Origin of the sequence: Stenotrophomonas sp. (genome assembly GCF_035634915.1) — a bacterium.
Classification (GTDB): Bacteria; Pseudomonadota; Gammaproteobacteria; order Xanthomonadales; family Xanthomonadaceae; genus Stenotrophomonas.
The window spans coordinates 1-55917 of sequence record NZ_DASQCB010000005.1; the positions used below are offsets into that span (position 1 = coordinate 1).

56 protein-coding genes (1 of these 56 only partly in view) are annotated in these 55917 nt (G+C 68.1%); 34 read left to right on the plus strand and 22 right to left on the minus strand.

Annotated elements, in window-relative coordinates:
* Positions 1-404 precede the first annotated feature (404 nt).
* The gene (tyrS, locus tag VER16_RS04135) at positions 405-1616 is read right to left on the minus strand and encodes a tyrosine--tRNA ligase (RefSeq protein ID WP_324805593.1); all 1212 of its coding nucleotides are present in this window, start codon (positions 1614-1616) and stop codon (positions 405-407) included.
* Between the two features lie 167 nt (positions 1617-1783).
* Here tyrS and VER16_RS04140 point away from each other — a divergent pair, with 167 nt between their 5' ends.
* Positions 1784-3256: a M23 family metallopeptidase gene (locus VER16_RS04140; RefSeq protein WP_324805594.1), complete on the plus strand. Its 1473-nt coding sequence runs from the start codon at positions 1784-1786 to the stop codon at positions 3254-3256.
* A gap of 67 nt (positions 3257-3323) precedes the next feature.
* Positions 3324-4451 carry an anhydro-N-acetylmuramic acid kinase gene (locus VER16_RS04145; RefSeq protein ID WP_324805596.1) on the plus strand — a complete coding sequence of 376 codons (1128 nt, stop codon included), beginning with the start codon at positions 3324-3326 and terminating at the stop codon, positions 4449-4451.
* Between the two features lie 79 nt (positions 4452-4530).
* On the opposite strand, the gene VER16_RS04150 is transcribed toward VER16_RS04145, so the two are convergent.
* From VER16_RS04150 to VER16_RS04160, 3 genes are all read right to left on the minus strand, one after another.
* Positions 4531-4761 carry a hypothetical protein gene (locus VER16_RS04150; RefSeq protein WP_324805598.1) on the minus strand — a complete coding sequence of 77 codons (231 nt, stop codon included), beginning with the start codon at positions 4759-4761 and terminating at the stop codon, positions 4531-4533.
* A gap of 77 nt (positions 4762-4838) precedes the next feature.
* A complete protein-coding gene (locus tag VER16_RS04155) occupies positions 4839-6143 on the minus strand; it encodes an AmpG family muropeptide MFS transporter (RefSeq protein WP_324805600.1) in 1305 nt (434 codons plus the stop codon).
* Positions 6140-6940 carry an exodeoxyribonuclease III gene (locus VER16_RS04160; RefSeq protein ID WP_324805602.1) on the minus strand — a complete coding sequence of 267 codons (801 nt, stop codon included), beginning with the start codon at positions 6938-6940 and terminating at the stop codon, positions 6140-6142. The genes VER16_RS04155 and VER16_RS04160 overlap by 4 nt, the downstream gene beginning before the upstream one ends.
* Before the next feature lie 163 nt (positions 6941-7103).
* On the opposite strand from VER16_RS04160, the gene pyrE reads away from it, so the two are divergent.
* The 8 genes from pyrE to VER16_RS04200 all read left to right on the plus strand — a co-directional run bounded on the left by pyrE (position 7104) and on the right by VER16_RS04200 (position 16522).
* On the plus strand, positions 7104-7763 hold the full coding sequence (gene pyrE, locus VER16_RS04165) for an orotate phosphoribosyltransferase (RefSeq protein WP_108767480.1): 660 nt from the start codon (positions 7104-7106) through the stop codon (positions 7761-7763).
* A gap of 16 nt (positions 7764-7779) precedes the next feature.
* Positions 7780-8424 (plus strand): hypothetical protein, encoded by a 645-nt coding sequence (locus VER16_RS04170; RefSeq protein WP_324805606.1) that lies wholly within the window; start codon positions 7780-7782, stop codon positions 8422-8424.
* A 157-nt stretch (positions 8425-8581) separates the two neighbouring features.
* Complete coding sequence (locus tag VER16_RS04175) at positions 8582-8674, plus strand: potassium-transporting ATPase subunit F (protein ID WP_005407770.1); 93 nt, start codon at positions 8582-8584, stop codon at positions 8672-8674.
* Between the two features lie 12 nt (positions 8675-8686).
* Complete coding sequence (kdpA, locus tag VER16_RS04180) at positions 8687-10384, plus strand: potassium-transporting ATPase subunit KdpA (protein WP_324805608.1); 1698 nt, start codon at positions 8687-8689, stop codon at positions 10382-10384.
* Positions 10385-10396: 12 nt separating this feature from the next.
* Positions 10397-12469 (plus strand): potassium-transporting ATPase subunit KdpB, encoded by a 2073-nt coding sequence (gene kdpB / locus VER16_RS04185; RefSeq protein ID WP_324805610.1) that lies wholly within the window; start codon positions 10397-10399, stop codon positions 12467-12469.
* Positions 12466-13116 carry a potassium-transporting ATPase subunit KdpC gene (kdpC, locus tag VER16_RS04190; protein ID WP_324805612.1) on the plus strand — a complete coding sequence of 217 codons (651 nt, stop codon included), beginning with the start codon at positions 12466-12468 and terminating at the stop codon, positions 13114-13116. Before kdpB ends, kdpC begins: the two co-directional genes overlap by 4 nt.
* Positions 13117-13167: 51 nt before the next feature.
* Positions 13168-15828, plus strand: a complete 2661-nt coding sequence (locus tag VER16_RS04195) for a sensor histidine kinase KdpD (RefSeq protein ID WP_324805613.1) — start codon at positions 13168-13170, stop codon at positions 15826-15828.
* Entirely contained in the window at positions 15809-16522 is a 714-nt protein-coding gene (locus tag VER16_RS04200; protein ID WP_324805615.1) for a response regulator transcription factor, read from the plus strand. The genes VER16_RS04195 and VER16_RS04200 overlap by 20 nt, the downstream gene beginning before the upstream one ends.
* 68 nt (positions 16523-16590) lie before the next feature.
* On the opposite strand, the gene VER16_RS04205 is transcribed toward VER16_RS04200, so the two are convergent.
* From VER16_RS04205 to coaBC, 3 genes are read right to left on the minus strand one after another with little or no spacing between them, the layout of a single operon-like run.
* A complete protein-coding gene (locus VER16_RS04205; RefSeq protein ID WP_324805617.1) occupies positions 16591-18948 on the minus strand; it encodes a phosphomannomutase/phosphoglucomutase in 2358 nt (785 codons plus the stop codon).
* A 12-nt stretch (positions 18949-18960) separates the two neighbouring features.
* Positions 18961-19449, minus strand: coding sequence for a dUTP diphosphatase (gene dut, locus VER16_RS04210; RefSeq protein WP_324805619.1), 489 nt, complete (start codon positions 19447-19449; stop codon positions 18961-18963).
* Entirely contained in the window at positions 19446-20714 is a 1269-nt protein-coding gene (gene coaBC, locus VER16_RS04215) for a bifunctional phosphopantothenoylcysteine decarboxylase/phosphopantothenate--cysteine ligase CoaBC (RefSeq protein WP_324805621.1), read from the minus strand. The genes dut and coaBC overlap by 4 nt, the downstream gene beginning before the upstream one ends.
* 228 nt (positions 20715-20942) lie before the next feature.
* Here coaBC and VER16_RS04220 point away from each other — a divergent pair, with 228 nt between their 5' ends.
* The 4 genes from VER16_RS04220 (at position 20943) to VER16_RS04235 (ending at position 25060) form a co-directional block, all read left to right on the plus strand.
* Positions 20943-21569 (plus strand): response regulator transcription factor, encoded by a 627-nt coding sequence (locus VER16_RS04220; RefSeq protein ID WP_324805623.1) that lies wholly within the window; start codon positions 20943-20945, stop codon positions 21567-21569.
* Positions 21570-21639: 70 nt separating this feature from the next.
* Positions 21640-22344, plus strand: coding sequence for a RadC family protein (gene radC / locus VER16_RS04225; protein WP_324806271.1), 705 nt, complete (start codon positions 21640-21642; stop codon positions 22342-22344).
* A gap of 127 nt (positions 22345-22471) precedes the next feature.
* Entirely contained in the window at positions 22472-24160 is a 1689-nt protein-coding gene (gene argS / locus VER16_RS04230) for an arginine--tRNA ligase (protein WP_324805626.1), read from the plus strand.
* Between the two features lie 21 nt (positions 24161-24181).
* Positions 24182-25060: an SPOR domain-containing protein gene (locus VER16_RS04235; protein WP_324805628.1), complete on the plus strand. Its 879-nt coding sequence runs from the start codon at positions 24182-24184 to the stop codon at positions 25058-25060.
* A gap of 119 nt (positions 25061-25179) precedes the next feature.
* On the opposite strand, the gene VER16_RS04240 is transcribed toward VER16_RS04235, so the two are convergent.
* Positions 25180-25932 (minus strand): SDR family NAD(P)-dependent oxidoreductase, encoded by a 753-nt coding sequence (locus VER16_RS04240; protein WP_324805630.1) that lies wholly within the window; start codon positions 25930-25932, stop codon positions 25180-25182.
* A gap of 138 nt (positions 25933-26070) precedes the next feature.
* On the minus strand, positions 26071-26568 hold the full coding sequence (locus tag VER16_RS04245) for a hypothetical protein (protein ID WP_324805632.1): 498 nt from the start codon (positions 26566-26568) through the stop codon (positions 26071-26073).
* Between the two features lie 84 nt (positions 26569-26652).
* Between VER16_RS04245 and VER16_RS04250 the strand changes: the two genes are divergently transcribed.
* A complete protein-coding gene (locus VER16_RS04250) occupies positions 26653-27120 on the plus strand; it encodes a DUF1456 family protein (RefSeq protein ID WP_324805634.1) in 468 nt (155 codons plus the stop codon).
* Here the strand turns inward: VER16_RS04250 and VER16_RS04255 are convergent.
* Positions 27089-27976: a LysR family transcriptional regulator gene (locus VER16_RS04255; protein ID WP_324805636.1), complete on the minus strand. Its 888-nt coding sequence runs from the start codon at positions 27974-27976 to the stop codon at positions 27089-27091. The genes VER16_RS04250 and VER16_RS04255 overlap by 32 nt on opposite strands.
* 143 nt (positions 27977-28119) lie before the next feature.
* On the opposite strand from VER16_RS04255, the gene VER16_RS04260 reads away from it, so the two are divergent.
* Positions 28120-29268, plus strand: a complete 1149-nt coding sequence (locus VER16_RS04260) for an MFS transporter (protein ID WP_331681809.1) — start codon at positions 28120-28122, stop codon at positions 29266-29268.
* Here the strand turns inward: VER16_RS04260 and VER16_RS04265 are convergent.
* On the minus strand, positions 29265-29960 hold the full coding sequence (locus VER16_RS04265) for a TorF family putative porin (RefSeq protein WP_414716019.1): 696 nt from the start codon (positions 29958-29960) through the stop codon (positions 29265-29267). The two genes, VER16_RS04260 and VER16_RS04265, sit on opposite strands and share 4 nt — an antisense overlap.
* Before the next feature lie 184 nt (positions 29961-30144).
* Between VER16_RS04265 and VER16_RS04270 the strand changes: the two genes are divergently transcribed.
* Positions 30145-30534: a DUF6165 family protein gene (locus VER16_RS04270; RefSeq protein ID WP_324805641.1), complete on the plus strand. Its 390-nt coding sequence runs from the start codon at positions 30145-30147 to the stop codon at positions 30532-30534.
* Between the two features lie 9 nt (positions 30535-30543).
* On the opposite strand, the gene VER16_RS04275 is transcribed toward VER16_RS04270, so the two are convergent.
* Positions 30544-31221 carry a response regulator transcription factor gene (locus VER16_RS04275; RefSeq protein ID WP_324805643.1) on the minus strand — a complete coding sequence of 226 codons (678 nt, stop codon included), beginning with the start codon at positions 31219-31221 and terminating at the stop codon, positions 30544-30546.
* Positions 31222-31415: 194 nt separating this feature from the next.
* Positions 31416-31988, minus strand: a complete 573-nt coding sequence (locus VER16_RS04280) for an Ax21 family protein (protein WP_324805645.1) — start codon at positions 31986-31988, stop codon at positions 31416-31418.
* Between the two features lie 286 nt (positions 31989-32274).
* Between VER16_RS04280 and VER16_RS04285 the strand changes: the two genes are divergently transcribed.
* Positions 32275-32634, plus strand: a complete 360-nt coding sequence (locus VER16_RS04285) for a DUF1428 domain-containing protein (protein WP_324805647.1) — start codon at positions 32275-32277, stop codon at positions 32632-32634.
* Positions 32635-32664: 30 nt separating this feature from the next.
* Here the strand turns inward: VER16_RS04285 and VER16_RS04290 are convergent, their stop codons facing one another.
* Positions 32665-33354 (minus strand): hypothetical protein, encoded by a 690-nt coding sequence (locus VER16_RS04290; RefSeq protein WP_324805649.1) that lies wholly within the window; start codon positions 33352-33354, stop codon positions 32665-32667.
* A 106-nt stretch (positions 33355-33460) separates the two neighbouring features.
* Positions 33461-34363 carry a histone gene (locus tag VER16_RS04295; RefSeq protein ID WP_324805651.1) on the minus strand — a complete coding sequence of 301 codons (903 nt, stop codon included), beginning with the start codon at positions 34361-34363 and terminating at the stop codon, positions 33461-33463.
* A 447-nt stretch (positions 34364-34810) separates the two neighbouring features.
* On the opposite strand from VER16_RS04295, the gene VER16_RS04300 reads away from it, so the two are divergent.
* The 9 genes from VER16_RS04300 to VER16_RS04340 all read left to right on the plus strand — a co-directional run bounded on the left by VER16_RS04300 (position 34811) and on the right by VER16_RS04340 (position 42719).
* On the plus strand, positions 34811-36244 hold the full coding sequence (locus VER16_RS04300; protein ID WP_324805653.1) for a Do family serine endopeptidase: 1434 nt from the start codon (positions 34811-34813) through the stop codon (positions 36242-36244).
* Positions 36245-36345: 101 nt separating this feature from the next.
* Positions 36346-36708 (plus strand): hypothetical protein, encoded by a 363-nt coding sequence (locus VER16_RS04305; RefSeq protein WP_108763771.1) that lies wholly within the window; start codon positions 36346-36348, stop codon positions 36706-36708.
* 8 nt (positions 36709-36716) lie between these two features.
* The gene (locus tag VER16_RS04310; RefSeq protein ID WP_313144378.1) at positions 36717-37187 is read left to right on the plus strand and encodes a phage holin family protein; all 471 of its coding nucleotides are present in this window, start codon (positions 36717-36719) and stop codon (positions 37185-37187) included.
* A complete protein-coding gene (locus VER16_RS04315; protein WP_324805658.1) occupies positions 37184-37630 on the plus strand; it encodes a protein sip-5 in 447 nt (148 codons plus the stop codon). Before VER16_RS04310 ends, VER16_RS04315 begins: the two co-directional genes overlap by 4 nt.
* 67 nt (positions 37631-37697) lie before the next feature.
* Positions 37698-38804 (plus strand): AI-2E family transporter, encoded by a 1107-nt coding sequence (locus VER16_RS04320; protein WP_324805660.1) that lies wholly within the window; start codon positions 37698-37700, stop codon positions 38802-38804.
* 31 nt (positions 38805-38835) lie between these two features.
* The gene (locus VER16_RS04325) at positions 38836-39558 is read left to right on the plus strand and encodes an HAD family hydrolase (protein WP_324805661.1); all 723 of its coding nucleotides are present in this window, start codon (positions 38836-38838) and stop codon (positions 39556-39558) included.
* A 3-nt stretch (positions 39559-39561) separates the two neighbouring features.
* Complete coding sequence (locus VER16_RS04330) at positions 39562-40929, plus strand: M17 family metallopeptidase (RefSeq protein ID WP_324805662.1); 1368 nt, start codon at positions 39562-39564, stop codon at positions 40927-40929.
* Between the two features lie 150 nt (positions 40930-41079).
* Positions 41080-42186, plus strand: a complete 1107-nt coding sequence (locus VER16_RS04335; RefSeq protein ID WP_324805664.1) for a catalase family peroxidase — start codon at positions 41080-41082, stop codon at positions 42184-42186.
* Positions 42183-42719, plus strand: a complete 537-nt coding sequence (locus VER16_RS04340; protein ID WP_324805666.1) for a cytochrome b — start codon at positions 42183-42185, stop codon at positions 42717-42719. Before VER16_RS04335 ends, VER16_RS04340 begins: the two co-directional genes overlap by 4 nt.
* 91 nt (positions 42720-42810) lie before the next feature.
* Here VER16_RS04340 and VER16_RS04345 read toward each other — a convergent pair whose 3' ends face one another.
* The 5 genes from VER16_RS04345 to VER16_RS04365 all read right to left on the minus strand — a co-directional run bounded on the left by VER16_RS04345 (position 42811) and on the right by VER16_RS04365 (position 47366).
* Positions 42811-43788: a hypothetical protein gene (locus VER16_RS04345; protein WP_324805668.1), complete on the minus strand. Its 978-nt coding sequence runs from the start codon at positions 43786-43788 to the stop codon at positions 42811-42813.
* Between the two features lie 76 nt (positions 43789-43864).
* Complete coding sequence (locus VER16_RS04350) at positions 43865-44467, minus strand: response regulator transcription factor (RefSeq protein ID WP_324805669.1); 603 nt, start codon at positions 44465-44467, stop codon at positions 43865-43867.
* The gene (locus VER16_RS04355) at positions 44464-45678 is read right to left on the minus strand and encodes a sensor histidine kinase (RefSeq protein ID WP_324805671.1); all 1215 of its coding nucleotides are present in this window, start codon (positions 45676-45678) and stop codon (positions 44464-44466) included. Before VER16_RS04355 ends, VER16_RS04350 begins: the two co-directional genes overlap by 4 nt.
* Before the next feature lie 6 nt (positions 45679-45684).
* Positions 45685-46461 (minus strand): ABC transporter permease, encoded by a 777-nt coding sequence (locus VER16_RS04360; RefSeq protein ID WP_324805673.1) that lies wholly within the window; start codon positions 46459-46461, stop codon positions 45685-45687.
* Positions 46458-47366 (minus strand): ABC transporter ATP-binding protein, encoded by a 909-nt coding sequence (locus VER16_RS04365; RefSeq protein WP_324805675.1) that lies wholly within the window; start codon positions 47364-47366, stop codon positions 46458-46460. The genes VER16_RS04360 and VER16_RS04365 overlap by 4 nt, the downstream gene beginning before the upstream one ends.
* Before the next feature lie 204 nt (positions 47367-47570).
* Between VER16_RS04365 and VER16_RS04370 the strand changes: the two genes are divergently transcribed.
* The 4 genes from VER16_RS04370 to VER16_RS04385 all read left to right on the plus strand — a co-directional run bounded on the left by VER16_RS04370 (position 47571) and on the right by VER16_RS04385 (position 52117).
* Positions 47571-48821 carry an efflux RND transporter periplasmic adaptor subunit gene (locus tag VER16_RS04370; RefSeq protein WP_324805677.1) on the plus strand — a complete coding sequence of 417 codons (1251 nt, stop codon included), beginning with the start codon at positions 47571-47573 and terminating at the stop codon, positions 48819-48821.
* A 105-nt stretch (positions 48822-48926) separates the two neighbouring features.
* Complete coding sequence (locus VER16_RS04375; RefSeq protein ID WP_324805679.1) at positions 48927-49616, plus strand: ABC transporter ATP-binding protein; 690 nt, start codon at positions 48927-48929, stop codon at positions 49614-49616.
* 14 nt (positions 49617-49630) lie between these two features.
* The gene (locus tag VER16_RS04380; RefSeq protein ID WP_324805681.1) at positions 49631-50788 is read left to right on the plus strand and encodes an ABC transporter permease; all 1158 of its coding nucleotides are present in this window, start codon (positions 49631-49633) and stop codon (positions 50786-50788) included.
* A 12-nt stretch (positions 50789-50800) separates the two neighbouring features.
* A complete protein-coding gene (locus tag VER16_RS04385; protein ID WP_324805683.1) occupies positions 50801-52117 on the plus strand; it encodes an ABC transporter permease in 1317 nt (438 codons plus the stop codon).
* 231 nt (positions 52118-52348) lie between these two features.
* On the opposite strand, the gene rarD is transcribed toward VER16_RS04385, so the two are convergent.
* Positions 52349-53248 (minus strand): EamA family transporter RarD, encoded by a 900-nt coding sequence (rarD, locus tag VER16_RS04390; protein ID WP_324805685.1) that lies wholly within the window; start codon positions 53246-53248, stop codon positions 52349-52351.
* 10 nt (positions 53249-53258) lie between these two features.
* Entirely contained in the window at positions 53259-54164 is a 906-nt protein-coding gene (gene yedA / locus VER16_RS04395; RefSeq protein WP_324805687.1) for a drug/metabolite exporter YedA, read from the minus strand.
* 425 nt (positions 54165-54589) lie between these two features.
* Between yedA and VER16_RS04400 the strand changes: the two genes are divergently transcribed.
* From VER16_RS04400 to VER16_RS04410, 3 genes are all read left to right on the plus strand, one after another.
* The gene (locus VER16_RS04400; protein ID WP_324805689.1) at positions 54590-54733 is read left to right on the plus strand and encodes a hypothetical protein; all 144 of its coding nucleotides are present in this window, start codon (positions 54590-54592) and stop codon (positions 54731-54733) included.
* A 67-nt stretch (positions 54734-54800) separates the two neighbouring features.
* Positions 54801-55733, plus strand: coding sequence for a HEAT repeat domain-containing protein (locus VER16_RS04405; protein WP_254051196.1), 933 nt, complete (start codon positions 54801-54803; stop codon positions 55731-55733).
* 6 nt (positions 55734-55739) lie between these two features.
* On the plus strand, positions 55740-55917 hold the 5' portion of the coding sequence (locus tag VER16_RS04410; protein ID WP_324805693.1) for a transposase. 749 nt of this gene lie beyond the right edge of the window; the window shows 178 of its 927 coding nt (coding positions 1-178); the start codon lies at positions 55740-55742; its stop codon lies beyond the right edge, outside the window.

Below are 55917 nucleotides of genomic sequence, written 5' to 3' on the forward strand. Positions count from 1 at the left end.
CTGGCAACGTATCGCTTGCTTTAAAACAATTAATAGTTGCTTGATCAAACGTCTGCAAGATGGACAATCATCCTTCCTGCAGGCGCCTTCACAAGATACCTGCGCATACTTTCAAAGATCAGGGGAAGTGGCCTCAGCGCCGTTCCCGTGTGCTGCGAAGTTTCCTTCGTAGCGAGCCGCCCATTATGCCAGACTTTTTCAGTCCGTCAACACCTTCGTTCGATCATCTCGTTCGGCAGTGGTGGGCGCCCTGGTGTCGCTGAAGCCCTTTGGTGGCGACCCCTGCGACGGGGGAGGAGAAGTATGTCCCCATCCGGATCATTTGTGAAGGGGGTGTGGCGATTTTTTTCAACGGATGTTGCATCCGTTCATCGGCCACACCCCCGGCCGCCATGAGGAAGGTGTCAGGCAGCCACCAGGCGCACGCGGGCGAAGGTGCGCTTGCCGACCTGCAGCAGGCCTTCGAAGCCGGGCTGCAGCACCTGCTGACCATCTTCGACCACCTCGCCATCCACCTTCACCGCGCGCTCCTTGAGCTTGCGGTTGGCTTCGGAGTTGCTCGGGGTCAGGCCGGCAGCGGTCAGCAGCGCTGCAATACGCAGGCCCTCGGCCGGAATGGCCACGTCCTGCAGCGGCAGCTGGGTGATGTCACCCTGCCCTGTCACTGCCGCTTCCCAGCCGGCAATGGCCTGGTCGGCCGCCGCAGCGTCATGGAAGCGGGTGGCCAGTTCACGCGCCAGGCGCAGCTTGACCACGCGCGGGTTGAGCGTGCCGGCGGCAACCTCTTCACGCAGCGACACCGCTTCGGCCTGGCTGATGTCAAAGGACAGCAGCTCGATCCAGCGCCACATCAGGGCGTCATCGACCTTCATGGCCTTGGTGACGATGTCGATGGCCGGTTCACTGATACCAATGTAGTTGCCCAGCGACTTGGACATCTTGTTGACGCCGTCCAGGCCTTCCAGCAGCGGCATGGTCAGCACCACCTGCGGCTTCTGGCCGTGGTGTTCCTGCAGGCCACGGCCCATCAGCAGGTTGAACTTCTGGTCGGTACCGCCCAGCTCGACGTCCGCCTCCAGGGCCACCGAGTCATAGCCCTGCACCAGCGGGTACAGGAACTCGTGGATGGCGATGGACTGCTGGGCCGCATAGCGCTTGGCGAAGTCATCGCGTTCCAGCATGCGGGCCACGGTGTGCTGGCCGGCCAGGCGGATCATGTCGGCCGCGCCCATCTTGCCGAACCACTCCGAGTTGAAGCGCACTTCGGTCTTCTCGCGGTCCAGCACCTTGAAGACCTGCTCTTCATAGGTACGGGCGTTGGCCAGCACGTCCTCGCGGCTGAGCGGCTTGCGGGTCAGGCTCTTGCCGGACGGGTCGCCGATCATGCCGGTGAAGTCGCCGATCAGGAAGATGACCTGATGGCCGAGGTCCTGGAACTGGCGCAGCTTGTTCAGCAGCACGGTGTGGCCCAGGTGCAGGTCGGGGGCGGTGGGGTCGAAGCCAGCCTTGATCCGCAGCGGACGGCCTTCCTGCAGGCGCGCACGCAGATCCTCGGTCTTGAGGATCTCGTCGGCACCACGGCCGATCAGGGCAAGGGCTTCTTCAATCGAGGACACGGTGACTACTCCCGGCAATGCCGATTCTTGTGTGGGGTGTTAACGCCAAGTTAACCCATCCGGCTTCACAAAAGCCAATAGGCACAAGGGTTTGACGCGGTTTTCTCAGGTGTCTATGGTAACCGGCGATCAGGCCCGCGCTCCCGGGCCGCAGGAAAAAACCACTGATGCACAATTCCGAACAAGGGCGCGCACGCAAGCAGCGCTTCCAGGAACGACTCCACGTCCTGCACGACAACGCCCTGCACCGGAAGCTCAGGCAACATCTTCCCGCCGCTTTCAATGAACGCTGGACGCGCCGCCATTGGGTGCATGCCAGCCTGTTCGCCACCATCGGCGCCCTGGTGGCGACGATCGTGCCGGGGTTCTCGCACACCATCGATTCGCCTTACCCGGAAAGCCACACCAGCCTGGCCCTGCCCTTGCCGCCGCTGTCGCTGGCCCGCCAGCAGCAGACCCCGGGCGACAGCTGGCAGGTGCTGCGGGTGCAGCGCGGGCAGACCCTGAGTGACCTGTTCGACCAGGCCGGCATCCCCGCCACCACCCTGCACCGGGTGCTGGACCATCCGGGCGCGCGTGAATCGCTGACCAAGCTGCGCCCCGGCGCCGAGATCGCCTTCGACATGCCACTCTCGGGTGACCTGCGCAGCATCCGCTTCGACCGCGATGGCGACAACCGGGTGGAACTGAGCCTGGCTGGCGATGACATCAAGGAAAAGGTGACCAAGCGCGAGACCTCCACGCGCACGGTGGTCACCAGCGGCGAGATCACCAGTTCGCTGTATGCCGCGGCCCGCCGGGCCGGGCTGTCGCCGTCGGCGATCGCGACGATGACCGACGACATCTTCAAGTACGACATTGACTTCTCGAAGGACCTGCAGCCGGGCGACCGCTTCAGCGTGGTGATGGACGAGACCTGGCGCGAAGGCGAGAAGGTGGACACCAGCAAGATCCTGGCGGCGACCTTCACCACCGGTGGCAAGACCTATTCGGGCTTCCGCTTCGAGCGTGGTGGCAAGTCCGAGTACTACGACATCAATGGGCGCTCGCTGAAGAAGAGCTTCATCCGCATGCCGATCCCGTTCGCACGCCTGAGCTCGACCTTCGGCGCGCGCAAGCACCCGGTGCTGGGCAAGATGCGCATGCACAAGGGCGTGGACTATGCCGCACGCACCGGCACGCCGATCATGGCCGCCGGCGACGCCCGCGTGCAGTTCGCCGGCGTGCAGCGCGGCTACGGCAACGTGGTCATCCTCGACCACGGCCGTGGCCACACCACCCTGTACGGCCACATGTCGCGCTTTGCGAACATCAAGACCGGCCAGCGCGTGGCACAGGGCACGGTGATCGGCTACGTCGGCTCGACCGGCCTGGCCACCGGCCCGCACCTGCACTACGAATTCCGCGTGAACGGCGAGCACCGCAACCCGCTGACGGTGACCATGCCGCCGCCGGAACCGCTGAAGGGCGCCGAGCTGGTGGCCTTCCGGGCGCAGACCGCACCGGCCATGGCCCGTATCCAGGGCATGGAGAAGCTGATCTACGCCGAGGCCAGCCCGGCCCCGAGCAGCCGCGAAACCGCCCCGACCGAGGTGGCCAGCGCCAAGGCCAAGCCGGCCAACGGCCACAAGCGCGGCTGACCGGCCCTGCGTTGACGAGGAAGGACGCGGCAGCCCAAGCTTGCCGCGTCCTTTTTTTATGCCCGCCATGAACACGACTGCCGACGCTGATGCCCCGCTCTACCTTGGCCTGATGTCCGGCACCAGCGCCGACGGCATCGATGCCGCGCTGGTGCAGTTTCCCGCCAGCGGAGGCTGCCGCTTCGTGCGCGGCCTGACCGCACGCTGGGAGCCGGTGCTGCGCGCACGGCTGGTGGCGCTGGGCGAAGGCGGTCCGCTGGAGTCGCTGGAGGAGCTGGGCGAACTGGATGCGCGCATCGCGATCAACTTCGCCGCCGCCGCCAACCAGCTGCTGGACGAGGCCGGCGTGGACCGCCGCCAGGTGCGGGCGATCGGCTCGCACGGCCAGACGGTGCGTCACCGGCCGCTGGCCGACCCGGCCTTCACTGTGCAGCTGGGCGATGGCAACCGCATTGCCGAGCTGACCGGAATCACCACGGTGGCCGATTTCCGCCGTCGCGACGTGGCGGCCGGCGGCCATGGTGCGCCGCTGATGCCGGCGTTCCACCTGGCGATGCTGGGCACGGCCGACGAAGACCGGGCAGTGCTCAACCTGGGTGGTATCGGCAACCTGACCCTGATCCCGCGCGAGGGCGCGCCACGCGGCTTCGATACCGGCCCGGCCAATGCGCTGATGGATGCCTGGTGCCAGCGCCATACCGGGCGCACCTTCGATGCCGATGGTGCCTATGCGGCCAGTGGTGCGGTGGATGCGCCGCTGCTGGCCAGCTGGCGTTCGGACCCGTGGTTCGACCTGCCGCCGCCCAAGAGCACCGGCCGCGAACAGTTCCACCTGGCCTGGGCCGAGGCCCGCATGGTCGAAGGCGAGTACGCGGCCGCCGATGTGCAGGCCACCCTGCTGGAACTGACCGCAGTGACCGTGGCCGATGCGCTGCGGGCGCAGCAGCCGGATACCCGCCGGGTCCTGGTCTGCGGGGGGGGCGTGCACAACCGGCAGCTGATGCGCCGACTGACGGCGCTGCTGCCGGGCGTGGCGGTGGAATCCAGCGCCGTGCATGGGCTGGACCCGGAGTATGTGGAAGCGATGGGGTTTGCCTGGCTGGCGCAGCGGACGATGGATGGGCTGGCCGGCAACCTGCCGAGCGTGACCGGGGCGAAGGGGCCGCGGATTCTCGGGGCGATCCATCTGGCGTGAGGTCGCGACATCCACGCATGGCGTGGATCTACCAGCGCGCGCGGCAGCGCCGGGCCATGCCCGGCGACGCGGAGTTGGTTCAATCGAAGCCCTGCCCCGCCGGCATCGCCTGCAGGGCGGCGATCGCCGCTGACAGGGCATCCACTTCGGGATCACCGAAGCCCGAACGGACCTCCAGCTCGCTGCTCAGCAGGCCCTGTTCCAGCAGCACCGAACAGGTCTGCTCGTGGGTCCAGCCGCGCGCCACGGCGACTCTGCGGATACGTTCATACAGCAGCGGGTCCACGTCCCGCAGCACTACATCGGCCATGCTCACTCCCCGTTCGCAAGGCACCGCCCCCTCGGCGCGTCTGCGGCGATCATCCCGCAGGTTGCGCGGTCAGGCAATCAAGGGGTGCCAGGGGCGCTGCGATCGTGGATGCGCGGCCACAGCCAGGCCAGCAGCAGCAGGGTCGGCACCACGGTGACCGCGCTGAGCATGAAGAAGGTGCTGTAGGAAGTGGCTTCGACGATGTAGCCGGATACGCCACCAACGAACTTGCCAGGGAGGTTGGCCAGCGACACCAGCAGGGCGTACTGGGTGGCGGTGAAGTTGCGGTCGGTCAGCGAGGACATGAAGGCCACCAGCACGGTGCCGGCAAAGCCCTGGAACAGATTGTCGGCGCTGAGTGCGGCATAGAACGCCCACAGCTGGCCGGGGTTGTGCGCCATCAGCAGGAAGGCCAGGTTGGACAGGGCCACGCCCAGCGCGGCCACCAGCAGCATGCGCCGGAAGCCGAAGGCGGCTACCGCGATGCCACCGAGGAAGGCGCCGCCAATACCCATCCACACGCCGAACAGCTTGGAGACGGTGGCGATGTCGGCTTTGTCGAAGCCCGAATCGAGGTAGAACGGACCGGCCATCACGCCGATGACCTGGTCGGGAAATTTGAACAGGCCGACGAAGGCCAGCAGCACCAGGGCCAGGGCGATGCCGTTGCGGCTGAAGAAGCTGGTGATCGGCTGCACGAAGGCTTCGGCCACATCGATGCGGCGCTGCACGGCCTGCGCCGGGCGGTCCGGTTCACGGCACACCAGGGTGGTGATGATCGGCAGCAGCATCAGCGCGGCCATGGCCAGGTAGGCGACGATCCAGCCTTCGTACTGGGCCAGGTAGAGCGCGCCGGCACCAGCCAGGATCAGGCCGATGCGGTAGCCCAGGGTGTAGGTGGCGGCCAGCGCGGCCTGGGCGGTTTCCGGAGCGATCTCGATGCGGTAGGCATCAACCACCGAATCCTGGGTGGCACCGGCGAAGGAGGCCACCAGCACCCAGGCCACCAGCGGCCACACGCCCTGTTCGGGGCGCACGAAGGCCAGCGCGACCAGACCGACCAGCACCGCCACCTGCGACAGCAGCAGCCAGGAACGGCGGCGACCGAGGAAGGCCAGCAGCGGGAAGGCATAGCGGTCCAGCAGCGGTGCCCAGACGAACTTCAGCAGATAGAAGAAGCTGGCCAGGCTGATCAGGCCGATGCTGCCCAGATCCAGGCCGACATCACGCAGGCGGGTGGACAGGGTCTGCGAGGCGATCAGCAGGAACGGCAGCCCGCTGCCGAAGCCCAGCAAGGCCATGGTCAGGGCCGAGGGCGTGCCGAAGGCGCGCTTGATCCCCGCCCAGCCCTTGTAGCTGGGCTTTGCAGCGGCATCGCTCACAGGTCGTAGTCCACGGTGAACGGGGCGTGGTCGGAGAAGCGCTCATCGCGGTAGATCGAGCAGCTGCGCAGGCGGTCACGCAGGCCGGGGGTGATGAACTGGTAGTCGATGCGCCAACCGACATTGTTGGCGCGCGCCGCGCCGCGGTTGCTCCACCAGGTGTAGTCCTCGCCGGTGGGGTGCAACAGGCGGTAAGCGTCAGCCCAGCCGCGACCGGTGGCCACGTCGGTGGCCTGGCCGTGGTCGGCGCACAGGCCGTTGAGCCAGTCGCGCTCTTCGGGCAGGCAGCCGGAGTTCTTCTGGTTGGACTTCCAGTTCCTGATGTCCAGCGCCGAACGGACGATGTTCCAGTCGCCGCACAGGACGTAGTCGCGCCCGCTGCGCGCCCACTCCTCCAGGATCGGCCGCAGCCATTCCATCACTTCGAACTTGAAACCCTGGCGCAGGTCGCCCGAGCTGCCCGAGGGGATATAGAAGGAGACCACGCTGAGGTTGCCGTAGCGGGCCTCGATGTAGCGGCCTTCGTCGTCGAACGGGGCCCAGCCCAGCGAGGTGATGACCTGGTCCGGCTCGCGCTTGCTGTAGATGGCCACGCCGCTGTAGCCCTTCTTGGTGATGGCGTCGCGGTAGAAGCAGTGGTGGCCATCGGGGCGGAACATCGGATCGGTGAGCTGGTCTTCCTGCGCCTTGGTCTCCTGGATGCACAGAACGTCGGCGTCCTGGGCCCGGAACCAGTCGAGGAAGCCCTTGGTGGCGGCCGAACGGATGCCATTGGCGTTGAAGCTGATGATGCGCATGCGGTTGAACCTACGGCGGGAAACCGGGCAAGCATACCGGTTGCCCGGCGGCCCGCGCAGCCCGCCGGATGGGCCCGGCAGGGCCTTCACACGGGGCCGGACGAGCGCGGGAAGCCCAGCTGGATTAGGATTTGTGCTCCAAATGAAGATGAATCGAGTTTTGATGAGCGACCACCGTCACCGTTTCCTGCAGCTGGCCCTGACCGCCGATGCCCTGCGCTTCGGCCAGTTCACCCTCAAGTCCGGCCGGCTGAGCCCCTATTTCTTCAATGCCGGTCGTTTCGACTCCGGTTCGCTGCTGTCCCAGCTCGGTGCCTGCTATTCCGATGCCATCGACGCCAGCGGGATCAAGTACGACGTGGTGTTCGGCCCGGCCTACAAGGGCATTCCGCTGGCCACCGCGATGGCCTGCGAACTGGCCCAGCGTGGCCGCGACCTGCCGCTGTCGTTCAACCGCAAGGAAGTGAAGGACCACGGTGAAGGCGGCCAGCTGATCGGCGCCGACCTGACCGGCAAGCGCGTGCTGATCGTGGACGATGTGATCACCGCCGGTACCGCCATCCGCGAAGCGCTGGCCATCATCCGCGCTGCCGGCGGCATTCCGGCTGGCATCGTGGTGGCCCTGGACCGCCAGGAAATCGCCTCGGAAGCCGACCACCGTTCGGCCGCCCAGGCCGTGGCCGAAGAGGCCGGCATTCCGGTGATCGCCGTCGCAACCCTGGCCGATCTGCTTGATTTCGCTTCCGGAAACCCGGAACTTGTGGGCTACCGGCAGCCGCTGGAGGCCTATCGGGCCCAGTACGGCGTCCGTTCCGCACGCTGACCCAGGGGAAGGTCGCATGTTCCGAATTCCTGCCATCGTTGCCACCGGACTGCTGCTGGCACTGCCGGCCTGCCTGCTGGCCAAGCCCGCCACGGCCGACAAGAAGCTGTACTGCTGGAACGAGGGCAAGGAGCGGATCTGCAGCGACGCGCTGCCGGCCGATGCGGTCAACAACGCCCGCGAGGAGTTCAGCGCCAGGAGCGGCGTGCGCAACGCCCAGGTGGAGCGCGCGTTGACCGATGAAGAACGCGCCGCCGCCAGCACTGCGGCGGCGCAGGCGAAGCTGGACCAGATGGCGGCGCAGACCCGGCAGCGCACCGAACAGGCCATGTTGACGACCTATGGCAGCGAGGATGCGCTGCGCAAGGTGTTCACCGAGCGCCAGGAGGTGCTCGACAACAACCTCAACACCGCGCGCTACAACGTCGCCAGCCTGCGTGATTCCCTGGTGACCCTGCTGGCGACTGCCGGTGACCGCGAGCTGGCCGGCGGCAAGGTGACTGCGAAGCAGGCCGATGCGATCAGCCAGCGCCATGCGCAGCTGCAGGCACAGCAGCGTCTGCAGGCCAGTTTCGAGCAGCAGCAGGTCGTGCTGAAGACAGAGATCGAGGCCAGCCTGCAGCGCTACCGCGAGTTGAAGGGAATGGCGCCGGGCGGTTGATGGCTGGCTGATCTGCCGTGCCGCCGAGCATGGGCTCGGCTCTACAGGAATTTATGCACTTTTTACGCGCCGGCCGTGTCCGGCGCGTAGTGCGTTTATGGTCGGCAGGACGACGATGGCGGCCTGAGGTGGAGCGGTTCCACCAGGACGCAATCCCATGTCCCCCTGGCTGTCGTTGTTGTGTGGCGTGCTGGTGCTGGTTGCCGCCGCCTATCTTCTTTATGTCGTGCTGCGGCCCGAGTCGTTCTGAGCGGAGCCAGCCATGACCGAGATGCTTGTGATGCTTGCCGCCAGCCTGCTGCTGGCCTGGCCGCTGGGCCTGTACCTGGCGCGCGTGATGCGTGGCACGCCGATGAAGGTCGACGTGCTGTTCCACTGGATCGAGAAACCGCTGTACCGGCTGTTCGGCGTGGATGCCGCGCGCTCGATGTCCTGGCGCGGCTACGTGCTGGCCTTCGTGCTGAGCAACGTGGTGGTGGCGGTGCTGACCCAGGCGGTGTTCATGACCCAGGCCTGGCTGCCGTTGAACCCGGACCAGATCCCGAACATGCGCTGGGACACCGCGCTGCACACGATGATCTCGTTCCTGACCAATACCAACCAGCAGCACTATTCGGGCCAGGCGCAGCTGTCCTACCTCTCGCAGATGACCGGCATCACCGGCCTGCAGGTGGTGACGCCGATGATGGGCCTGGCGCTGGCGGTGGCCACGTTGAGGGCATTGTTCGCGCGTGCGCCGCAGACTGCGGCCGGTGACGACCGCCAGGTGGCAGTGGGCAACTACTACGTGGACGTGGTGCGCCTGTGCGTGCGCTTCCTGCTGCCGCTGTGCCTGGTCTGGACCCTGCTGCTGACCAGCCAGGGCGTGCCCTCGACGATGGCCGGCGGCCCGCAGGCCACGCCGATCGACACCAGCGCCGGCATGGCCCAGCAGAAACTGCCGCTGGGCCCGGTGGCGGCGATGGTCGCGGCCAAGCAGCTGGGCGCCAATGGTGGCGGCTGGTACGGCCCCAACAGCAGCTTCCCGCTGGAGAACCCGACTCCGGTTTCCAACATGCTGGAGGTGGTGGGCATCCTGCTGATTCCGCTGGCGGTGATCTTCATGATCGGTGCGTTCACCGGCCGACGCCGCTTCGGCGCGCTGGTGTTCAGCTGCATGCTGGGCATGTCGCTGCTGTCTACCGGCGCGATGATGTGGAGCGAGGGCCACAACGCCAGCGCGGCCACACCGCTGCTGATGGAAGGCAAGGAGGTGCGCTTCGGCGCCGATGGCACCGCGCTGTGGGCGGCGGTAACCACCCAGGTGTCCAACGGTTCGGTGAACGGCATGCACGATTCGCTGGCACCGCTGAGCGGCGGCATCGCGATGGTCAACATGCTGGTCAGCGCGATCTGGGGCGGCATCGGCTGCGGCCTGCAGCAGTTCATCGTGTACCTGCTGCTGGGCGTGTTCCTGGCCGGGTTGATGACCGGGCGTACCCCTGAGCTGTTCGGCCGCAAGCTGGAAACCCCGCAGGTGCGCCTGCTGGCCCTGCTGGTGCTGCTGCAGCCGATCACCCTGCTGGTGTTCACCGCCATCACGCTGGCCGTGCCCGGCCTGGCCGGCACCTCCAACCCGGGCTTCCACGGCATCAGCCAGGTGTTCTACGAGTACGTCTCGGCCTATGCCAACAACGGCTCGGGCTTCGAGGGTCTGGGCGATGCCACGCTGTGGTGGAACCTGAGCTGTTCGCTGGTACTGCTGCTGGGCCGCTTCCCGCTGCTGATCATCCCGCTGGTGGTGGCCGCACAGCTGGCCGCCAAGCGCCAGGCACCGGAATCGGCCGGCAACCTGCAGATCGAAACCCCGACCTTCGCCCTGACCCTGGTCTCGGTGATCGTCATCCTGACCGTGCTGCAGTTCATGCCGGCCCTGGTGCTCGGCCCGATCGCCGACCACCTGAGCCTGGGACTGCACTGAGGACACCCTGAGATGAGTACCCACGCAAGTTCTTCCCGCGGTTCCCTCACGCCGCGCCCTGCCCTGCTTGATGCCGCCGGCCTGCGCCGTGCGCTGGTCGAAGCGGTGCGCAAGCTCTCGCCCATGCATCTGGTACGCAGCCCGGTGATGGCGGTGGTGATGGCCGGCACGATCGTCGCGGCGATCATCACCCTGACCGGCAACGCGCCGCTGGGCTTCGGCCTGGCGGTGACTGCGATCCTGCTGGTGACCGTCCTGTTCGGCAACTTCGCCGAAGCGGTGGCCGAAGCGCGCGGCCGCGGCCAGGCGGCCTCGCTGCGTCGTGCCCGCCAGGACCTGGTGGCGCGCCGGCTGGCCGCCCCGCAGCCAGGTGCGGCCGAAACCCAGGTGGCCGCCGCCGAGCTGCGCCCGGGCGACCACGTGGTGGTCAGCGCCGGTGAGCTGGTGCCGGCCGATGGCGAGATCGTGCAGGGCCTGGCCACCATCAACGAAGCGGCGGTGACCGGTGAATCGGCGCCGGTGCTGCGCGAGGCCGGCACCGACCGCTCCGGCGTGATCGGCGGCACCAAGGTGCTGTCCGACCAGATCATCGTGCGGGTGACCGCCGAGCCGGGGCACAGCTTCCTGGACCGGATGATCGCGCTGGTGGAAGGCGCCAACCGGCAGAAGACCCCCAACGAGATCGCGCTGACCCTGCTGCTGGCGGCGATGACGCTGACCTTCCTGGTGGTGGTGGCGACCCTGCCGGCGATCGGCGCCTACGTCGGCGTCAAGGTCGATCCGCTGCTGCTGATCGCGCTGCTGGTGTGCCTGATCCCGACCACCATCGGTGGGTTGCTGCCGGCCATTGGTATTGCCGGCATGAACCGTGCGCTGGCCGCCAACGTGCTGGCCAAGTCAGGCAAGGCGGTGGAAGTGGCCGGCGATGTGGACGTGCTGCTGCTGGACAAGACCGGCACCATCACCTACGGCGACCGCCAGGCCAGTCACTTCCACCCGCTGGCCGGCATCGATGCCAGCCAGCTGCGCGAAGCGGCGCTGCTGTCCTCGCTGGCCGACCCGACCCCGGAAGGCAAATCCATCGTGCGCCTGGCACGCGAGCAGGGCTGCAGCACCGCCGAGCCGGAGCAGGCCGAGTACCTGGCCTTCAGCGCGCAGACCCGCATGTCCGGCGTCGACCTGGCCCAGCCTGGCCAGGAGCCCGGCCGGCAGATCCGCAAGGGCGCGCTGGATGCGATCCGCAACCACGTGCAGGGGCTGGGCGGCGCGGTGCCGGCCGAGCTGGCCGGGCGCGTCGAGCAGGTGGCGCGCAACGGGGCCACCCCGCTGGTGGTGGCCGAGGGCCGCCATGTGCTGGGCGTGATCGAGCTGTCCGACGTGGTCAAGCACGGCATGCGCGAGAAGTTCGCGCAGCTGCGGGCGATGGGCATCCGCACGGTGATGATCACCGGCGACAACCCGCTGACCGCTGCGGCCATCGCCGCCGAAGCCGGTGTGGACGACTACATCGCCGAGGCCCGCCCGGAAGACAAGCTGGCACGCATCCGCCAGGAACAGGCCGGTGGCCGCCTGGTGGCGATGGTCGGCGATGGCACCAACGATGCGCCGGCACTGGCCCAGGCCGATATCGGCCTGGCGATGAACTCCGGCACGCAGGCGGCGAAGGAGGCCGGGAACATGGTCGACCTCGATTCGGACCCGGCCAAGCTGCTGGCGGTGGTGGAAGTGGGCAAGCAGCAGCTGATCACCCGCGGCGCGCTGACCACCTTCTCGCTGGCCAATGATGTGTCCAAGTACTTCGCCATCCTGCCGGCGCTGTTTGCCGCTGCCGTGCCGGCCATGGCCGCGTTGAACGTGATGCAGCTGTCGAGCCCACGCAACGCGGTGCTGGCGGCGCTGATCTTCAACGCCCTGGTGATTCCCGCCCTGATCCCGCTCGCCCTGCGTGGCGTGCGCTTCCGCCCCGCCACGGCAACCGCGCTGCTGCGCCGGAACATGCTGGTGTACGGCCTCGGCGGCGTGCTGCTGCCGTTCGCGGCGATCAAGCTGATCGACCTCCTTCTTGTCCTGGTATCCGGCGCATGAACCGTTCTGTCTCCACCTCTTCTTCCCTGCCCCGCGAACACTCGGCCGAGGCCGGCGTGGCGCGCCTGCAGGACGATGCGACCTGGCGCCCGGCGATCGGCCTGGGCCTGGCCACCCTGCTGCTGGCCGGTGCGGTCTACGCCGGCATCGCCACCGGCTTTGCCGGTCTGAGCTTCCCGGCCCAGGCCGAAGGCAGCCTGCTGCGCGACGGCAGCGGCCAGGTGCGCGGCTCGGCGTGGCTGGCACAGCCGTTCACTGGCGATGGCTACTTCCAAGCGCGACCGTCGGCGGCCAACTACGATCCGATGGCGGCGGCCGGTTCCAACCTGGCCCGCAGCAACCCGGCGCTGGCCGAGCGCGTTGCCGCCAGCACCGCTGCCGTTGCAGCGCGCGAGGGCGTGAACCCGGCGCAGGTACCGGCCGATCTGGTCACCCAGTCCGGTGGCGGCCTGGACCCGCAGCTGTCACCGGCCGCCGCGCAGCTGCAGGTGGCGCGCGTGGCGCGTGCGCGCGGGCTGCCGGTGGAACGCGTGCAGGCGCTGCTGCAGGCCCATACCGAAGGCCGCCAGTGGGGCCTGTTCGGGCAGCCGCGGGTGAACGTGGTGACCTTGAACTTCGCCCTGGACCAGGCGGCGAAAGCACCGTGATGCCCGCCTGCACCGGCGGCGCGCACAATGGCGGCCATGACAGCAGCGGCAATGAATGATGCGCGTACCCGCCAGGCCGATGCCCTGGTGGAAGGCCTGCAGCGCGAGGCCGGCGGCAAGCTGACCGTGTTCCTCGGCGCGGCGCCGGGCGTGGGCAAGACCTACACCATGCTGACCCGCGCGCAGGAACAGCTGCGGCGTGGCGTGGACCTGGTGGTGGGCCTGGTCGAAACCCATGGCCGTGCCGATACCCAGGCGCTGCTGGAGGGTCTGCCGCAGCTGCCGTTGAAGGACGTAGCCTACCAAGGCCACGCCCTGCAGGAGATGGATCTGGATGCCGTGCTGGCGCGGCATCCGGCGCTGGTGCTGGTGGATGAGCTGGCCCATCGCAACGCACCCGGCAGCCGCCACGAGCGGCGCTGGCAGGATGTGATGGAACTGCTTGATGCCGGCATCGATGTCTGGACGACAGTCAACATCCAGCACCTGGAAAGCCTCAATGACGTGGTGATGCGCATCACCGGCGTGCGGGTGAGCGAGACCGTGCCCGACGGCGTGCTCGACCGCCTGCACGACATCGTGCTGGTGGACCTGCCGCCGCGTGAGCTGATCGCGCGCCTGCAGCAGGGCAAGGTGTACGTGCCCGAGCAGGCCGCACAGGCACTGCAGGCGTTCTTTTCGCCGGCCAACCTGACCGCGCTGCGTGAACTGGCGATGCAGGAAGCGGCCGACCGGGTCGACAGCAGCCTGCGCGAAACCCGTGCGGCACGCGGGGAGGGCAACCTGCCACTGCGCCGTGGCGTACTGGTGGCCATCGATGGTGGCGGCCAGAGCGAATACCTGGTGCGGGTGGCGCGGCGCATCGCCGAACGCCGCGACGCACCGTGGACGGTGGTGACCGTGCAGGGCCGGCGCCAGGACGAGGCGACCCGGCGCGAGATCGATGCCGCCTTCGCGCTGGCCCGGCGGCTGGGCGGCGATGCCGAACTGCTGCATGGCTCGAGCATCGCCGATGCCCTGCTCGACCACGCCGCGCACAACGGGGTGTCGACCCTGGTGCTGGGCCGCACCCGCGAGCGGCCGCTGGCGCGGATGTTCAACCGTACGCTGACCCAGCAGCTGATCCAGCGCGGCGCGCACTACGAGATCACCATCATCAGCACGCCGCAGGCACGTGCGCGTGCACGCCGCGAAGGCCTGCTGCCACCGATGCGTGGCATCAGCCATGAGCCGCTGCAGGCACTGCTGGCCACCGCGCTGGCCTGTGCGGTGGCGTGGCTGGGCGAACGCTGGGTGGGCATGGCCGACCTGTCGATGGTGTTCATCGTGGCGGTGGTGCTGGTGGCGGCACGCACCCGCGCCAGCGTGGCGGTGATGGCGGCGATCCTGTGCTTCCTGGCCTACAACTTCCTGTTCATCGCGCCACGCTTCACCTTCGCCATCGGTGCGCGGCAGGGTGTGATCACCGTGTTCCTGTTCCTGGCGGCCGCGCTGGTGGCCGGCCGGCTGGCCTCGCGCCTGCGCATGCAGGTGATTGCCCTGCGCGCGGCCAACCGCCATGCGCGTGCGCGCCAGCAGCTGGGCCGGCAGCTGGCCAGCGCGGCTGGCAACGGCGAAGTGGCACAGGCAGGACGGCAAGCGCTGGAACAGGCGATGGACGTGCCGGCGTGGCTGCGGATTGGCGCGGACACCGCAGCGGGTGGCCGTTCGCAACCGGGCGATACCGATCTGGCCGCTGCCGACTGGGCCCTGCGCCATGGCCAGCCCAGCGGCCGCTTCACCGATACCCTGGCCGGTGCGCAGTGGTGGTTCCTGCCGCTGCTGGATGGCGAGGACCGCGCCGTCGGCGTGGCCGGCCTGTACCTGCCCGGTGCACAGTCACGGCTGCTGCCCGAGCAGCGCCAGCTGGCCGAGGCGATGGTCGATGACATTGCCCAGGCCGCACTGCGCACGCGGCTGGTGGCCGAGCTGGAGCAGGCCCACGTCAGCAACGAGACCGAGCGGCTGCGCTCGGCCCTGCTGTCCTCGGTGTCGCATGACCTGCGTTCGCCGCTGGCGGCGATGATCGGTTCGGCCGACAGCCTGGCCAGCTATGGCACGGCGATGGACGTGGCCGACCGGCGTGCGCTGCTGGACACCATCCTGGTAGAAGGCGAGCGCCTGGACCGCTACATCCAGAACCTGCTGGACATGACCCGGCTGGGCCACGAAGGGCTGACCATCAACCGCGACTGGATCGGCGTGGACGAGCTGATCGGCTCGGCCGCGCGGCGCCTGCAGCGCTACCAGCCCAAGGTGCGGCTGGAACTGGGCATTCCTTCCACGCTGGCGCCGATCTGGGTGCACCCGGCGCTGGTCGAACAGGCGGTGTTCAACGTGATGGAGAACGCCGCCAAGTTCTCGCCACCCGATGCGCCGGTGCAGGTGCAGGCACGCGAACGGGACGGGCAGCTGCGCATCGACGTGATCGACGCCGGCCCCGGCATTCCCGATGACGAACGCGCGCGCATCTTCGACATGTTCTACAGCGTCGAGCGCGGCGACCGCGGCCGCCACGGCACCGGCCTGGGCCTGACCATCTGCCAGGGCATGATCGGCGCCCACGGTGGCAGCGTGCAGGCGCTGCCCGGACGCGACGGTCGCGGTACCCTGATCCGCATCACCCTGCCCCTGCTCAAGCCAGCTGCCCACGATGAGCCCGACCCCGATTGATGCCAGCGTGCCGGCCGCGCGCGTGCTGGTGATCGACGATGAAACCCAGATCCGCCGGTTCCTGGACATCAGCCTGCGCGCGCAGGGCTACCAGGTGCGGCAGGCCACCACCGGCCAGGAAGGCCTGGAAATGGCCGCCAGCGAGGACATGGACCTGGTGATCCTGGATATCGGCCTGCCGGACATGGAAGGCCACGAGGTGCTGGTGCAGCTGCGGCAGTGGAGCCAGGTGCCGGTGATCATGCTGACCGTGCGCGCTGGCGAGGCGGAGAAGGTGCGGGCGCTGGATACCGGTGCGAACGACTATGTGACCAAGCCCTTCGGCACCCAGGAGCTGATGGCGCGGGTGCGGGCGCTGCTGCGCCACCGCAGCATGCCCAACGATGGCACGCCACCGGTGTTCGATGACGGCCACCTGCATGTGGACCTGGTGCGCCGCGAAGTCGCCCTTGATGGCGAGCCGGTGGCACTGACCCGCAAGGAATACGCGCTGCTGTCGCTGCTGCTGCGCAACGCCGGGCGGGTGGTGACCCAGCCGCAGATCCTGCAGGAAATCTGGGGGCCGACCCACCAGCACGACACGCACTACCTGCGCATCCTGGTGGGCAAGCTGCGGCACAAGCTGGGCGATTCGGCGCTGGATTCGCGCTACCTGTTCACCGAACCGGGCGTGGGCCTGCGGTTCAAGGGGTGAGGCGTACCGACCAGCGGTCGGCACCCAGCAACGGCCTGGTAGTGCCGGCCGCTGGCCGGCACAAAGGTTCAGAAGCCCAGTGCGGCGTCGCCCAGCACGCCCTGCAACTGGCTGCGGAAGATCGCCTGGATGCGTTCCAGCGCGGCCTCGTCGTTCCCCTCGAAGCGCAGCACCAGCACCGGGGTGGTGTTGGACGCGCGCACCAGGCCCCAGCCATCGGGGAAGTCCACGCGCAGGCCATCGATGGTCGACAGGCGGCCGCCCACGTACGGGTTGTCCGGCGACTGCGCCGCCTCCACCAGCATCGCCACCAGCGCATGCGGCGTGCCCGCCGCCACCGGCACCTTCAGTTCCGGCGTGGACACCATGTCCGGGAGTTCCTCCATCACTTCATGCGGGGTTTCCTCGCGCTGGGCGAGGATTTCCAGCAGGCGCGCAGCGGCGTACAGGCCGTCGTCGAAACCGAACCAGCGCTCCTTGAAGAAGAAGTGGCCGCTCATCTCACCAGCCAGCTCGGCATCGGTCTCGCGCATCTTCGCCTTCATCAGCGAATGCCCGGTCTTCCACATCAGCGGGCTGCCGCCGTTGCGCAGCACGTGGTCGGAGAGCTTGCCGGTGCACTTCACGTCGTAGATCACCATCGCGCCGGGGTTGCGCATCAGCACGTCGGCGGCGAACAGCATCAGCAGGCGGTCGGCGTAGATGATCTTCCCTTCGCCGGTGACCACGCCCAGGCGGTCGCCATCGCCGTCGAAGGCCACGCCAAGGTCGGCGCCGAAGCGCTTGACCGTCTGCACCAGGTCTTCGAGGTTGGCCGGTTCGCTGGGGTCGGGGTGATGGTTGGGGAAGGTGCCGTCGACATCGCAGTACAGCGGGATGACCTCGGCGCCGATGGCTTCCAGCAGCTGCGGGGCGAACGCACCGGCCACGCCGTTGCCGGCGTCGGCCACCACCTTCAACGGGCGGTCCAGCTGCACATCGTCGGCAATGCGCTGGATGTAATCGGCCGCGACCTCGCGCTGCTGGTAGTCACCCGGCTCGGTGGCCTGGGCCAGCCGGCCCTGGCTGATGCGCTGGTGCAGATCGGTGATCGCGTCGCCCGACAGCGTTTCGCCACCGATGACCACCTTGAAGCCGTTGTACTCGGGCGGATTGTGGCTGCCGGTCACCGCCACGCAGGTGCCGGTGCGCAGGTGGAAGGCGGCGAAGTACACCAGCGGGGTCGGCGCCAGCCCGATGTCAATGACCGAGCAGCCGGCGCGGCGCAGGCCCTCGGCCAGGCTGGCCGACAGTTCCGGACCGGACAGGCGGCCATCGCGGCCGATCACCACCTCGCGCAGCCCCTGTTCGAGGGCAACGGTGCCGATGGCCTGGCCGATCAGCGCGGCAGTGCGCGCGTTCAATTCGCTGCCGACCACGCCGCGGATGTCGTAGGCACGGAAGATGCCGGCTGGCACATCCACCGGCGGCGGCGACGGCACGGCCGATGCTGCATCGGCTTCAGCGTCGGCAGGATCGGCGGCAGGCAGTACCGGCGCAGCCATCTGCAGGCTTTCGCGCAGCGTGGGCCCCTGATCGGCATCGGCGGCGGCACCGCGGCGGCTGGGCAGTGGCAGCGATTTCGGCAGTCGCTCGCGCCCGACCACCAGCAGCACGGCGATGAAGGCCAGCAGCAGCGCCACGATCGCACTGGGCAGGGCACTCAGGCCCAGCGGACCCGGTTCGATGTTCGGTGCGCTGGCGGTCAGCCGCAGCGGGGTGCCCTTTACCGGGCGTGCCATCGCCTCGGCGCTGTCGGCCAGGCGGCTGTCACCCTGGGCGACGATGTCATGTGAGCCCTGGCGCAGGGACAGGAATCCGCTGGACGGCGCGCGCACCTGGTCCAGCGGGCCGGTCAGGCGCAGCAGCGGCTGCCGCACATAGACGACCGCCGGGCCCAGCGCGCCCAGCTGTACCGGCGCGGCAAGGCCGAGGCGGTTGCCACCGCCATCGCGGACCACGCGCAGCCCCGGCTTGTTCTGGGTAAGCACTGTTTCCAGCAGCGCCAGCCGGGCATAGCCGAAGGTGGCAGCATCGGCATAGGCCTCGCCCAGCCCGGCAGTGAGCACGTCCACCTGCTCGACACCGGACCAGCTTTCGCGCAGGGCCTGTGCGGCGGCGGCAGCATCACCGGCCTGCAGCGCCTGCTGCACGCGGTCACCCTTGAGGTGTTGCTGCAGCTGCTGCAGCTGGCCGGATGCAGCCTTCTGCACGCCCTGCACTGCTTCGTCGCGGGCCTGCGCCAGCGAATCACCGCTGGCCTGCTGCCGCCACTGCTCCACCGCGCTCCAGCCAAACCAGCCGGCCAGCAGCAACAGCGCCACGCCCAGCAACGGCGCGCTGCGCCCCAATGACTGCTTCTGCCGTCCTTCCCCGCTGCCGCTCATCAGTATCCCCCGTCAACGCACTCCGGTATGGCCGAATCCACCCGTTCCCCGCACGCTGTCGGTGAAAGTATCCACCACCTGCAGGCTGACGCGGGCAATCGGGACGATAACCAGCTGGGCGATGCGGTCGCCCGGCTCGATGGTGAAGGCTTCGCGGCCGCGGTTCCAGACGCTGATCAGCAGCGGCCCCTGGTAATCGGCATCGATCAGGCCGGTGCCGTTGCCCAGCACGATGCCATGGCGATGGCCCAGGCCCGAGCGCGGCAGGATCACCGCGCACAGGTTCGGGTCGGCGATATGGATGGCCAGGCCGCTGGGAACCAGCGCGGTATCGCCGGGCTGCAGGGTCAGCGCGGTTTCCAGCGCCGCGCGCAGGTCCATGCCGGCGCTGGCTTCGGTGGCGTATGCCGGCAGCGGCCAGCTGTCACCGAAGCGTGGGTCAAGCAGCTTGACCTGCAGGGGCTGCAAAGGAGCCAGCGAAGGGAATGGTGCCTGGGTCATGCCTGAAGCCTCCGCGCGATCAGCGCCAGCAGTTGTTCGGCCAGCTCGCGCTTGGAAGTGCCCGGGAAGACCTGTTCGCCATCCTGCCAGAAGGCGGTGGCCGCGTTGTTGTCACTTTCAAAACCGCCGCCGCTGATGCCCACCTGGTTGGCGATGACCAGATCCAGGCGCTTGTCGATCAGCTTGCCACGTGCGTATTTCTCCACGTCGTGGGTTTCGGCGGCAAAGCCGACCACCAGCTTCAGCGACTGCGTCTGTGCCGCGACCTCGGCGAGGATGTCCGGCGTACGCACCAGCTCGATCACCATCGACTGGCTGTCGGCGGTCTTCTTCAGTTTCTGCGCGGCCACCTGGCGCGGGGTGTAATCGGAGACGGCGGCCGCACCGATGTAGATGTCTGCCGGCAGCGCCTTGAGGACGGCATCGCGCATCTGCGCGGCCGAGCGCACGTCCACCCGCTGCACGCCCGGCGGCGTCGGCAGCTGCACCGGGCCGCTGACCAGCACCACCTGCGCGCCCAGGGCCGCGGCGGCACCGGCGAGGGCAAAGCCCATCTTGCCGCTGCTGCGGTTGCCCACGTAGCGCACCGGATCGATGTCTTCATAGGTCGGGCCGGCGCTGATCAGCAGGCGCAGGCCCTGCAGCGCCCGGGTTTCCGGTGCGACGGCCGCTGCCGCGGCAACCGGGCCGCCCACGCTGGCCAGCGCGGCGACGATGTCACCCGGCTCGGCCAGCCGGCCGGGGCCCGACTCGCCCTCGGCCAGCGGCCCGTCGACCGGGCCGATGACCTGCGCGCCACGCTGGCGCAGCAGGGCGATGTTGGCCTGGGTGGCCGGGTGCAGCCACATGCGATGGTTCATCGCCGGGCACACGGTAAGCGGCGCGGTGCTGGCCAGGCACAAGGTGCTGACCAGGTCATCGGCATGGCCCTGGGCCAGGCGCGCCAGCAGATCCGCGGTGCCCGGCGCGACGACGATGCGGTCGGCCCAGCGCGCCAGTTCGATGTGGCCCATGGCCTGTTCAGCAGCACTGTCCCAGAGGGTGGTGCGGGTGGGCTGGCCGGACAAGGCCTGGAAGCTGAGGGGGGTGACGAACTGCTGGGCACCGGCGGTCATCGCCACCTGTACCAGGGCCCCGGCATCACGCAGGCGGCGTACCAGTTCCAGTGCCTTGTAGGCCGCGATTCCGCCGCCGACGCACAACAGCAGTTTCTGGCCTTCCAGCGCGCGGGCCGGCGCGGGGAGGGCGTTGGGGGAATCAGCCACCTGGAAATCCTGTGCAAACGAGGGCGCTAGCTTACCCGATGGCCGGTAACGTCCTGGTACACAGCGCACATAGCGCGCAGCTATCAACAGATGGAGCTACGGCTACAACGTTTTCCGGATTGCCCTCCTCCGGATTCGGAACTTTCCTATACCTCTGCCAACGACTGCTTCAGCAGAATCACTGCAGGCCCCATCGGGTGCGCCATCTGGTTTTCCGAGGAGTCCGCCGTGCATCCGCGCATCATCATCGCCGACGACCATCCGGTCGTACTGCACGGCATCCGCATCGTGCTCGAACGCCACCGCATGTCCGTAGCCGGCGCCGCCGCCGATGGTGCCGGGCTGCTGGATCTGGTTGCCCGGCAGCCCTGCCACGCGGTGCTGACCGACCTGTCCATGCCCGGCTCCGGACCCGATGGCGCCGACCTGCTGGATACGCTGCGGCGGCGGTATCCCGCGCTGCCGGTGGTGGTGTTGACCGGCGCGCGCCACCCGGGGCTGCTGGATGGCCTGCTGCGCGATGGCCTGCATGGGCTGGTGGACAAGAGCGCCGATTTCGGCGAGCTGCCACAGGCCCTGCATGCGGCCATGGCCGGCAAGGTGTTCGTATCCCAGCAGCTGCGCTGCCTGCTGCAGTCACGCGACCTGATGTTCCCGCGCCCACAGGCCCCGCTGTCGGCACGTGAACAGCAGGTGGTACAGCTGCTCGGCGAGGGCCTGAGCGTGAATGCCATTGCCGAGCACTGCGGGCGCAGCGCCAAAACCATCAGCCGGCAGAAGGCCGAGGCCATGCGCAAGCTGGGGCTGGACAACAACCTGGAACTCCACGACTACCTGCAGCTCCAGCGCGGCTGAGGCATCCACTGACCATAGGGGGCGGCAAACGCCGATGGCTGCCATGCGCGCGGGCGGCGACCATGCGGCCATGCCCATCCACGACTGGCCCCCCGAGGAACGCCCCCGCGAGAAGCTGCTGGCGCGCGGGCCCACCGCCCTGTCCGATGCCGAACTGCTGGCCCTGTTCCTGGGCTCCGGCTTCGGTGGCCGCGATGCAGTGCAGACCGCGCGCGACCTGCTGAACGAGCATGGGCCCCTGCGCGTGCTGCTGGACCGCCCGGCCGCCAGACTGGCCCGCCTGCCCGGGTTGGGGCCGGCGCGCAGCTGCACGCTGGCCGCCGGCCTGGAGCTGGCCCACCGCTACCTGGCCGCAGAACTGACCCACGGCGAAAGCGTGGGCGACAACCCGCAGGCAGTCGGCCGCTACCTGCAGCACCGGCTGCGCGGCCAGGCCCGCGAACTGTTCCTGGTGCTGTTCCTGGACAACCGGCACCGCCTGATCGCCTGCGAGGAGCTGTTCGCCGGCACCATCAACACCGCCCCGGTCTACCCCCGCGAGGTGGTGCGGCGGGCCCTGCTGCACAACGCGGCGGCGGTCATCCTCAGCCACAACCACCCTTCGGGCGACCCGGAGCCTTCCGGGGCCGATGCGCGGATCACCGAAGAACTGCAGCAGGCCCTGGCCCTGGTCGACATCCGCCTGCTGGACCACTTCGTGATCGGAGAGGGGCGGCCTGTTTCATTTGCTGAACGGGGCCTGCTTCCGCAGGTGCAACCGCGCCTGTTCGGCTGAGACCGTCGCCCGCGACGCCCGGCTGCCGGAGGGCGCGGGCATTCACATGGGCAGGCCCCGGTCAGCGTACGCGCCGGCATCTGCGCTAAAATGGGCGATTCCGCCGCTCATTCTCACAGCAGGCCTCGTGAAAAATCTCCTCCGCGCCCTGATCAGCCAAGGCATCGAAGCCTTGCGCGCCAATGGCACCCTGCCCGCCGACTCCCTGCCGCCGGACTTCGTGGTCGAGCGCCCGAAGACCCGCGACCACGGCGACTTCGCCACCAATGCCGCCATGCTGCTGGCCAAGGCCGCGCGCAGCAACCCGCGCGCACTGGCCCAGGCGCTGGTCGACGCGCTGCCGCGCAGCGAGGACGTCAGCAAGGTCGAGATCGCCGGCCCTGGCTTCATCAACTTCCACCTGGCCCCGGCCGCGTACCAGCGCGAAGCCGCCTCGGTCATCAAGGAAGCCCACGACTACGGCCGCAACCTGTCCGGCAATGGCCGCACGGTGGGCGTGGAGTACGTGTCGGCCAACCCGACCGGTCCGCTGCATGTCGGCCACGGCCGCGCAGCGGCGATCGGCGACTGCGTGGCACGCGTGCTCGATGCCAACGGCTGGAACGCCAAGCGCGAGTTCTACTACAACGACGCCGGCGTGCAGATCGAGAACCTGGCGGTGTCGGTGCAGGCCCGCCTGAAGGGCATTGCCCCGGACCAGGAAGGCTGGCCGGAAGGCGGCTACCGCGGTGAGTACATCGCCGACGTCGCCCGTGCCTACATGGCCGGCGCCAGCGTGGACCTGGAAGGGACCATGGTGGTGGGCGCCAAGGACCCGGACGACATGACGGCGATCCGTCGCTTCGCCGTGGCCTACCTGCGCAACGAGCAGAACCTGGACCTGGCCGCGTTCGGCGTCGACTTCGACATCTACTTCCTGGAAAGCTCGCTGTACGCCGATGGCAAGGTCGCCGAGGCCGTGGCCAAGCTGCAGGCCTCGGGCCACACCTACGAGGAAGGCGGCGCGCTGTGGCTGCGCAGCACCGACTTCGGTGACGACAAGGACCGCGTGATGCGCAAGTCCGACGGCACCTTCACCTACTTCGTGCCGGACGTGGCCTACCACCTGTCCAAGTGGCAGCGTGGCTACGAGCGCGCGATCACCGAGCTGGGTGCCGACCACCACGGTTCGCTGGCCCGCGTGCGCGCCGGCCTGCAGGCCATGGAAGTGGGCATCCCGCAGGGCTGGCCGGAATACGTGCTGCACCAGATGGTCACCGTCATGCGCGGCGGCGAGGAAGTGAAGCTGTCCAAGCGTGCCGGCAGCTACTTCACCCTGCGCGACCTGATCGAGGAAGCCGGCCGCGATGCCACCCGCTGGTTCCTGATCGCGCGCAAGCCCGATTCGCAGCTGACCTTCGACATCGACCTGGCCCGCCAGCAGAGCAACGACAACCCGGTGTTCTACGTGCAGTACGCGCATGCCCGCGTCTGCAGCCTGCTGCGCCAGGCGCAGGAGAAGGGCCTGGTGTACGACCAGGGCAACGGCCTGGGCAACCTCGGCCGCCTGGCCGACGACGCCTCGCTGCTGCTGATGAACGAAATTTCGCGGTACCCGGAAGTGGTCGAAGCGGCTGGCGTGGCGCTGGAACCGCACTTGGTGGCGCAGTACCTGCGTGAATTGGCGCACGCCTTCCACACGTGGTATCACGGGACGCCGGTGCTGGTGGACGATGCCACCGACCGCAATGCCAAGCTGACCCTGGCCTGCGCCGCGCGCCAGGTACTGGCCAATGGCCTCGACCTCCTGGGCGTCAGCGCCCCGGAAAAAATGTAAGTCTCAGGAGACGCAGTACACATGGCAGCACGACGCGGCAAAAGCCAGGCACGACGCAACAGCAGCAGCCAGGGCACACCCGGATGGGTGTGGCTGGTCGCGGGTGTGGCCATTGCCGCAGTGGTGTTCCTGGCGGCGCCGAACCTGTTCAAGGGCGAAGGCGATGGCTTCCTGCGCGCCGGTCCGCAGCCGAACCCGAACGCGCAGCCGGCCCCGGTTGCCGATGCCGACAGCGATGTCGGCAGCCAGCCGGCCGAAGCCCCGGCCACGCCGAAGCCGGCGGAACCGGCCAAGCCGGCGGCCACCCAGTACGACTTCTACACCCTGCTGCCAGGCAAGGAAGTGGAAATGTCCGACGCTGAACTGGCCGCCAGCACGCGTGCCGAGGAACTGCGCCGGGCCAAGGCCGAGGCGCAGCGCGCCCAGGCCGCACTGGAAGGCAAGCCGGTTCCGGCGGCTGCGGTTGCCGCACCGGCGGCGACCACCAGCGTGGCCAGCACCGCCCCGGCCACCAGCACGGCGCGCCCGCTGCCGGCACCGCTGAGCGAACGCCCGGCGGCAGCCACGCCGTCGGCGTCAACGGCGGCACCGGCCAGCACGGCGGCAACGCCGCCGGCCGCGCGTGCAGAAGCCACGACGGCGGCAACGCCGGTGGCAACGACGGACAACACGCGCTACATCCTGCAGGCCGGGGCCTTCGGCGCCTCCGGTGATGCCGAGGCCACCAAGGCCAAGCTGGCGATGATGGGTCTGGCCGCGCGGGTGGAATCGGCGCAGATCAATGGCAAGACCGTGTACCGCGTGCGCATGGGGCCCTATGGCAGTGCCGGCGAATTGTCCGAAGCCAAGCAGAAGCTGGATGGCACCGGGCTGCAGGCGATGGCGATCAAGGCGCAGTAAATGAAAAAGCCGGGCAATGCCCGGCTTTTCTGCTTCTGTAGCGTCGAGCTTGCTCGACTGCTGTTCGCCAAGGCAGTCGAGCATGGCTCGACTCTACAAAGAGCGGGAGCAGACCCCGGTCAGCCTTCGCGGGCGACCTGGAAGCCGGCAAACGACTGGCTGACCGGCATCAGCTCGAGGCGGTTGATGTTCAGGTGCGGCGGCAGGGTGGCCACCCAGAAGATCTGCTCGGCGATGTCTTCGGCGGTCATCGGGTTGGCGCCGGTGTAGAGCTTGTCCGAGGCGGCCTGGTCGCCGTGGGTGCGGACCACGGTGAACTCGGTTTCAGCCATGCCCGGTTCAATGGTGGTCACGCGTACGCCGGTGCCGTGCAGGTCCGAGCGCAGGCCCAGCGAGAACTGGCTGACGAAGGCCTTGGTACCGCCATAGGCATTGCCGCCCGGGTACGGGTACACGCCGGCCACCGAGGAAATGTTGATGATCGCGCCCTTGCGCTCGACCAGCAGCGGCAACAGGCGGTGGGTCAGGGTCACCAATGCGGTCACGTTGGTGTCGATCATGGTGGTCCAGTCCGACAGCTTGGCGCTCTGCGCCGGCGCGGTGCCCTGGGCCAGGCCGGCGTTGTTCACCAGCAGGTCGATATCTCCGAAGGCCGGCGGCAGCCCCAGCAGTGCCGCTTCCATCGCCACCGGGTCGCGCACGTCGAACACGGCGGCATGCACCACGTCCTTGCCATAGCGATCGACCAGCGGCTGCAGGCGTTCGCCACGACGGCCGGTGGCGATCACTTTCCACCCGGCCTGGGCGAAGCGATGGACGGCGGCGGCGCCGAAGCCGGAGGTGGCGCCGGTAATGAGGACGGTGCGGGTCATGCAGACAACTCCGTGGGGAACCAGACCCCCATTCTGGCACCGTCGGCCGGTGCCTGCGTTGCCCGATCAGGCCGCGATGGCCAGGCCAGGGGGCAGAGCCCTTTGCCTTTGGCAAAGGGATCCCGACCCCGGCAGGGTTCAGCGCAGGCGGAACACCCGTGCCTTGGGCAGGTCTTCGTCAACCTGCAGGAACCAGCGCCCGGCGATGCCCGGAATCACCTCGATCTGCGGCGCCTGCAGGGTCGTGCGCAGCTTCATCTGGCCCTTCATCACCTGCCACTGCTGGCCATTGTCGAGGGTGAAGACGGTGCCCGGTTCCCAGCCGGCGACATCGCCCACCACCCGTGCCGTGACCGGGCCTTCTTCCAGGCCCAGGTGCATGGCGGCCGGGGCCGGAACATTGGCGGGCAAGGGTGCTGCGGGCACCGCGGGTGCCGGATGGGCTGCCAGTGCCGCCGGCGCTGCGCTTTCCGCCTCGTGCAGCACCCGGTTCAGGGCCTGCAGCTGTGCCGGGCTCAGCCCCACTTCGGCCAGCTGGGCCGCGTTGAGGCGCTGTTCGACCGGCACGAAGCGATCCTGGGCGGTGGCGGCAAAGCTGCTGGCGACCAGCAGGGCGGACAGAAGGAACCAGCGCATCGGCGAAGTCTCAGCGGAAGTGCGCACACTTTGCTACGGCGGGATGACAGTCCGGTGACACACGCCGGGCCGGTACAATGGGCCATGATCAACAACGATGTACTGCGCAGCGTGCGCTACGCGCTGGACCTGGGCGACCACCACGTGGTGACCCTGTGCCAGATGGCCGACCCGGCGTTCGCCGTCGATACCGACCAGGTGAAAGCCTGGCTGCGGCGCGATGAGGAGCCCGGTTTCGAGGCGATGAGCGACACCGCGCTGGCGCACTTCCTGGATGGCCTGATCGTGCACCTGCGCGGTCGCGACGAGAGCCAGCCGCAGCGCGCGGTGGAAACCCGCGTCGACAACAACCTGGTGCTGAAGAAGCTGCGCGTGGCCTTCCAGCTGCGCGACGTGGACCTGATGGAGATTTTCGCCAGTGTCGGCTTCAAGGCGTCCAAGTCCGAGGTCGGCGCACTGTTCCGCCAGCCCGGCCACGCCAACTACCGGCGCTGCCTGGACCAGATGCTGCGCAACTTCCTCAAGGGCCTGAGCCTGCGCCTGCGCGGCTGAGCACGGCATCGACGAAGGCCCGCGCCGCCGGCGTGGGCAGGCGTTGCCAGGCCAGGTGGACGCGCCGGGTCGGGGTCGGCTGCAGCGGAATCTGCACCGCACCTGCAAATCCCTGGGCGATCAGCACCGGCACGATGCCCACCGCCAGGCCGTGGCGGACGAAACGCTCGACCAGCTCCATCTGGTTGACCTCGAAACGCACCGGGTGCGGCAGCCCAGCGGCAGCGAAGGCGTCATCGGTCTGCCGGCGCGCACCGGTACCACGCGGGAAATCCACCAGCGCCTCGTCGCGCAGCGCCGCCAGCGGCAACCGCGCCCGCCCGGCCAACCGATGGGTTGGCGCCAGCACCGCCACCAGCTCCTCTTCCTGCAGCATCTGGTGGCAGACGCCCTCCAGGCTGGCCGAGGGCGCCAACCCGACCAGTGCGACATCCAGCTCACGCGCCTGCACCTGGGCGATGAGGGTTTCACTCTTGTCCACGCGCAGCTGGAATTCCACCTGCGGATAGGCCTGGCGGAAGGTGGCGAGGATGGCCACCGTGTCGATGCCGGTGAGCGAGGAGATCTGCCCGATCGCCAGGGTGCCCCGCACCTGGCCGGTGACCGCCGCCACATCCGCACGCAGGTGGCGCAGGCTGGCCAGTACCTGCCGTGCGTGCACCAGCAGCGCTTCGCCGGCCGGGGTAATGCGCACCTGGCGCGGTAGACGCTCGAACAGCGACGTACCCAGTTCTGCTTCCAGATGCGCGATCTGGTGGCTCAGCGCCGACTGCACCACATGGCAGCGCGCAGCGGCGCGGGTGAAGTTGCCCTCTTCGGCCAGGGCCACGGCGAATTCCAGCTGCTTGAGGTTCACTCGACGATCTATTTTCCAGATGCCAGGGATGATGATGATTCATTTCCATCATCACTGCAGCAGGAGGACACTGTGCTCCCCACGTTCTGGAATGCCCCGTGAGTTCTTCCCTCCCTCCCCTGCACCACTGGCAGGTGCTGCTCATGTCGGTCGCCACCGGCGTGGCGGTGGCCAGCAACTACTACGCGCAGCCGCTGCTGCACACCATCGCCGATGCCTTCGGCGTGCCGTTCGGCCAGATCGGGATGGTGGTGACCGCTGCCCAGCTGAGCTACGCCGCCGGCCTGATCCTGCTGGTGCCGCTGGGTGACCTGTTCGAACGCCGCCGGCTGATCGTGGTGATGAGCCTGCTTTCGGCCAGCGGCCTGGTCATCAGTGCCTGCGCGCCCTCGCTGACCTGGCTGCTGGTGGGCACGGCCATCACCGGCCTGTTCTCGGTGGTGGCGCAGGTGCTGGTGCCGTTCGCTGCCACCCTGGCCGCGCCGGAGCATCGGGGCCGGGTGGTCGGCACGCTGATGAGCGGCCTGCTGCTGGGTATCCTGCTGGCGCGCACCGTGGCTGGCCTGCTGTCCAGCCTGGGCGACTGGCGCCTGGTCTATGCCATCGCCGCCGCCGCGCTGGTGCTGACCGCACTGGCCCTGCAGCGCGGGCTGCCACGCTTCCACCACAGTGCCGGCCTGGGCTATTTCGCCCTGCTGCGTTCGATCGGCACCCTGTTCGTGCAGGAACCCGTGCTGCGCCAGCGCACCCTGCTGGGCGCGTGCAGCTTTGCCATGTTCGCCATCTTCTGGACGCCGCTGGCCTTCCTGCTGGCACAGCCGCCGTACGAGTACAGCGACGCCATCATCGGTCTGTTCGGACTGGTCGGTGCCGCCGGTACGCTGGCGGCGGGGTTGGCCGGGCGCATGTCCGATCGTGGACAGAGCGGCCGCGCGACCGCCATCGCGCTGGTGATGCTGCTGCTGTCGTGGCTGCCGCTGGGCCTGTCGGCGCACTCGCTGCTGGCGCTGCTGGTGGGCGTGGTGGTGCTCGACCTGGCCGCGCAGCTGCTGCACGTGAGCAACCAGAACCTGATCTATGCGCTGCAGCCGGAGGCACGCAACCGCCTCAACGCCGGCTACATGACCGGCTACTTCATCGGCGGCTCGCTGGGGTCGTTGCTGTCGGCGCAGGTCTACCAGCACTTCGGCTGGACCGGCGTGTGCGTGGCCGGCGCGACGGTGGCCGTGCTGGCCCTGCTGCTGTGGCTGCCCGGCGCGTGGCGTGCGCGCCAGGCGGCCATCGCCAACTAGAAACTGCCCTGCAGGGCCAGCTCCCAGCGCCCGCCGGCATTGCCGGGGAACAGCCGGCGCGCGGCATTGTCGGTGTCGTGCACGGTGGCGCGCAGTTCCCAGGTCGGTGCCAGGGTGGCGATGGCGCTGAGCTGGCCATGCAGGTAGTCCGGGCCCTGGGCGTCGGCGAGCCAGTAGTGGCCGACCGCCGCTTCCAGGCGGAACCGCTCGTTCAAGGGCAGGCGTCCGCCCAGCTGCGCATAGGTGCCGCGGTGGCCCCCGGCCAGCGCATCGCTGGAATGGGCCAGCTGCAGCCACGCGCGCTGCTTCCAGCTGAGGGTGGCGCCCAGTTCGGTCCAGTCCAGCGCGCGGCCGGTGCCGGGGTACAGGTAGCGGGTGAGGTTGGCATCCAGGCTCCAGTCCTGCGCAACGGCGCCGGACCAGCCGGCCACCAGATCGAATTCACTGCGCGCTCCGATGTCCGGGGTGAACGACACGTTCGAGCCCCACACGCTGGCATACAGGCCCGAAGGCAGGGCCAGTTTCGCTCCGGCCTGCACCGCCGGGTCGTCTGCGGTCTGCGAGCTGCCGCGCCACACGTAATCGCTGGTCACCGCCATGTTGCCGCTGGCCTGCACCTGCGCCTGCGCCTGCGCGCTGCCGATGCCGATGCCGAGCAGGCCGGCCACCAGTGCGGCCAGGGCCGCGCTCATCCCCTTGCTGTCCACTGCGGGGTGTTCCTCGTAGAAGGCGGTCGTGCCGCCGGGACGGCAGTGTCGGCGGCCGGGCCGTAACGGATCGATGGCGCGGCGGCAGCCTTTGCGCAAATTGAACGTAAAGCGATCAGGCCTCGACGGCTGCCGGGGTATCATGGCGGCCTGTTAAAAGGAGCCCTGCGTGGACGCCATCCTGACCCCGGTATCGATCGGCGAGCTGATCGACAAGATCACCATTCTCGAGATCAAGGCCGAGCGCATCGACGATGCCGCCAAGCTGGCCAACGTGCGCACCGAACTGGACGGCCTGCTGCCGTTGCTGCAGCAGCAGCTGCAGGCGCAACCGGCGCTGGCCGCGCTGCGCACCCAGCTCAGGGCCATCAACGAACGCATGTGGGACATCCAGGACCAGCTGCGCGACAAGGAAGCAGCGCAGGTGTTCGATGATGCGTTCATCCAGCTGGCGCGCGGCGTGTACGGCACCAATGGCGAGCGCATCGTGGTGAAGAACGAGATCAACCGCGTGGCCGGCTCGGCGCTGGTGGAAGAGAAGCAGTACCAGGGCGAGTAAGCCCCTGCATCATCCGCATTCGAGCAGGTGGCGGATGCGGAACAGATCGCCATCGCTGTGGATGCCCAGCTTCTGGTAGGCGGCCTTCTTCTGCGTGCTGATGGTGCTGGCCGAGCGCTGGAAGTGCCGCGCCACCTCTCCCGTGCTGCAGCCCTGCAGCACCAGCCGCAGTACTTCGCGTTCACGCCGGCTGAGCGGCGTCAGCTGCAGCGCTGGCACGCGTCGCGTGCGCGAGCGGTGGAGCTGGGTGCGCAGCTCCGGTGGCACGAACCGGCCACCACGGGACACTGCCTCCAGCGCGCGCAGCAGCATCTCCGGCGAGGTTGCCTTGGACAGGAAGCCACGCGCGCCGGCCTGCATGGCCGTCGCCACCGTGCTGGCGTTGCAGTGGGCAGACAGCACCAGCACCGGCAGGCGCGGCCAGCGCCGCGTCAGTTCACGCAGCAGGGCCAGCCCGTCGCCGAGATCGCCCATCGGCAGGGCATCGATCACCAGCATGTCCACGGCGTGTGGATCACCCTGCAGCAGCGCCAGCAGCTGGGTTTCCTCGGCATAGCTGGCACAGACCTCCACACCGCTGTGCTGGCTCAGCAGTACTTCCACGCCCAGCCGCAGTACTGGATGCGGGTCCAGCAGCGCCAGCCGGCGCGGCCGATCGGGAAGCAGGGGAGGAAGCGCAGGCGGCATCGCAGCGGGCCCTGTTGGACAGGGGCATCATCCTGGGACTGCGCCCTTGGCAGCGGAATCCAATTTATTGCAAGGCAGCAAGCGCGACGCCGCCCGGTCACCTTCCATTCCGGTTTGTCAGAACGCAGAAGGCAACAGGCCCGGCATTGCCGGGCCTGTCGATGCACATCCAGCGCGCGCAGCGCCGGGGGCGATTACCAGCTGAAGCGCGGGCCGACGGTGTATTCCTTGTCGCCGTGGCGGTTCATCTTCAGTTCGCCATTCAGGCCCCAGTTCTGGTTCAGCTTGACCTGGCCACCCAGGCGGCCGTACCACTGGCCTTCCGGGTTGATGCCGTGCTTCTTCGAATAATCTTCGTAACCCACCAGGCCGTAGACTTCAGCGTGCGGGCCGAAGGCGGTGCGGATACCGGCTTCAGCGCTGTAGCCGTTGAAATCCAGGCCGTGCTTCGGGTCGAACTTCTGGTATGCGACGCGGGCAACGAAGTCGCTGGACGGTGCGATTTCAACGTTGTAGCCGGCACCGACCTTCCACTGGTCAACCTTCAGGTTGGTGTTGTCGATTTCCTGGCGGCTGTACTCACCGAAGGCATGGAAGTTCGGCAGGAAGCCGTAGGAACCCTTGACGCCCCAACCGTCGGCCTTGACGCCATCAACGTCGGTCTTGGCGTAATCGGCTTCAGCGTAGTTGTAGGACAGGTTCTCGGCGGCCGAGGCAGTGAACGGCAGGGCAGCGGCCAGCGCCAGGGCAATCAGCGAATTCTTCATGGGGGTACACCTTTGCTTTCTTATGTTGTGCAGCAGCGCCGGGGCGCCATCGCATCGGGAATGTAAATTCTGCGTTATCCGGCACAACGCTCCCTGAAAACAGCGGTCTTCGCATTACTGAATTTTTTGCCTTGATTCAGGCACTTTCAGGCATACGCGCGCGGTCGCGAACGCAGCTCCGGCGTGATCGCTGCGTGTTCACTGCACCGTTGTCGATTTCCCCCACGCCGGTTCGTCGGGTCATTGAAGGCCGTGCATGTGGCACGGCCCACCTCGGAGGCAAGCGATGAGTTACATCGATGGTTTCGTCCTGGCGGTGCCTACCGCCAACAAGGAAAAATTCCTCGCCCACGCGCGCAGTGGCGACGTGGTGTTCATCGAATACGGTGCCCTGCGCGTGGTCGAGTGCTGGGGCGATGATGTACCGCACGGCAAGACCACCGACTTCTTCGGTGCGGTGAAAGCCACGCCGGAAGAGACGGTGGTGTTCTCGTGGATCGAATGGCCGGACAAGGCCACCCGCGATGCCGGCATGCAGAAGATGATGGAAGACCCGCGGCTGGATCCGGCGAAGAATCCGATGCCGTTCGACGGTGCGCGGATGATCTACGGCGGCTTTGTTCCGATCTACGAACTGACCGCCTGAGTACCGATGGCCTGGGCCGGGCGCGCGCGCTCAGCGCGCGTCCGTGTCATCACTGCCCGCCGCATGGCCGGCGCCCAGCGCGGCGCCGGCACCCAGGCCCAGGCCGCCCAGGCCGCCGCCCATGCCCCCTCCACCACCGCCGCCGCGGCCGCCCTTGGCATCGCCGTCGTTGCGCGCCTTGCCGCTGCCACCACCGCTGCCACCGGGCCGGGTGGGCCCCTGCGGGGGAATGCGCAGATCGCTTGGGATGGGTGCGAGGTCGAGGGCTTCGCGCACGAAGTCACGCAACGACACCACCAGTTCGTGGGTGTGCACCGGTCGGCCCTGTGCCAGTTCCTCGGCCGCGCGCGCCGCCAGACGCACCTGTTCGTCGGTGCCCAGCAGCAGGATGTCAGACAGGGCCGCTTCCACGGCATCGCGGATGCGCCGGGCACGGTCCGAGCCGGGCTCGGCGATGCCCTGCTCGGCTTCGCGCTGGCGCAGGTCGCGGCGATGGGTGGGGTCCACGCCCAGCTCACCGGTGAACGAACCACCCAGGGTCTTGTAGGCCGCCATCAGCGTGCGCAGGCGTTCGTTGATCTGCCGGTTCTCGCGCTCGCGGCGCTGCTGCAGGGTCTGCATCACCAGCAGGCGGATGCCCACGCCCAGCAGGGTGATGAGGACCAAGCCGGCCAGGGTGGAGAGCACGCCCTGCCAGGAACTGAAATCGATACCGCGCATGCCCGGGGCTCCAGCGGGAAGAACCTGCATCTTGCCGCAAAGCCTGCCCCTGAAACGCGAAAGGCCCTCCCGCCTGAGGGCGGAAGGGCCTTCTGTCACCGCGCGATTACTTGCGCTTGGCGACCTTGCGCACGGCCTTGGCCGGAGCCTTCTTGGCAGCGGCCTTCCTGGCGACGACCTTCTTGGCCGGTGCCTTCTTGGCGGCAACCTTCTTCAGCGGCGCAGCCTTCTTGGCCACGGTCTTGCGGGTGGCGGCGACCTTCTTGCCGACGACCTTCTTGGCAGCGGCGGTCTTCTTGGTTGCAACCTTCCTGGTGGCTGCAACCTTCTTGCCGACGACCTTCTTGGCAGCGGCGGTCTTCTTGGCAACGGTCTTCTTGGCGACGGCAGCCTTCTTGGTGGCGGCCTTCTTCACGGTAGCGGCCTTCTTGCCGGCAACCTTCTTGGCGGCGACGGTCTTCTTGGCCACGGCCTTCTTGGCGGTGGCGACCTTCTTGCCGACCACCTTCTTGGCGGCCGCGGTCTTCTTGGCAACGGTCTTCTTGGCGACGGCAGCCTTCTTGGTGGCGGCCTTCTTCACGGTGGCGACGTTCTTGCCGGCAGCCTTGGTGGCAGCCTTGGTGGTCTTCTTGGCCGCAGCGGCCTTCTTGGTCACAGCCTTGCCGGCAGCAGCCTTCTTCTTGGCCACTTCCTTCTTCAGGGCAGCGGCTTCGGCCTTGGCGTTCTTCTTGGCCGTTTCCAGCTTCTGCTTGGCCTTGGCAACCGTCTTGCCGACCGACTTGGCAGCCTTCTCGGCCTTCTTGGCAACGGTCTTCTCGACCTTGGCCACAGCCTTCTTGGCCTTGGCAACGCGGGTACCGGCAGCCTTGGTGGCGCGCTTGACGGTCTTCTTGACCGACTTCACGGCGTCTTCGGCGGCGTGGGCGATGGTCTCGCCAACGTTGGCGGCGGTTTCTTTAACGTTCTCGACAGCGTCGGTCACGACCGACACACCATTACCGTTGCTCATGTTGCCCTCCTGGGGGCCTGGATTGTCAAAACGGGGCGATGCTATACCGACATTGTCCATCGTGGAACGGGGCGCACAGATTCAATCGCACCGGATGCGACGCAGCTGGTGTAGGCAGCACGCCGCAGCGAACCATGCTGCATTCAGAAAACCCCTTTATTTAAGTGCTGCGCGATGATGGGCGCGTGTTCGCCACTGCCCGGCAGGCGGATCCACATCGCACCGCCACGAGGTGCGCGGCACGCCACATGGCAACGCCAGGATGCGCCGAACTGCGCAAGTATCGGCATGTAACGGCGCACGCCGCCGGCATGCCCGCGAGGTCACCACGCGTGTCGGGCGGCGGTCATTTTTCATGGGCCATTTATCCGGATGGCGACACACTCATTCAGCTTGTTCTACCGTATAGGCCTACGGCCCCACTCCACCGCCTGCGAACCGACTCCCATGCGACCGCTTCCCACCCTGCTCACGCTCGCAATCGCTGCTGCCTTCGGCGGCTTCGTCGCCACCGGCATCAACGCCCATCTGGACAACCGCGCCGATGCAGCGCCGCTGCCCGCCGCGCTGCCGACCAGTGCCGCGTTGCCGGCTGCGGTAGCCGGGCAGGCCGTGCCGTCGCTGGCGCCGATGCTGGAAAAGGCCATGCCGGCCGTGGTCAGCGTCAACACCAAGCAGGTGGTGCGGGTCCGCAATCCGTTCTTCAACGACCCGTTCTTCCGCCGCCTGTTCCCCGACGTGCCGCAGGAACGCATCAACGAATCGCTCGGTTCGGGCGTCATCATCGATGCCAGCGAAGGCCTGGTACTGACCAACCACCACGTCATCGACAACGCCGACGACGTGCAGGTGACCCTGGCCGACGGGCGCACGGTAAAGGCCGAATTCCTCGGTTCGGACCGCGATACCGACATCGCCCTGATCCGCATCCCGGCGCAGAACCTGACCGACATCAAGCTCGGCAACAGCGACCAGCTGCGAGTGGGCGACTTCGTGGTGGCCATCGGCAACCCGTTCGGTTTCAGCCAGACGGTGACCTCGGGCATCGTCTCGGCCGTGGGCCGCAGCGGCATCCGCGGTCTGGGCTACCAGAACTTCATCCAGACCGATGCGTCGATCAACCCGGGCAATTCCGGCGGCGCGCTGGTCAACCTGCAGGGCCAGCTGGTCGGCATCAACACCGCCAGCTTCAATCCGCAGGGCAGCATGGCCGGCAACATCGGCCTGGGCCTGGCCATTCCTTCCAACCTGGCACGCAGCGTGGTCGACCAGCTGGTCAAGCATGGCGTGGTGGTGCGCGGCACGCTGGGCGTGGAAGCGCAGAACCTGAGCGCGCAGATCGCGCAGGGCCTGGGCTTGGGTGAAACGCGCGGTGCGCTGATCACCCGCGTGCTGGCCGGTTCGGCCGCCGCTGCCGCCGGGCTGAAGCCGGGCGACGTGGTGGTGTCGGCCAACGGGCAGCGCGTGGACAGCGCCGAAGCCCTGCACAACGTCGAAGGCCTGGCGGCGGTCGGCAGCGTGCTGGCACTGGATGTGCGCCGCGAAGGCAAGGCGGTGCAGGTCAAGGCCACACTGAAGGAACAGGCACGCTCGGTGACCGGCGACAGCCTGGACCCGCGCCTGACCGGCGCCACCTTTACCGACCTGCCCGAGTCGCTGCGCCAGTCCGGCGTGGGCGGCGTGCTGGTCAGCGAGGTCAAGCGCGGCAGCCGCGCGGCCAGCAACGGCCTGCAGCAGGGCGACATCATCAGCGAGGCCACGGTGGGCGAATTTGCCGACCTGGCCAGCTGGCGTGCCAACTTCCAGCAGCGCCCGGCCAACCTGGTGCTGCGCATCCTGCGCAACAATGGCCAGCAGCAGGGTCAGCTGGTGATGCGCTGATCGCCCCGCCGTAACACCCCCTATACCCGGCCGATGCTATTGCTGTACGTCCCATCGGCCGAACCCTTCGTTCGTCCCCCCATCGCAACAGGAGTGATTCGATGAGCCCCACCAATACCGAGAACCTGAAGGAACACCTGGGTGAAGCCGGTTCCCACCTGAAGCAGGCCGCCAGCGCTGCCGGCGGCGCGATCAAGGGTGCAACCGGCGCCGCCGGTGATGAACTGCGCATCGGCAAGGCCAACGTCAAGGCCGAGCTGTCCGACAGCGCGCTGTCCGGCCTGGCCGCCGCCGAATTCGGTGGCGCCGCTGCCAAGGAACAGGTCGATGCCCTGATGGACAAGGGCAAGGACCTGGTCGACAGCGCCGCCGAGCTGATCCGTGAGCGTCCGCTGGCCTCGTTCGGCGTGGCCTTCGCCGCCGGCTGGCTGATCGCCAAGCTGGCCAGCAGCAGCGACAAGTAAGCCGCGGCGTGAGCGAAGAGACCACGCAAGCACCCGATCCGGCGGCCACCCCGCCGCTGGACGAGAGCATCCGCCAGGTCGGCGCGGCGGGTAAGGCCGCCGCCGATTCGGCGAAGAATTCGCTGCGGACGCTGCGGCGGTTGGCGTCGGCCGACTTCGCCCTGGCCCGCAGTGCATTCGGCCGCGCCCTGGCCTGGGCCGGGGTCGGCATCGTGTTCGGTGCCTCCGCCTGGCTGCTGATGGCCGCCACCCTCATCGCCCTGCTGCAGAGCTGGGGCCTGAGCTGGCTGCAGGCCCTGCTGATCACCTCGCTGCTCAGCCTGGCCGTCACCGGCTACGCCATCTGGCGGGTGTCCTACTTCTTCCACCACACCGGCATGCACGCCACGCGGCGCCAGTTGTCGAAGTTGGGCCTGTTCGACGAGCCCAGCGAAGACGACCCCGATGCCGAGGTGCAGATTCCGGAGGGCAAGCCATGAAGTTCGGCGCGCTGCAGCGGCGGGTCAAGCGCTGCGAACAGGTGATGGCCGTACGCATGGCCGAAACCCAGGACAACTGGACCGTGCTCAGCCAGGTCTGGCGGCAGGGCTGGTCGCCGCTGCGCATCATCACCGTCGGCCTGGCCGGCGGTTTCCTTGCCGGCAAGCTGGAAGTGCCGGGCAAGGTCAACGGCGCACGCTGGCTGCAGATGATCGGTTCGGTATCCAACCTGTTTGCCAGCGGCCAGGCGGCATTTGCCGCCGCGATGGCCGCGCACGCGGCCGATACGGCCGATGAAGCGGCCGACCAGGCCGATGAAGCCGCCGAGCAGATGGCCCCGCAGGCCGCTGCCCGCCCGGCCCCGCGACCGGCCGCCGCCCCGGAACCGGAACTGCGCGAACCGCAGCCGGCCGAAGCGGCCACCGACGTCTCCGAACGTTGACTCGACACTCCCGCCGCGTTGATCGCGGCGGGCGGATAATGGGCCTCCCTTCCCGGTCGGTGCGTCGATGAGCGAGTCCCTGCTGTCCCCTGTGGCCCCCGAACCGGAAAGCAGGGCGCCCCTGCCGCCGCCCTCGCGCCCGCGCGGGCCGATGTCGCTGGTGGTGCTGGCCACCCTGGCCGTGGCCTTCACCCTGTGGGCCGCCCAGGACATCATCCTGCCGGTGCTGCTGGCGATGTTCTTCGCCCTGGTCGGCAACCCGATCCTGCGCTTCCTGCGCCGGCTGTGGATCCCGCGTGCGATCGGTGCGCTGCTGATCCTCGGCACCGGCCTTGGAGTGACCGCCTCGCTCGGCGTGCAGCTGATCGGCCCGGCGATGGATTGGGCACAGGAAGCCCCCCAGCAGCTGCGCAAGGTCGCCCGCCAGGTGCAGGACCTGACCAAGCCGATGCAGCAGGCCAACCAGGCGGCGGAGAACTTCGCGCGCGTCGCCGGTGGCGAGAGCAGCCGCAGGATCCAGGTCATCCGCACGCAGCTGGACGACCCTTATCGTGTACTGACCCGGGCGCCGAAGCTGGCCGCCTCGGTGCTGGCGGTGGTGCTGCTCACCCTGTTCTTCATGATCTATGGCGAGAGCCTGCAGCGCGCGGCCATCGCCCTGTTCCCCAACCGCCAGCAGCAGCGCTTCACCACCGACATCCTGCGTTCGATCGAGCGCGAGGTCTCCCGTTACGTGCTCACCATCAGCGTCATCAACACGCTGGTGGGGCTGGTGTTTGCCGGCGTGCTGATGCTGCTGGGCATCGGCCTGCAGGAGGCCCTGCTGTGGGGCACGGTGGCCGCGCTGCTGAATTTCGCGCCGTACGTGGGCCCGCTGATCGGCGTGGCGACAATGCTGCTGATGGGCTTCGTCGAATTCCGCGATCCGCTGCAGGCGCTGCTGCCGGCCGCTGCCTATCTCGCCCTGCATACGCTGGAAGGCCAGCTGGTGACCCCGATCGTGCTCGGCCGGCAGATGAAGCTGTCGCCGCTGGTGCTGATCCTGGCCCTGATGGTGTTCGGCTGGGCGTGGGGCATGGTCGGCCTGCTGCTGTCGGTGCCGCTGCTGGTCTGCATCAAGCTGGTGCTGGCGCGCCTGGAGGGCATGCAGGGCTGGGCGCGGCTGCTGGAATGAAAGCCCCGGCGGGCAGGCGTAGAATGACCGGGTGAATTTCCCAGTCCAAGCCATCACCCTCGACCTCGACGACACGCTGTGGCCGTTCGCCCCGATCGGCGCCCGCATCGACATGGTCCTGCACGAATGGATGTGCGAGCACAGCCTCGCCACCGCGGCCATGTACCCGGTGGCGGCGATGCGTGAACTGCGCGAGCGCTCCTTCCGCGACAACCCGCAGCTGCACTTCGACCTGAGCGCGCTGCGCCGGCTGACGATCCAGGAGGCGCTGCAGAACAGCGGCGCCAGCCTGGACCTGCTGGAGCCGGCCTATGAAGTGTTCTATGCCGCGCGCAACCAGGTGGAGTGCTATCCCGATGCCCTCGATGCGCTGGCACGCATCGCCGCGCGGGTACCGGTGGCAGCGCTGAGCAACGGCAACGCCGACCTGGAACGGATCGGCCTGTCGCATCTTTTCGCTTTCCAGCTGGGCGCGCGCGAACATGGCGCGGCCAAGCCGGAGCCCAGCATCTTCCATGCCGCCTGCGACCGCCTGGGCGTGGCGCCGGCGCAGGTGCTGCACGTGGGCGACCATATCGAGATGGACGTGGCCGGAGCGATCGCCGCCGGCCTGCGCGGCTGCTGGATCAACCGCGACGCGGCCACCTGGACCCATCCGCAGCTGCAGCCGGACCTGCAGTTCGACACCCTTACCGGCCTGGCCGACTGGTTGGACGCCAACCTCGATGCCGCCGACGAACACCGGAGCAACTGACGCATGAGCGAGATCACCGGCTTCACCGCCACCGCCACCGCCGCACTGCCGCTGCACGTGCTGGACCGCGACCAGTACGCCAGCTGGAAGGCCGCCCAGCCGGCCGCCCAGCAGGCATGGCTGGACGCACAGGGCTTCACCGCTACCGGCCACAGCGTGGCCCTGCTGCCAGGCGAGAACGGCCTGGCCGGTGCGGTGATCGGGGTGGGCGACCGCGCCGATGCCTACGCTTATGCGCATGCCCCGCACGCCCTGCCCGAAGGCAGCGTGTGGCAGCTGGCCACCGAGCTGCCGGCCGCCGAACAGGCGCTGCTGCAGCTGGGCTGGGGCTTGGGCAGCTACCGCTTCGACCGTTACCGCAAGCGCAACCGTGCGCCGGCACAGCTGCTGGCCAGCCCATCGGCAGAAGTGGCCGACCTGATCGCCGCCAGCCTGCGCGTGCGCGACTGGGTCAACACCCCGACCGAGGACATGGGCCCGCAGCAGCTGGAAGACGCCGCGCGTGCGCTGGCTGACGCCCACGGTGCGCAGGTCGAAGCGATCACCGGCGATGAACTGCTGAAGCAGAACTTCCCGGCCATCCACGCGGTGGGCCGCGCCTCGCACCGCGCGCCGCGCCTGATCGTGCTGCGCTGGGGCAAGGACAGCGACCCGGCGCTGGCGCTGGTCGGCAAGGGCGTGTGCTTCGATACCGGCGGCCTGGACATCAAGCCGGCCGACGGCATGCGCAACATGAAGAAGGACATGGGTGGTGCCGCCCACGCGCTGGCCCTGGCCGGGCTGGTGATGGCCCAGCAGCTGCCGGTGCGCCTGACCCTGCTGATTTCGGCGGTGGAAAATGCGATCGGCCCCGATGCCTTCCGCCCGGGCGAGATCATCGCCACGCGCAAGGGCCTGAGCGTCGAGATCGACAACACCGACGCCGAAGGCCGCCTGGTCCTGTGCGACGCGCTGACCTTCGCCGGCGAGCAGAAGCCCGACCTGGTGCTGGACTTCGCCACCCTCACCGGTGCCGCGCGCATCGCCCTGGGCCCGGACCTGCCGGCGCTGTTCAGCAACGATGACACGGTGGCCCAGCAGTGGCTGCAGGCCGGTGATGAAACCCGCGACCCGGTGTGGCGCATGCCGTTGTGGCGCCCGTACCTGCGTTACCTGAGCAGCGGCGTGGCCGACCTGGCCAACGCCGGTTCGCGCATGGCCGGCTCGGTGACCGCCGCGCTGTACCTGGAGCGTTTCCTGGAAAACGGCCAGCGCTGGGCGCACCTGGACGTGTACGCCTGGAACGACGGCGAGCGCCCGGGCCGTCCGGCCGGTGGCGAGGCCCTGGCCCTGCGTTCGGCCTGGGCGATGCTGAAGGCGCGTTACGCCTGATGTGGTCGCCGGGCATGGCCCGGCGCTACCAGCTGCCAGCCCCGACGGGGCTGGCAAATCTGACGAAAAATTGAATTTCGGCCCCGGCCGGGTTCTGCGAGGATGTGCGGGTCGACCACCCACACGATCCGTGAAGGCAGGAACCCGACCATGTCGCTCTTCCGCTACACCCGCGCCGGGCAGACGCCCGGCGCACCGCGCACGCATTCCCCGTTGCCCTGGATCGCCCTGATCGCCCTGATCCTGGGCGGCGTCGCGCTGGCCTTCGCCTGGCTGGCCGGTTGGATCGGCAACCGGCTCACCGCGCAGCGCTTCACCGACACCATCGAAGCGACCGGCCCGGCCCATCCGGGCTTCCGCCGTGCGCACAGCAAGGGCATCTGCGTGAGCGGCTGGTTCGAACCCAGCGCGCAGGCGCCCACCCTGTCCAGCGCGCGGGTGTTCTCGCAGGCGCGCGTGCCGGTGATGGGCCGCCTGTCGATCGGTGGCGGCGACCCGTACGGCGCCGACAACACCGCGCGCGTGCGCAGCATGGCCGTGCAGATGGTCAGCGACGACGGCCAGGAATGGCGCATGGCGATGAACAGCTTCCCGTTCTTCGCCGTGCCCGATGCCGAGGCCTTCTACGAGCAGACCCGCGCCTCCATTCCCGACCCGGCCACCGGCAAGCCCGACCCCCAGAAGATGGCGGCGGTGCTGGCGAAGTACCCCAGCGCGCAGGCCTTCCAGCAGTGGGCCAAGACCGCACCGTGGACCAGCAGCTGGGCCGACACCACCTACAACAGCGTCAACAGCTTCTGGTTCACCAACGCGCAGGGACAGAAGCGCGCCGTGCGCTGGCGCTGGCAGCCGCTGGCACCGGTGGTGGAAATGGACGCGGAAACGCGCAAGCAGGCCAGCGTCGATTTCCTCAGCCAGGAACTGCAGCAGCGCCTGGCCAAGGGCCCAGTGCAGTGGAACCTGGTGGTCAGCACCGCCGCGCCCGGTGATGCCATCGACGATCCGTCGACGCCGTGGCCGGATTCGCGCGAGCAGGTGGTGGCCGGCGTGCTCAGCCTGGACCGCATGCAATCGCAGGAGGAAGGCGCCTGCGGCCAGATCAACTTCGACCCGTTGATCCTGCCCAGCGGCGTGCGCGGCAGTGACGATCCGATCCTGGCCGCGCGCTCGGCCGTGTACTCGCAGTCCTTCAACCGCCGCGAACGCGAACGCGCCGCCGGCAACGTCGAACAGCCAAAGAAGGAGGCCGCACGATGAACACCGGCAACGGCCACTTCAACCTGCTCGCGCGCGTCCTGCACTGGACCATGGCGGTGATGATCCTGGCCATGCTGTTCGTCGGCGTGACCATGGTCGCCTCGCTGCACCTGCGGCCGATGCTGATCGACCTGCACCGCCCGCTGGGCATCGCCATCCTCGTGCTGGTGCTGCTGCGGCTGTACAACCGCCTGCGCCATCGCCCGCCCCCGCTGCCGGCCGACCTGCCGGCGTGGCAGGCACTGGCGGCGAAGGCATCGCACTGGATGCTGTACGGGCTGATGCTGGCGATGCCACTGATCGGCTGGGCGATGCTGTCGGCCGGCGGGTACCCGATCACCCTGTGGGGCGGCCTGCACCTGCCACCGATCGTGCCACACACCCCGGCGCTGTATGCCGCCCTGCGCAACGCGCACAGCCTGCTGGCGTATGTGTTGTTCGCCACGGTGCTGATGCACGTGGGCGCGGCGCTGTTCCACCTGTGGGTGCGCCGCGATGGCGTGTTCCAGGCGATGGCGCGCGGGAAGGACTGAAGGTAGCGCCGGGCAATGCCCGGCGGATCGTTTCCGCGCGCCCACAGGCGAGGATCAAGAGCCGCCGCTTCGCTCGCCGGGAGGCCCCGCGCTACCGGCCCGGAACACCTTCGCCGCTGAACTGTTCGACCAGGGCGCGATAGCGCTGCGCATGTTGCCCGCATCTGGCCAGTACGTTGGCCGATCTGCCCTGGGCCATGCGCTCGCCCTTGCCCAGCAGGTAGGCACTGTCGGCCAGATGCTCGCGGCGGCGGCCCTGCGCATCCACCCAGAATCCCGGCACGGCCAGGAAGGCCTCCAGTGGCAACGCAGCGACATCCTCGCGCGGGTCGATGACGCGCTGTATCTCGCCGCAGAGTACGAACGGCTCGCGCACCGCACCCTCGACCCCGGGCAGCCACGCCTGGATGCGCGCGAAATCCTCCAGCGGCAGCTCGGACATGCTGAAGTGCACCTTGCGCAGCTTGGGCACGCGCAGCAGTGTGCCGGGCAGGACGGACACCAAGGGACTGCGGAACCAGGTGATGCTCACCGCCTCCAGCGCAGGCAGTTGCGCCAGGAAACCCGGATCGGCAACCGGCTGGTTCCAGTCCAGCGTGCCCATCACGGTCAGGCTGCGCAACGCGGGCGCGCCGGCCAGACCGGAAAAATCACTGACCCGGCGCAGGTTCTCCAGATGCAGCGCGCGCAGCGCCGGCAGGCGCCCCACGGGCGAAAGATCATTGAACCCCGACACGTACTCCAGCACCAGCTCGCGCAGGGCCGACAGGCCCTCCAGCATCGCCAGCGATGCCGGACGCGCATGACTGATGCGCAACGCGGTCAGCTGCGGCATCCGGGCCAGCGCAAGAAGCTGGTCCTGGCTGGGTTCGTGCAGGGTCAGTTCGCGCAACTGCGACAACTGCAGCATCCGCTGCCAGTTGCGATCACCCGCGGTGACGGTCAGACGCTCGGTGTCCTCCGGTACGCCGGCCAGGTCATCGACATGGCAGGACCAGCGCTGCGCGTTCGGCGTGATGGTAAAGGTATCGCCGGTGCGATCCAGGACATCGGCAAAGTGATGTTTCAAGGTGAAAGCCCCATCCATGAGAGGACCAAGAGTACGGCAGCAGGCGCAGCCGCTGTGCCCGCCGGGCACCGCGCGCCTACAACCAGCCCTTCTGCCTCGCCAGCCGGTAGGCCTCGATGCGGTTGGCCACGCCCAGCTTGCCGATGCACTCGGACAGGTAATTGCGTACCGTGCCGTGCGACAGCCCCAGCTGCTCGGCAATCTCGCTGGCCGTGCGGCCCTCGCCGGCCAGGCGCAGCACGCGGCGTTCGCGGTCGGTCAGCGGGTCGGCCTGCGACCACGCGTCCATCGCCAGCTGCGGATCGATCGCACGGATACCCTGCTGCACCTTGCGCAGCGCGTCGGCCAGGTTCTCGGCCGGGGCGTCCTTCAACAGGTAACCCAGCACCCCGGCTTCCAGCGCGCGGCGCAGGAAACCGGCACGGGCGAAGGTGGTCACGATGACGACCCTGATCGGCAGTTCGTGGCGGGCGATGCGCTGGGCCAGTTCCAGGCCGGTCAGGCCGGGCATCTCGATGTCGGTCACCAGGATGTCCGGCTGCAGCTGCTGCAGCATGCGCCAGGCGGTTTCGCCGTCGGCGGCACTGCCCAGCACCTCGATGTCCGGCTCCAGGCCCAGCAGCGCCGACAGCGCGCCGCGCACCATGGCCTGGTCCTCGGCCAGCAGGATGCGGATCATGCTGCACCGTCCTGTGCCAGCGAGGCCGGCGGGACCGGAGTGGTGGCCGCTGCCAGCGGCACGCGCACGCTCAACACGGTGCCCTCGCCCCTGCCCGACTGCAGCTGCAGCTGGCCGCCCAGCGCGGTCACGCGCTCGCGCATGCCGCACAGGCCATTGCCCTCGGTCTGCAGGCCGCCCCGTCCGTCATCGCGTATCTGCATCACCAGCTGCCGTCCTTCCTGCAAGAATTCCACCCGCGCCTGGGTCGCCTGTGCGTGCCGCACGATGTTGGTGGCCGCCTCGCGCAGCACCAGGGCCAGGCCGCGCTCCACCTCCACCGGCATCGGTGGCGGTACCGTGTAGTGCAGGTGCACCTGCTGGCATTCCAGCAGCAGCCGCGCCGAGGCCAGCTCGCCGGCCAGGTCGCTGGCGCGGATGCCGGTGACCGCACTGCGCACCTGCGCCAATGCTTCGCGGGCGATGGCCTCGGCCTCGCCGATTTCCTGCCGTGCACGCGGGTCATCGCGGTCGTACAGCTTGCGCGCCAGTTCCAGCTTCAACGTGATCAACGACAGCGTGTGGCCGAGCAGATCGTGCAGATCACGACCGATGCGCTCGCGCTCGGCCGTGGTCGCCAACCGGCGTACTTCTTCCTGCGACAACTGCAGGGCCACGTCGCGCTGCTGGCTCAACGCCTCCACGTTCACCACCAGGCCGACGATGAAGGACACTGCCGGCATCCACACCAGCGCCTGCCACGGGTAACCGAAGTAAAGCGCGGCCGAACAGAACAGGAGGTTCAAGCCAGTCAGCTGCAGCAGGTACATCCACCAGCCACTGCGCCCGCTCATGCGCATCAGCACGCAGCCGAACACGAAGTAGCTCAGGCCGGACGGGTACCAGGGCAGCAGTACCAGCGACAGCGCGATCATCGCCAGGGCATAGCGCGGGCCGTGGTGGCGCGGCGCCAGCATCACCCGCGCATACAGGAACAGGAACAGCGGATAGCTGGCCAGGGTGAGGAACAACCAGCGCAGGGTGAAGCCATTGCCCAGCGCGGGCGTCAGGAATATCCACACCGACCACAGCAGATGGATCGCACCGCTCCACGGTGATTTGCCGCGCCGCAACTGATCGGCCACGGCCGAATCCGGCGCGGGGCGCAGCAGGGAGGCAAGCCAGCTCGACGACACGGGCGGATCCAGGCGGGGACGTTCGCTGCCGATCATGCCAGTTCAGCCGACCCGGCGCAGGCGACGACGCGCCAGCAGCAGCGCCACCACGGTCACGCCCAGCAGCACCAGCAGATGCCCGGCGAGGCTGCCGGCCGCAGGCAGCCCGACCACCGGCAGCGCCAGCTGCGCCAGGTGCCAGGTCGGCCACAGCGGCGCCATCGTCGAGAACAGCTTGGGCAGCGCCGACAGCGGCAACCACAGGCCCGAGAGCAGGGCCAGCGGCAGGTACACCAGGTTGACCATCGCCGGTGCCGCGCTGGCGCTGGCATGGCTGCCGATGAGCAGGCCGATGGCGCCCAGCGGCAGGGCCGCCAGTGCGGCCACGGCCATCAGCTGCAGGATCTGCTGCGCCTGCAGCTGCACACCGCCGAAGGTGCAGGCCACGGTAACCAGCAGGCCCGCCACCAGCAGTGCGAACAGCACCGCCATCGCCAGCCGTGCCAGCAGCGGTGCCGCCGCTGGCATTGGCAGCGCGCGCTTCAGGGTCAGCAGGCCGCCTTCACGATCCAGTGCCAGCTGCACGCCGAAACCAAACAGCGCCGGTGCCATCGCACCGAACACACAGTAAGTCGCCAGCAGGTACAACGGCGCATGACCGCGCCCCAGCAGCACGCCGAACAGCAGGTAGAACAGCACCGGGAACAGCAGCGATGGCACCGCGAAGGCAGGGGTGCGCCAGGCGCGGCGCAGTTCAGCCTGCAGCTCGGCGAAGTAAGGGCGCAGGGCGGCACGCAGGGGCGCACGCGGCGCAGCGAGGGAACGGGTCACGGTGTTCATGCAGCCTCCCGGGTCATGTCGAGGAAGGCGTCGGCCAGCGCCGCGCCCTGTACTTCCAGATCCTGCAGCTGTGCATCGGCGCCCAGCAGGCGCGCCACCACCGGTTCGGCCGGGCTGGCCAGCAGCTGCAGATGCGCACCGTCGCGCTGCACCTGCTGCACGCCCGGCCAGCGCTGCACGTCTTCCACCGCCAGGCTGCTGCGGCAGCGGATGCGCCGCGGCCGGTCGGCCAGGCGCAGCGCGGCCAGCGGCGCATCGGCCAGCACGCGGCCCTGTTCCAGCACCACCACCTGCTGCGCCAGCGCTTCGGCTTCCTCCAGGTAATGGGTGGTCAGCAGCACGCCGCAGCCTTCGGCCACCAGCTGCCGGATCGCCTGCCACATCACCTGCCGCGCCTGGATGTCCAGGCCGGTGGTGGGTTCATCCAGGAACAGCACGCGCGGGCGGCCGCACAGGGCGATGGCGAACTGCACCGTGCGCTGCTGGCCGCCGGACAACTGCCCGTAACGACGGCGGGCGAGATCCTGCAGGCCGGTGCGCTGCAGCACTTCGGCCAGCGGCATCGGATCGGGGTAGCAGGCGCTGGCCTGCGCCACCAGTTCATCCACCTGCAGCATCGGCGGCAGGCTGGTGCTCTGCAGCATCACGCCCAGGCCCACGCGGCTGGCGCGCTGCTGCGGGTCGCCCCCGAGCAGTTCGACTTGGCCCGCATCGGCACGGCGCAGGCCCAGCAGCACGCTGATCGCGGTACTCTTGCCAGCACCGTTGCGGCCCAGCAGGGCCAGGACCTGGCCGGCATGCACCTGCAGGTCGATGCCCTGCAGCGCGGCATGGCCGGCGTAATGCACCTGCACCCGGTGCAGGCGGGCCAGCGTGGCGGTGGTGGGGGCTGCGGTCGAATCCATCGGTGCGGTACCGGTAGCGGGGACGTTGCCATCCTGTGCCGCCCCGGTCACATTTCGCAGTGGCCGCCGTCATCACCATGGGGTGACAGCTGTCACTGCCATCCCGCCCCGTGCCACCTGCATGCTGTGCCGCACGCTCTGCCACCGGAACCGCTGCTGTCGCCCTTCCGGTCATATCCGCCCGAACGCCTGTGATGGAACGCAATGAACGCTTCTGCCGAGCTGTTGAAGGAACTCCGTATCGACCGCAGGAACCCGCCGCCGTCCTCCGGGAATGGACCGGGCGGCCGCCGCTGGCTGTGGATCGCCCTGGTCGTCATCGTGCTGCTGCTCGCCGGCGGCGCCTTCCTGCTGTTCGGCCGCGAGCCAGCGCCTGAAGTCGAGACCGCACCGGCGGTAGCCATCCAGCAGGGCAATGCCAGCAGTTCGGTGCTTGATGCCAGCGGCTACGTGGTGGCGCGGCGCATGGCCACGGTGTCGGCCAAGATCACCGGCAAGGTGCGCGAGGTGATGATCGAGGAAGGCATGCGGGTGGAGGCCGGCCAGATCATGGCCACGCTGGATCCGATCGACGCCGATGCACAGCGCAGCCTGTCCGCCTCGCAGGTGCAGGCCGCACGTGCGCAGCTGGCCGGCCTGCAGGCGCAGCAGCGCCAGGCCGCCGCCGAAGCCAGCCGCCTGCAGGCGCTGGTCGGCCAGCAGCTGGTTTCGCGTTCGCAGTACGACCAGGCCGTGGCCCAGCGTGACAGCATCCGCGCCCAGCTCGATACTGCCCAGCGCAACGTCAAGGTGGCCAGCGACCAGCTCGCCATCGCTGATCTGGGCGTGGACAACAACATCGTGCGCGCGCCGTTCTCCGGCGTGGTCACCGCCAAGGCGGCGCAGCCGGGCGAGATCGTTTCGCCGCTGTCGGCCGGCGGCGGCTTCACCCGCACCGGCATCGGCACCATCGTCGACATGGATTCGCTGGAGATCGAAGTGGAAGTGGGCGAGGCCTTCATCGGCCGCGTGCAGCCGAAGATGCCGGTGGAAGCCACGCTCAACGCCTACCCGGAATGGAAGATTCCCGGCGAGGTGATCGCCATCATCCCGACCGCCGACCGCGGCAAGGCCACGGTGAAAGTGCGCGTGGCGCTGAACGTGAAGGATCCGCGCATCGTGCCGGAAATGGGTGTACGGGTCAGCTTCCTGGAACAGGCACCGCCGCAGGCCGCTGCCAGCACGCCGCAGGGGGTGCGCGTACCGGCCACCGCCGTGGTCGAGCGCGATGGCGCCAGCGTGGCCTTCGTGCTGGGCGATGCCGACCGCGTGCAGCAGCGCGCCGTGCAGGCCGGCCAGGCGATGGGCAAGGACCGCCAGCTGCTGAAGGGCGTGAGTGCGGGCGAAAGCGTGGTGGTCAGCCCACCGGACACCCTGCGCGATGGCGCCAAGGTGCAACTGAAACAAGCGCAGTAGCGGCCTGGCGCCCCCGAGGGCGCCGCCGGCAGCACCGTTCCATGCATGCCCTCCGGCCCGTGGCCGGCGCGCGTTCCCGTGTCCCACCTTTCGTGGAGAACCCTGATGTCGACCCTGGTTTCACTGCGCAACATCACCAAGACCTACCAGCGCGGTCCGGAAGAAGTGCAGGTGCTGCACGGCATTGACCTGGACATCGCGCGCGGCGACTTCGTCGCGCTGATGGGCCCGTCCGGTTCGGGCAAGACCACCCTGCTCAACCTGATCGGTGGCCTGGACAACCCCAGTGGCGGCGAGATCAGCATCGAAGGCGAGCGCATCGACCAGATGAGCGGCGGCCAGCTGTCAACCTGGCGCAGCCACCACGTCGGCTTCGTGTTCCAGTTCTACAACCTGATGCCGATGCTGACCGCGCAGAAGAACGTGGAACTGCCGCTGCTGCTGACCCACCTCGGCGCCGCACAGCGCAGGCGCAATGCCGAGATCGCGCTGACCCTGGTCGGCCTGGCCGACCGCCGCAGCCACCGCCCCAACGAACTGTCCGGCGGCCAGCAGCAGCGCGTGGCCATCGCCCGCGCCATCGTTTCCGACCCGACCTTCCTGATCTGCGACGAGCCCACCGGCGACCTCGACCGGCAGTCGGCCGAGGAAATCCTTGGGTTGCTGCAGCAGCTCAACCGCGAACACGGCAAGACCATCATCATGGTCACCCATGACCCGAAGGCCGCCGAGTACGCCACCCACACGGTGCACCTGGACAAGGGCGAGCTGGCCGACGCCCCGCTGGCCCACTGACGGAGGCTGCGGCGATGAAATACTTTTCCCTGGTCTGGGCGCAGCTGTTCCGCAGCCGCACCCGGACCCTGCTGACCCTGCTTTCGGTGGTCGCGGCGTTCCTGCTGTTCGGCATGCTCGATTCGGTACGCGTGGCGTTCAACTCCGGCGGCAGCGTGGAAGGTGCCAACCGCCTGGTCACCGCCTCGCGCCTGTCGATCACCCAGTCGCTGCCGATCCGCCTGGAAACGCAGATCCGCCAGGTTGATGGCGTGCGCGACGTGGCCTACGGCATGTGGTTCGGCGGCATCTACCAGGACCCGAAGAACTTCTTCCCGAATTTCTCGGTGTCGCCCAACTACTTCGATGTCTACCGTGAACTGCAGATCGACCCGGCACAGCTGGAAGACTGGAAGCAGACCCGCACCGGCGCCATCGTCGGCGAGACCCTGGCCAACCAGTTCGGCTGGAAGATCGGCGACACCATTCCGTTGCAGGCGACCATCTTCCCGCGCGGCGGCAGCAATGACTGGCCGCTGGAACTGAAGGGCATCTTCCGCTCCAAGGACCGCGCACAGGCCGGCAACGAAGAACGCCAGCTGATGATGAACTGGAAGTACTTCGACGAATCCAACGACTACATCAAGAACCAGGTGAGCTGGTACACGATCACCCTGGACAACCCCGACCATGCCTCGCGCGTGGCGCAGGCCATCGATGCGATCTCGGCCAACTCCGACCACGAGACCAAGACCCAGACCGAGTCCGCGTTCCAGCAAGCCTTCGTCAAGCAGTTCGCGGACATCGGCATGATCGTCACCTCGATCATGGGCGCGGTGTTCTTCACCCTGCTGCTGCTGACCGGCAACACCATGGCCCAGGCCGTGCGCGAGCGCATTCCCGAACTGGCCACGCTGAAGACACTGGGCTTCAAGGACAGCACCGTGCTGACGCTGGTGATGGTCGAGTCGGTGCTGCTGATCGGCCTCGGCGGCCTGATCGGCATGGGCCTGGCCGCGCTGGTGCTGCCGGCCATCGCACCGAAAAGCATGGGCATGCTGCCGCCGCACGTACCCACGCCCACCTGGCTGGTGGGCGTGGGCCTGATCGTGGTGATCGGCATCGTGGTCGGGCTGCTGCCCGCGCTGCGCGCCAAGCGCCTGAAGATCGTCGATGCGCTGGCTGGCCGCTGAGGAGGATTCCCGATGAACAGGATCAAGACGTGGTTGGGCAATGCGCTGACCGTGCTGCTGCTGGCGGTGGGCCTGGTGCTGTGGATCGGCCTGCCGTGGGTCGGGGTGCTGGCCGTGGCGGTGCTGGTGGCGCTGTGGCTGCTGCTGACCCGCAGCGGCCGACTGGCGCTGGCGGCCACCCGCATCGGCATCGCCAGCCTGCCGCAGCGCTGGGGTGCCTCCTCGGTGATCGTGGTGGGCATTGCCGGCGTGGTCGGCGTGCTCGTGGCGATGCTGGCCATGGGCGAAGGCTTCCAGGCCACACTCAACAACACCGGTGATGACACCACCGCCATCGTGCTGCGCGGTGGTTCGCAGGCCGAGACCAATTCGGTCATCACCCGCGAGCAGGTGCCGATGCTGTCCACCCTGCCCGGCATCAGCCGCGATGGCGAAGGCCGACCGCTGCTGTCACCGGAGCTGTCGCAGGTGGTGAACCTGGTCTCCAAGGCCGACGGCACCGACGTCAACGCGCAGTTCCGCGGCGTCGGCCCGCAGGCGTGGGCGGTGCATGACAAGGTGAAGATCGTGCAGGGCCGCAGGTTCGGCACCGGCCTACGCGAGATCGTGGTCGGCCAGGGCGCACAGGGACAGTTCCGTAACCTTGAGGTCGGCAGGACGCTGACCCTGGGCAACCAGGCCTGGACCGTGGTCGGCGTGTTCGCCTCCGGTGATGCGCACGATTCGGAAATGTGGACCGATGCCGATACGCTGGCCACCACCTACCAGCGCAGTGCGTGGCAGTCGATCAGCGTGCGTACTGATGGCAAGCCTGGCTTCGAGCAGTTCAAGGCGGCCGTGGCGGCCGATCCGCGCCTGAAGCTGGACGTGGAAACCACGCGTGCGTACTACAGCAAGCAGGGCGGCGGCCTGACCAAGCTGATCGACATCCTGGGCAAGGTGATCGGTACGATCATGGCGGTGGGCGCGGTCTTCGGTGCGCTCAACACCATGTACGCCGCGGTCGCCACGCGTGCGCGCGAGATTGCGACCATGCGTGCGATCGGGTTCCGCGGCCTGCCGGTGGTGACCGCGGTGATGCTGGAAACCATGCTGCTGGCGCTGCTGGGCGGGTTGCTGGGTTGTGCGGTGGCCTGGCTGCTGTTCAACGGTTACAGCGTGTCCACCATCGGCAGCAACTTCAGCGCGGTGGTGTTCAAGTTCCATGTCTCACCGGAACTGCTGTGGAATGGCCTGAAGTGGGCACTGGGCATCGGCCTGGTCGGCGGCCTGTTCCCGGCACTGCGCGCGGCGCGCCTGCCGATCACCACGGCGTTGCGCGAGACCTGAACAACGCGCCCGTGCGTGGAGTGATGGGTGTGGAGGGCGGAGCGAAGGCTTCGCCCTTTTTTTGCCGGCGCGTCATCCGCGCATGGCGTGGATCTACTGATGTGGCGCCATCCACGCATGGCGTGGATCTACTGGAGTCATTCCACATCGTATGGGTGTTCGCATTGCAGTAGATCCACGCCATGCGTGGATGGCAGCCGGGGTCAGAACCGGGCTCTGACCCCATCGCGATTACCGCTTCGCCGCCCGCATCGCCCGCACGTTTTCGCCGACGAACAGCAGCAGCCCGGCCCAGATCACCGCAAAGCCGATCGCCTTGCCGGTGTCGAACGCCTCGTGGAAGAAGAACACGCCCAGCAGCAGCTGCAGGCTCGGTGCGATGTACTGCAGGATGCCGACCAGCGACAGCGGAATGCGCTTCACCCCGTAGGCGAAACCGATGAGCGGCACCGCCGTGACCACGCCACCGAACACCAGCAGCAGATCGTTGCGCCAGCCCCAGCCGTGGAAGAACGCGCCGCCATGGCCGTTCTCGGCCCAGACGGCAAACGCCAGCGCCGGCAGGAACAGGTAGAGGCTTTCCACGCCCAGCCCGGCCACCGGATCGACCGACACCACTTTGCGCAGCAGCCCATACAGGCCGAACGAACAGGCCAGGCCCAGCGCGATCCACGGCGGCGTGCCGGCGTCGATGGTCAGCCAGGCCACGCCCACGGCGGCCATCGCCACCGCGATCCACTGCACGCGGCGCAGGCGCTCCTTCAGCACCAGCACGCCCAGCAGTACGTTCACCAGTGGATTGATGAAGTAGCCCAGGCTGGTTTCGATGACATGCCCGGCGTTGACCGCCCAGATGTACAGGCCCCAGTTGAAGGCGATGGTCAGGCTGGACACCGCCAGGATCGGCAGTGCACGCGGCTGTGCGGCGATCTTCCGCCACCAGCCCAGGCCCCCACTCAGCAGCAGCCACGCCACCACCAGCACCGTGGACCAGATGATGCGGTGGGCGATGATCTGGAACGACGGCACCTCGTTGAGCAGGTGCCAGTACACCGGCACCAACCCCCACAGCACGAAGGTGGAGGCGGTGACCAGCAGCCCGCGGCGTTGTTCCTTTTCGTCCATGCTCACTTTGTCATGCTCACTTTTTCCGGGTCCGGGCCATGGTCAGCACCACCACGCCCAGCAGGATGACCGCCATGGCCAGGAAATCGCGCCAGCCGAACTGCTCGCCATTCAGTGCCGCACCCAGCAGCACCGCGATGACCGGGTTGACGTAGGCATAGCTGCCGGCCAGCGCCGGGCGCACGTTGTGCAGCAGCCAGACATAGGCGGTGAAGGCCACGATGGAGCCGAACACGCACAGATAGGCCATGGCCAACAGCCCACCGGTATCGGGCAGCGTGGTGGGGCGCTCGCCCACCGCCAGGCCGATCAGCACCAGCAGCACGCCGCCGCAGATCATCTGCCCGGCGGCGGTCATGAACGGGCCGGGCAGGTCCAGGCCGCGCGCCCACACCGAACCGAACGCCCAGCCGACCGGTGCGATCAGCAGCAGCACCAGCCCGGTGGGCGAAGCGGTCAGGCTGCTTCCCGCATTGAGCCAGACCACGCCGATGAAACCCACCGCAATGCCCAGCCATTCACCCCGGCTGGCGTGCTGGCCGCGCAGCGCCGAGAACAGCGCCATCCACAGCGGCACCGAGGCCACGGCTGTGGCCGCCAGGCCCGAAGACACCTCGCGCTCGGCCAGCACCACCATGCCGTTGCCCAGCACCAGCATGGTCACGCCCATGATGACCAGGTTGCGCCACTGGCGCAGGCTCGGCCGCGGCATCTTCCAGAACAGACGCAAGGCCAGGTACATCAGGCCGCCCGCGATGATGAAGCGGCTGCCGGAGACCATGGTGAGCGGCAGCGCGCCACCGTGCAGGGCCTTGGCGATGCCCAGGTAGGTCGAGCCCCAGACCACGTAGACCAGCAGCAAGGCCAGCGCGACAAGGCCACCCCGGGGGGCAGCCGCAGAAGGAACAGGGGAAGCCGACATGACGCACCAGCAGGCAGGGGAAAAGGGATTCTAGAAGGTTCGGGTGACGGAAATAACCCCGGTTCCCGAACTGGATCTGCGACCCCACGGCCCAGTCAGAGTTTCTGGCACCACCGGTGGGCTGAAGCCCTAGCGGCCTCTTCCCTTGGGAGCGGAATTCACAGGCAAAGCATGACGCTTTCTACCGAAGCTCCAGTAACTGGGATCCACGTCATGAATCCCTGCTTCGTGATCATTGAAAACGGATCTGCCCAGCATGAGTTGGGCCACCGATCTGAAAAGGAGAAACCAATGGATGGCATTCCGCTTCCCCTCACCCCAGCCGTGGGATTGGCTGGCACTTCAATGCTCTGCTCACCGATTGAACCAGTCACGATTGCCGTCGCAATCGTCATCGCCGTTCTCCCCGTATAAGGAACACAGACATGAAACCCACTGCACTGCCGAGGCAGAAACACCCGGTTGGTATGCATGGTTCATGCATCCTGATCGAGACGACGGGAGCTGGTTGCGCCGCAGTTGGCGTCATTGTCGGCATCCTGATCAATCGTGGCATTCATCCGGTCTGACGTGAATCGGCGGTGGGCTGGATACCCGGCCCACCGCATTGGAGGCGGTATGGAACGTCCGAGGCAAATGCTTGATCTGGCTGATGATCCTTCCCAGCTTCAGAAACTGAAGACTGCTCATGGAAGGAACACCTCACTCCTCAGCGCGCTTGAAGCAACAGGACAAGCGAATCGAATTCGCGGCTGGAGCAAACGCATCCGCGGTGACGGCAGCGCCGAGATGAATCGTGAATTGATGCTTTCCATCTGCCGGGAGTTCGATCTGGCGACGCTGAAGCAGCACTTCGGCAGGGAATGCCGGAACCATCTTGAAAGCGCGCTCTACACGACGCCTGGACGATTCTTCGTCAAGCACCCTCTGGCTGGGATGGTCATCTACAAGGACGAGTTCGTGCAGGTTCACTACATGCACAGGCCGCCGTGCCAGCTCACGGCAGCTTCAGAGGGAAACATCGAGACAGGGATCACGATCACCGGGACGGACTCGCTGGTGCTCTTCGCGCAGACAGAGCACGTCAACCACCAGACGTTCTCCGTTGTGCACGACGCGGCGGCGGCGCCGGTGCTGGGCCCTCCCTCCAATGGGGACTCCCGATCAGGAGACTTCGTGTTTCTTGAGGGCGGTAGACAGGGCATGCGACTGCTCCAAGGGGATGCGCCGACGTCGATGGTCGTTTGCCTTGCCGCGCTGCCGAGATGTGAATCAACCAGGCACTTCTCCCTCAGGACCAGCCGGCTGGCCGGCTGCACAGCAGCCAGCGTCACTGACTCCCGTCTCCAGCTCATCGCTGCGGCACTCGCGCATCTATGCGGCAACGGAGCTGTGAGTTCGCTTCTTGATCTATCTCACCATCCGACGACGTTCGTGCGCTGGAGTGCTCTCAGGGCGCTCTATCAGGTCGATGCGGAATCGGCCTCTACGCGGCTGTCGGAAATGAGAGAAGACGATCCGAATGATGAGATCAGAAACCTCGCGGCCCGCTCATTGGAACAAGGATGAAATTCCATGCCCGTCCAGATAGTAGACCCGTCGATTGATTCGATCACACTGACGGATCTTGTCGATCACCTCCAGCAATCGTCATTCGATCCACGTGACCAACACTCGATGTTGGCGATGGCTCCCATGCTCAAGAGGCTGGGAAACAACCGTACATTTCTCAGCGATGTCATTTGCGCCGAGC

Bases quoted from the DNA above. Each gene is read 5' to 3' on its own strand.
- VER16_RS04140 (WP_324805594.1), top strand. From the start codon at position 1,784: ATGCACAATTCCGAACAAGGGCGCGCACGCAAGCAGCGCTTCCAGGAA.
- VER16_RS04145 (WP_324805596.1), top strand. From the start codon at position 3,324: ATGAACACGACTGCCGACGCTGATGCCCCGCTCTACCTTGGCCTGATG.
- VER16_RS04150 (WP_324805598.1), bottom strand. From the start codon at position 4,761: ATGGCCGATGTAGTGCTGCGGGACGTGGACCCGCTGCTGTATGAACGT.
- VER16_RS04160 (WP_324805602.1), bottom strand. From the start codon at position 6,940: ATGCGCATCATCAGCTTCAACGCCAATGGCATCCGTTCGGCCGCCACC.
- pyrE (WP_108767480.1), top strand. From the start codon at position 7,104: ATGAGCGACCACCGTCACCGTTTCCTGCAGCTGGCCCTGACCGCCGAT.
- VER16_RS04170 (WP_324805606.1), top strand. From the start codon at position 7,780: ATGTTCCGAATTCCTGCCATCGTTGCCACCGGACTGCTGCTGGCACTG.
- VER16_RS04175 (WP_005407770.1), top strand. From the start codon at position 8,582: ATGTCCCCCTGGCTGTCGTTGTTGTGTGGCGTGCTGGTGCTGGTTGCC.
- kdpA (WP_324805608.1), top strand. From the start codon at position 8,687: ATGACCGAGATGCTTGTGATGCTTGCCGCCAGCCTGCTGCTGGCCTGG.
- kdpB (WP_324805610.1), top strand. From the start codon at position 10,397: ATGAGTACCCACGCAAGTTCTTCCCGCGGTTCCCTCACGCCGCGCCCT.
- kdpC (WP_324805612.1), top strand. From the start codon at position 12,466: ATGAACCGTTCTGTCTCCACCTCTTCTTCCCTGCCCCGCGAACACTCG.
- VER16_RS04195 (WP_324805613.1), top strand. From the start codon at position 13,168: ATGAATGATGCGCGTACCCGCCAGGCCGATGCCCTGGTGGAAGGCCTG.
- VER16_RS04200 (WP_324805615.1), top strand. From the start codon at position 15,809: ATGAGCCCGACCCCGATTGATGCCAGCGTGCCGGCCGCGCGCGTGCTG.
- VER16_RS04205 (WP_324805617.1), bottom strand. From the start codon at position 18,948: ATGAGCGGCAGCGGGGAAGGACGGCAGAAGCAGTCATTGGGGCGCAGC.
- dut (WP_324805619.1), bottom strand. From the start codon at position 19,449: ATGACCCAGGCACCATTCCCTTCGCTGGCTCCTTTGCAGCCCCTGCAG.
- radC (WP_324806271.1), top strand. From the start codon at position 21,640: ATGCCCATCCACGACTGGCCCCCCGAGGAACGCCCCCGCGAGAAGCTG.
- VER16_RS04235 (WP_324805628.1), top strand. From the start codon at position 24,182: ATGGCAGCACGACGCGGCAAAAGCCAGGCACGACGCAACAGCAGCAGC.
- VER16_RS04240 (WP_324805630.1), bottom strand. From the start codon at position 25,932: ATGACCCGCACCGTCCTCATTACCGGCGCCACCTCCGGCTTCGGCGCC.
- VER16_RS04245 (WP_324805632.1), bottom strand. From the start codon at position 26,568: ATGCGCTGGTTCCTTCTGTCCGCCCTGCTGGTCGCCAGCAGCTTTGCC.
- VER16_RS04250 (WP_324805634.1), top strand. From the start codon at position 26,653: ATGATCAACAACGATGTACTGCGCAGCGTGCGCTACGCGCTGGACCTG.
- VER16_RS04260 (WP_331681809.1), top strand. From the start codon at position 28,120: ATGTCGGTCGCCACCGGCGTGGCGGTGGCCAGCAACTACTACGCGCAG.
- VER16_RS04265 (WP_414716019.1), bottom strand. From the start codon at position 29,960: ATGAGCGCGGCCCTGGCCGCACTGGTGGCCGGCCTGCTCGGCATCGGC.
- VER16_RS04275 (WP_324805643.1), bottom strand. From the start codon at position 31,221: ATGCCGCCTGCGCTTCCTCCCCTGCTTCCCGATCGGCCGCGCCGGCTG.
- VER16_RS04280 (WP_324805645.1), bottom strand. From the start codon at position 31,988: ATGAAGAATTCGCTGATTGCCCTGGCGCTGGCCGCTGCCCTGCCGTTC.
- VER16_RS04285 (WP_324805647.1), top strand. From the start codon at position 32,275: ATGAGTTACATCGATGGTTTCGTCCTGGCGGTGCCTACCGCCAACAAG.
- VER16_RS04290 (WP_324805649.1), bottom strand. From the start codon at position 33,354: ATGCGCGGTATCGATTTCAGTTCCTGGCAGGGCGTGCTCTCCACCCTG.
- VER16_RS04295 (WP_324805651.1), bottom strand. From the start codon at position 34,363: ATGAGCAACGGTAATGGTGTGTCGGTCGTGACCGACGCTGTCGAGAAC.
- VER16_RS04300 (WP_324805653.1), top strand. From the start codon at position 34,811: ATGCGACCGCTTCCCACCCTGCTCACGCTCGCAATCGCTGCTGCCTTC.
- VER16_RS04305 (WP_108763771.1), top strand. From the start codon at position 36,346: ATGAGCCCCACCAATACCGAGAACCTGAAGGAACACCTGGGTGAAGCC.
- VER16_RS04315 (WP_324805658.1), top strand. From the start codon at position 37,184: ATGAAGTTCGGCGCGCTGCAGCGGCGGGTCAAGCGCTGCGAACAGGTG.
- VER16_RS04320 (WP_324805660.1), top strand. From the start codon at position 37,698: ATGAGCGAGTCCCTGCTGTCCCCTGTGGCCCCCGAACCGGAAAGCAGG.
- VER16_RS04330 (WP_324805662.1), top strand. From the start codon at position 39,562: ATGAGCGAGATCACCGGCTTCACCGCCACCGCCACCGCCGCACTGCCG.
- VER16_RS04335 (WP_324805664.1), top strand. From the start codon at position 41,080: ATGTCGCTCTTCCGCTACACCCGCGCCGGGCAGACGCCCGGCGCACCG.
- VER16_RS04340 (WP_324805666.1), top strand. From the start codon at position 42,183: ATGAACACCGGCAACGGCCACTTCAACCTGCTCGCGCGCGTCCTGCAC.
- VER16_RS04350 (WP_324805669.1), bottom strand. From the start codon at position 44,467: ATGATCCGCATCCTGCTGGCCGAGGACCAGGCCATGGTGCGCGGCGCG.
- VER16_RS04355 (WP_324805671.1), bottom strand. From the start codon at position 45,678: ATGATCGGCAGCGAACGTCCCCGCCTGGATCCGCCCGTGTCGTCGAGC.
- VER16_RS04360 (WP_324805673.1), bottom strand. From the start codon at position 46,461: ATGAACACCGTGACCCGTTCCCTCGCTGCGCCGCGTGCGCCCCTGCGT.
- VER16_RS04365 (WP_324805675.1), bottom strand. From the start codon at position 47,366: ATGGATTCGACCGCAGCCCCCACCACCGCCACGCTGGCCCGCCTGCAC.
- VER16_RS04370 (WP_324805677.1), top strand. From the start codon at position 47,571: ATGAACGCTTCTGCCGAGCTGTTGAAGGAACTCCGTATCGACCGCAGG.
- VER16_RS04375 (WP_324805679.1), top strand. From the start codon at position 48,927: ATGTCGACCCTGGTTTCACTGCGCAACATCACCAAGACCTACCAGCGC.
- VER16_RS04380 (WP_324805681.1), top strand. From the start codon at position 49,631: ATGAAATACTTTTCCCTGGTCTGGGCGCAGCTGTTCCGCAGCCGCACC.
- VER16_RS04385 (WP_324805683.1), top strand. From the start codon at position 50,801: ATGAACAGGATCAAGACGTGGTTGGGCAATGCGCTGACCGTGCTGCTG.
- yedA (WP_324805687.1), bottom strand. From the start codon at position 54,164: ATGTCGGCTTCCCCTGTTCCTTCTGCGGCTGCCCCCCGGGGTGGCCTT.
- VER16_RS04400 (WP_324805689.1), top strand. From the start codon at position 54,590: ATGAAACCCACTGCACTGCCGAGGCAGAAACACCCGGTTGGTATGCAT.
- VER16_RS04405 (WP_254051196.1), top strand. From the start codon at position 54,801: ATGCTTGATCTGGCTGATGATCCTTCCCAGCTTCAGAAACTGAAGACT.